Source organism: Metasolibacillus sp. FSL K6-0083 (assembly GCF_038630865.1).
GTDB lineage: Bacteria > Bacillota > Bacilli > Bacillales_A > Planococcaceae > Metasolibacillus > Metasolibacillus fluoroglycofenilyticus.
This window is the reverse complement of the sequence record NZ_CP152046.1, coordinates 2,133,843-2,191,513: the sequence shown is the minus strand read 5'-3', so window position 1 is coordinate 2,191,513 and position 57,671 is coordinate 2,133,843. Positions and strand designations below refer to the sequence as shown.

General features: G+C 38.0%; 54 protein-coding genes, 1 pseudogene and 1 riboswitch (2 of these 56 cut by a window edge). Of the genes and pseudogenes, 36 read left to right on the top strand and 19 right to left on the bottom strand.

Annotation, left to right across the window (positions count from 1 at the left end):
* The 8 genes from MHB51_RS10200 to MHB51_RS10165 form a co-directional block, all read left to right on the top strand.
* Positions 1 to 37: the final stretch of a basic amino acid ABC transporter substrate-binding protein gene (locus tag MHB51_RS10200; RefSeq protein ID WP_066167773.1), read on the top strand. The gene continues 758 nt to the left of window position 1, outside the view; the window shows 37 of its 795 coding nt (coding positions 759-795); its start codon lies off the left edge, out of view; the stop codon is at positions 35 to 37.
* A gap of 248 nt (positions 38 to 285) precedes the next feature.
* Complete coding sequence (locus tag MHB51_RS10195; RefSeq protein WP_066167776.1) at positions 286 to 990, top strand: amino acid ABC transporter permease; 705 nt, start codon at positions 286 to 288, stop codon at positions 988 to 990.
* A complete protein-coding gene (locus MHB51_RS10190) occupies positions 987 to 1,709 on the top strand; it encodes an amino acid ABC transporter ATP-binding protein (RefSeq protein ID WP_066167779.1) in 723 nt (240 codons plus the stop codon). The genes MHB51_RS10195 and MHB51_RS10190 overlap by 4 nt, the downstream gene beginning before the upstream one ends.
* Before the next feature lie 178 nt (positions 1,710 to 1,887).
* Positions 1,888 to 2,880, top strand: coding sequence for an iron-siderophore ABC transporter substrate-binding protein (locus MHB51_RS10185; RefSeq protein WP_342471394.1), 993 nt, complete (start codon positions 1,888 to 1,890; stop codon positions 2,878 to 2,880).
* 150 nt (positions 2,881 to 3,030) lie between these two features.
* Complete coding sequence (locus tag MHB51_RS10180; RefSeq protein ID WP_342471393.1) at positions 3,031 to 4,035, top strand: iron ABC transporter permease; 1,005 nt, start codon at positions 3,031 to 3,033, stop codon at positions 4,033 to 4,035.
* A complete protein-coding gene (locus tag MHB51_RS10175; RefSeq protein ID WP_342471392.1) occupies positions 4,032 to 5,066 on the top strand; it encodes an iron ABC transporter permease in 1,035 nt (344 codons plus the stop codon). The genes MHB51_RS10180 and MHB51_RS10175 overlap by 4 nt, the downstream gene beginning before the upstream one ends.
* Before the next feature lie 10 nt (positions 5,067 to 5,076).
* Positions 5,077 to 5,871: an ABC transporter ATP-binding protein gene (locus tag MHB51_RS10170; RefSeq protein WP_342471391.1), complete on the top strand. Its 795-nt coding sequence runs from the start codon at positions 5,077 to 5,079 to the stop codon at positions 5,869 to 5,871.
* Positions 5,868 to 6,497: a hypothetical protein gene (locus MHB51_RS10165; RefSeq protein WP_342558088.1), complete on the top strand. Its 630-nt coding sequence runs from the start codon at positions 5,868 to 5,870 to the stop codon at positions 6,495 to 6,497. Before MHB51_RS10170 ends, MHB51_RS10165 begins: the two co-directional genes overlap by 4 nt.
* Before the next feature lie 135 nt (positions 6,498 to 6,632).
* On the opposite strand, the gene MHB51_RS10160 is transcribed toward MHB51_RS10165, so the two are convergent.
* The 4 genes from MHB51_RS10160 to MHB51_RS10145 form a co-directional block, all read right to left on the bottom strand.
* Complete coding sequence (locus MHB51_RS10160) at positions 6,633 to 7,181, bottom strand: hypothetical protein (protein ID WP_342471389.1); 549 nt, start codon at positions 7,179 to 7,181, stop codon at positions 6,633 to 6,635.
* Between the two features lie 492 nt (positions 7,182 to 7,673).
* A complete protein-coding gene (locus MHB51_RS10155) occupies positions 7,674 to 8,222 on the bottom strand; it encodes a hypothetical protein (protein ID WP_342471388.1) in 549 nt (182 codons plus the stop codon).
* A 504-nt stretch (positions 8,223 to 8,726) separates the two neighbouring features.
* Positions 8,727 to 9,122: a hypothetical protein gene (locus MHB51_RS10150; RefSeq protein ID WP_342558087.1), complete on the bottom strand. Its 396-nt coding sequence runs from the start codon at positions 9,120 to 9,122 to the stop codon at positions 8,727 to 8,729.
* A 91-nt stretch (positions 9,123 to 9,213) separates the two neighbouring features.
* Positions 9,214 to 9,714, bottom strand: a complete 501-nt coding sequence (locus tag MHB51_RS10145) for a hypothetical protein (protein ID WP_342558086.1) — start codon at positions 9,712 to 9,714, stop codon at positions 9,214 to 9,216.
* Positions 9,715 to 10,061: 347 nt separating this feature from the next.
* On the opposite strand from MHB51_RS10145, the gene MHB51_RS10140 reads away from it, so the two are divergent.
* The gene (locus MHB51_RS10140; protein WP_342558085.1) at positions 10,062 to 10,301 is read left to right on the top strand and encodes an accessory gene regulator B family protein; all 240 of its coding nucleotides are present in this window, start codon (positions 10,062 to 10,064) and stop codon (positions 10,299 to 10,301) included.
* On the top strand, positions 10,291 to 10,980 hold the full coding sequence (locus tag MHB51_RS10135) for a LytTR family DNA-binding domain-containing protein (protein WP_342558084.1): 690 nt from the start codon (positions 10,291 to 10,293) through the stop codon (positions 10,978 to 10,980). The genes MHB51_RS10140 and MHB51_RS10135 overlap by 11 nt, the downstream gene beginning before the upstream one ends.
* A 73-nt stretch (positions 10,981 to 11,053) precedes the next feature.
* Here the strand turns inward: MHB51_RS10135 and MHB51_RS10130 are convergent, their stop codons facing one another.
* Entirely contained in the window at positions 11,054 to 11,230 is a 177-nt protein-coding gene (locus MHB51_RS10130; RefSeq protein ID WP_066167792.1) for a putative motility protein, read from the bottom strand.
* Positions 11,231 to 11,331: 101 nt separating this feature from the next.
* On the opposite strand from MHB51_RS10130, the gene MHB51_RS10125 reads away from it, so the two are divergent.
* From MHB51_RS10125 to MHB51_RS10100, 6 genes are all read left to right on the top strand, one after another.
* Positions 11,332 to 11,880 carry a superoxide dismutase family protein gene (locus tag MHB51_RS10125; protein ID WP_107941923.1) on the top strand — a complete coding sequence of 183 codons (549 nt, stop codon included), beginning with the start codon at positions 11,332 to 11,334 and terminating at the stop codon, positions 11,878 to 11,880.
* Positions 11,881 to 12,151: 271 nt separating this feature from the next.
* A complete protein-coding gene (locus MHB51_RS10120) occupies positions 12,152 to 13,144 on the top strand; it encodes a TAXI family TRAP transporter solute-binding subunit (RefSeq protein WP_342558083.1) in 993 nt (330 codons plus the stop codon).
* 62 nt (positions 13,145 to 13,206) lie between these two features.
* The gene (locus tag MHB51_RS10115) at positions 13,207 to 13,722 is read left to right on the top strand and encodes a DUF1850 domain-containing protein (protein ID WP_066167800.1); all 516 of its coding nucleotides are present in this window, start codon (positions 13,207 to 13,209) and stop codon (positions 13,720 to 13,722) included.
* The gene (locus MHB51_RS10110) at positions 13,706 to 15,727 is read left to right on the top strand and encodes a TRAP transporter permease (protein ID WP_342558082.1); all 2,022 of its coding nucleotides are present in this window, start codon (positions 13,706 to 13,708) and stop codon (positions 15,725 to 15,727) included. The genes MHB51_RS10115 and MHB51_RS10110 overlap by 17 nt, the downstream gene beginning before the upstream one ends.
* A 184-nt stretch (positions 15,728 to 15,911) precedes the next feature.
* A complete protein-coding gene (locus tag MHB51_RS10105) occupies positions 15,912 to 16,052 on the top strand; it encodes a hypothetical protein (RefSeq protein WP_342558081.1) in 141 nt (46 codons plus the stop codon).
* A gap of 493 nt (positions 16,053 to 16,545) precedes the next feature.
* Positions 16,546 to 17,259, top strand: coding sequence for a GNAT family N-acetyltransferase (locus tag MHB51_RS10100; RefSeq protein WP_342558080.1), 714 nt, complete (start codon positions 16,546 to 16,548; stop codon positions 17,257 to 17,259).
* Between the two features lie 96 nt (positions 17,260 to 17,355).
* On the opposite strand, the gene MHB51_RS10095 is transcribed toward MHB51_RS10100, so the two are convergent.
* The 4 genes from MHB51_RS10095 to MHB51_RS10080 all read right to left on the bottom strand — a co-directional run bounded on the left by MHB51_RS10095 (position 17,356) and on the right by MHB51_RS10080 (position 21,743).
* Positions 17,356 to 18,066, bottom strand: a complete 711-nt coding sequence (locus MHB51_RS10095) for a Fe-S oxidoreductase (RefSeq protein WP_066167807.1) — start codon at positions 18,064 to 18,066, stop codon at positions 17,356 to 17,358.
* Between the two features lie 402 nt (positions 18,067 to 18,468).
* Positions 18,469 to 19,422: a multidrug resistance efflux transporter family protein gene (locus MHB51_RS10090; protein WP_066167810.1), complete on the bottom strand. Its 954-nt coding sequence runs from the start codon at positions 19,420 to 19,422 to the stop codon at positions 18,469 to 18,471.
* Positions 19,423 to 19,835: 413 nt separating this feature from the next.
* Entirely contained in the window at positions 19,836 to 21,065 is a 1,230-nt protein-coding gene (gene pepT / locus MHB51_RS10085; protein ID WP_342558079.1) for a peptidase T, read from the bottom strand.
* Positions 21,066 to 21,098: 33 nt separating this feature from the next.
* A complete protein-coding gene (locus MHB51_RS10080) occupies positions 21,099 to 21,743 on the bottom strand; it encodes a lysoplasmalogenase (protein ID WP_342558078.1) in 645 nt (214 codons plus the stop codon).
* A 75-nt stretch (positions 21,744 to 21,818) separates the two neighbouring features.
* Between MHB51_RS10080 and MHB51_RS10075 the strand changes: the two genes are divergently transcribed.
* Complete coding sequence (locus MHB51_RS10075; protein ID WP_342558077.1) at positions 21,819 to 23,510, top strand: hypothetical protein; 1,692 nt, start codon at positions 21,819 to 21,821, stop codon at positions 23,508 to 23,510.
* 344 nt (positions 23,511 to 23,854) lie between these two features.
* On the top strand, positions 23,855 to 24,412 hold the full coding sequence (gene lepB / locus MHB51_RS10070; protein ID WP_066167824.1) for a signal peptidase I: 558 nt from the start codon (positions 23,855 to 23,857) through the stop codon (positions 24,410 to 24,412).
* A 476-nt stretch (positions 24,413 to 24,888) separates the two neighbouring features.
* Here lepB and MHB51_RS10065 read toward each other — a convergent pair whose 3' ends face one another.
* Positions 24,889 to 25,311: a hypothetical protein gene (locus MHB51_RS10065; RefSeq protein ID WP_342558076.1), complete on the bottom strand. Its 423-nt coding sequence runs from the start codon at positions 25,309 to 25,311 to the stop codon at positions 24,889 to 24,891.
* A gap of 184 nt (positions 25,312 to 25,495) precedes the next feature.
* Complete coding sequence (gene nfsA, locus MHB51_RS10060) at positions 25,496 to 26,230, bottom strand: oxygen-insensitive NADPH nitroreductase (protein ID WP_342558075.1); 735 nt, start codon at positions 26,228 to 26,230, stop codon at positions 25,496 to 25,498.
* A gap of 172 nt (positions 26,231 to 26,402) precedes the next feature.
* Between nfsA and MHB51_RS10055 the strand changes: the two genes are divergently transcribed.
* Together MHB51_RS10055 and MHB51_RS10050 are read left to right on the top strand one after the other, a co-directional pair.
* On the top strand, positions 26,403 to 26,699 hold the full coding sequence (locus MHB51_RS10055; RefSeq protein ID WP_342558074.1) for a hypothetical protein: 297 nt from the start codon (positions 26,403 to 26,405) through the stop codon (positions 26,697 to 26,699).
* Positions 26,665 to 26,878: pseudogene (locus MHB51_RS10050) on the top strand (IS5/IS1182 family transposase); the annotation flags it as partial. The gene MHB51_RS10055 and the pseudogene MHB51_RS10050, both read left to right, overlap by 35 nt.
* Positions 26,879 to 27,187: 309 nt before the next feature.
* On the opposite strand, the gene MHB51_RS10045 reads toward MHB51_RS10050, so the two are convergent.
* Positions 27,188 to 27,715, bottom strand: a complete 528-nt coding sequence (locus MHB51_RS10045; protein WP_342558073.1) for an SMI1/KNR4 family protein — start codon at positions 27,713 to 27,715, stop codon at positions 27,188 to 27,190.
* Between the two features lie 553 nt (positions 27,716 to 28,268).
* A riboswitch (SAM riboswitch) is annotated at positions 28,269 to 28,383 on the top strand.
* Positions 28,384 to 28,491: 108 nt separating this feature from the next.
* Between MHB51_RS10045 and MHB51_RS10040 the strand changes: the two genes are divergently transcribed.
* The 3 genes from MHB51_RS10040 (at position 28,492) to MHB51_RS10030 (ending at position 31,832) form a co-directional block, all read left to right on the top strand.
* On the top strand, positions 28,492 to 29,778 hold the full coding sequence (locus MHB51_RS10040; protein WP_342558072.1) for an O-acetylhomoserine aminocarboxypropyltransferase/cysteine synthase family protein: 1,287 nt from the start codon (positions 28,492 to 28,494) through the stop codon (positions 29,776 to 29,778).
* Between the two features lie 347 nt (positions 29,779 to 30,125).
* A complete protein-coding gene (locus MHB51_RS10035) occupies positions 30,126 to 30,512 on the top strand; it encodes a hypothetical protein (RefSeq protein WP_342558071.1) in 387 nt (128 codons plus the stop codon).
* Positions 30,513 to 30,845: 333 nt separating this feature from the next.
* The gene (locus tag MHB51_RS10030; protein WP_342558070.1) at positions 30,846 to 31,832 is read left to right on the top strand and encodes a homoserine dehydrogenase; all 987 of its coding nucleotides are present in this window, start codon (positions 30,846 to 30,848) and stop codon (positions 31,830 to 31,832) included.
* Positions 31,833 to 31,919: 87 nt separating this feature from the next.
* On the opposite strand, the gene MHB51_RS10025 is transcribed toward MHB51_RS10030, so the two are convergent.
* On the bottom strand, positions 31,920 to 32,150 hold the full coding sequence (locus tag MHB51_RS10025; RefSeq protein ID WP_342558069.1) for a DNA-binding protein: 231 nt from the start codon (positions 32,148 to 32,150) through the stop codon (positions 31,920 to 31,922).
* A 111-nt stretch (positions 32,151 to 32,261) separates the two neighbouring features.
* Between MHB51_RS10025 and MHB51_RS10020 the strand changes: the two genes are divergently transcribed.
* The 5 genes from MHB51_RS10020 to MHB51_RS10000 all read left to right on the top strand — a co-directional run bounded on the left by MHB51_RS10020 (position 32,262) and on the right by MHB51_RS10000 (position 38,095).
* The gene (locus MHB51_RS10020) at positions 32,262 to 32,948 is read left to right on the top strand and encodes a response regulator transcription factor (RefSeq protein ID WP_066167847.1); all 687 of its coding nucleotides are present in this window, start codon (positions 32,262 to 32,264) and stop codon (positions 32,946 to 32,948) included.
* Entirely contained in the window at positions 32,926 to 33,078 is a 153-nt protein-coding gene (locus MHB51_RS10015; RefSeq protein WP_342558068.1) for a hypothetical protein, read from the top strand. Before MHB51_RS10020 ends, MHB51_RS10015 begins: the two co-directional genes overlap by 23 nt.
* 80 nt (positions 33,079 to 33,158) lie before the next feature.
* Complete coding sequence (locus tag MHB51_RS10010; RefSeq protein ID WP_342558067.1) at positions 33,159 to 35,417, top strand: HAMP domain-containing sensor histidine kinase; 2,259 nt, start codon at positions 33,159 to 33,161, stop codon at positions 35,415 to 35,417.
* Between the two features lie 768 nt (positions 35,418 to 36,185).
* Complete coding sequence (locus MHB51_RS10005) at positions 36,186 to 37,250, top strand: metallophosphoesterase (protein ID WP_342558066.1); 1,065 nt, start codon at positions 36,186 to 36,188, stop codon at positions 37,248 to 37,250.
* A 17-nt stretch (positions 37,251 to 37,267) separates the two neighbouring features.
* Positions 37,268 to 38,095, top strand: a complete 828-nt coding sequence (locus MHB51_RS10000; protein ID WP_066167854.1) for an undecaprenyl-diphosphate phosphatase — start codon at positions 37,268 to 37,270, stop codon at positions 38,093 to 38,095.
* Between the two features lie 50 nt (positions 38,096 to 38,145).
* Here MHB51_RS10000 and MHB51_RS09995 read toward each other — a convergent pair whose 3' ends face one another.
* The 3 genes from MHB51_RS09995 to MHB51_RS09985 all read right to left on the bottom strand — a co-directional run bounded on the left by MHB51_RS09995 (position 38,146) and on the right by MHB51_RS09985 (position 39,518).
* Positions 38,146 to 38,322: a DUF4083 family protein gene (locus MHB51_RS09995; RefSeq protein ID WP_342471374.1), complete on the bottom strand. Its 177-nt coding sequence runs from the start codon at positions 38,320 to 38,322 to the stop codon at positions 38,146 to 38,148.
* 63 nt (positions 38,323 to 38,385) lie between these two features.
* The gene (locus MHB51_RS09990; protein WP_066167857.1) at positions 38,386 to 38,613 is read right to left on the bottom strand and encodes a hypothetical protein; all 228 of its coding nucleotides are present in this window, start codon (positions 38,611 to 38,613) and stop codon (positions 38,386 to 38,388) included.
* A gap of 107 nt (positions 38,614 to 38,720) precedes the next feature.
* Positions 38,721 to 39,518: a TIGR00266 family protein gene (locus tag MHB51_RS09985; RefSeq protein ID WP_066167860.1), complete on the bottom strand. Its 798-nt coding sequence runs from the start codon at positions 39,516 to 39,518 to the stop codon at positions 38,721 to 38,723.
* Positions 39,519 to 39,772: 254 nt separating this feature from the next.
* Between MHB51_RS09985 and MHB51_RS09980 the strand changes: the two genes are divergently transcribed.
* From MHB51_RS09980 to MHB51_RS09970, 3 genes are all read left to right on the top strand, one after another.
* Positions 39,773 to 41,245: an aldehyde dehydrogenase family protein gene (locus tag MHB51_RS09980; protein WP_107941944.1), complete on the top strand. Its 1,473-nt coding sequence runs from the start codon at positions 39,773 to 39,775 to the stop codon at positions 41,243 to 41,245.
* Between the two features lie 173 nt (positions 41,246 to 41,418).
* Complete coding sequence (locus tag MHB51_RS09975) at positions 41,419 to 42,591, top strand: saccharopine dehydrogenase C-terminal domain-containing protein (RefSeq protein ID WP_107941945.1); 1,173 nt, start codon at positions 41,419 to 41,421, stop codon at positions 42,589 to 42,591.
* Between the two features lie 483 nt (positions 42,592 to 43,074).
* Complete coding sequence (locus MHB51_RS09970) at positions 43,075 to 45,219, top strand: beta-propeller domain-containing protein (RefSeq protein ID WP_342558065.1); 2,145 nt, start codon at positions 43,075 to 43,077, stop codon at positions 45,217 to 45,219.
* A gap of 230 nt (positions 45,220 to 45,449) precedes the next feature.
* Here the strand turns inward: MHB51_RS09970 and MHB51_RS09965 are convergent, their stop codons facing one another.
* Positions 45,450 to 46,886, bottom strand: coding sequence for a polysaccharide deacetylase family protein (locus MHB51_RS09965; RefSeq protein WP_342558064.1), 1,437 nt, complete (start codon positions 46,884 to 46,886; stop codon positions 45,450 to 45,452).
* A gap of 494 nt (positions 46,887 to 47,380) precedes the next feature.
* Between MHB51_RS09965 and MHB51_RS09960 the strand changes: the two genes are divergently transcribed.
* A complete protein-coding gene (locus tag MHB51_RS09960; RefSeq protein ID WP_107941948.1) occupies positions 47,381 to 48,133 on the top strand; it encodes a threonine/serine exporter family protein in 753 nt (250 codons plus the stop codon).
* A 13-nt stretch (positions 48,134 to 48,146) separates the two neighbouring features.
* The gene (locus tag MHB51_RS09955) at positions 48,147 to 48,620 is read left to right on the top strand and encodes a threonine/serine exporter family protein (RefSeq protein WP_066167877.1); all 474 of its coding nucleotides are present in this window, start codon (positions 48,147 to 48,149) and stop codon (positions 48,618 to 48,620) included.
* Positions 48,621 to 48,879: 259 nt separating this feature from the next.
* Here MHB51_RS09955 and MHB51_RS09950 read toward each other — a convergent pair whose 3' ends face one another.
* Positions 48,880 to 50,889 carry an EAL domain-containing protein gene (locus MHB51_RS09950; protein WP_342558063.1) on the bottom strand — a complete coding sequence of 670 codons (2,010 nt, stop codon included), beginning with the start codon at positions 50,887 to 50,889 and terminating at the stop codon, positions 48,880 to 48,882.
* Between the two features lie 592 nt (positions 50,890 to 51,481).
* Between MHB51_RS09950 and MHB51_RS09945 the strand changes: the two genes are divergently transcribed.
* The 3 genes from MHB51_RS09945 to MHB51_RS09935 are packed head-to-tail and all read left to right on the top strand — an operon-like array spanning position 51,482 to position 55,917.
* Complete coding sequence (locus MHB51_RS09945; RefSeq protein ID WP_342558062.1) at positions 51,482 to 53,206, top strand: ABC transporter ATP-binding protein; 1,725 nt, start codon at positions 51,482 to 51,484, stop codon at positions 53,204 to 53,206.
* The gene (locus MHB51_RS09940; protein ID WP_342471367.1) at positions 53,203 to 55,014 is read left to right on the top strand and encodes an ABC transporter ATP-binding protein; all 1,812 of its coding nucleotides are present in this window, start codon (positions 53,203 to 53,205) and stop codon (positions 55,012 to 55,014) included. The genes MHB51_RS09945 and MHB51_RS09940 overlap by 4 nt, the downstream gene beginning before the upstream one ends.
* Positions 55,015 to 55,038: 24 nt before the next feature.
* Positions 55,039 to 55,917, top strand: a complete 879-nt coding sequence (locus MHB51_RS09935; RefSeq protein WP_342558061.1) for a GNAT family N-acetyltransferase — start codon at positions 55,039 to 55,041, stop codon at positions 55,915 to 55,917.
* 432 nt (positions 55,918 to 56,349) lie between these two features.
* Here the strand turns inward: MHB51_RS09935 and helD are convergent, their stop codons facing one another.
* Positions 56,350 to 57,671, bottom strand: partial view of an RNA polymerase recycling motor HelD gene (gene helD, locus MHB51_RS09930; RefSeq protein ID WP_342559480.1) — the 3' portion only. The gene runs 898 nt beyond the window's last position; 1,322 of the gene's 2,220 nt are visible here — the last part of the coding sequence; its start codon lies off the right edge, out of view; it ends in the stop codon at positions 56,350 to 56,352.

Sequence of the window (57,671 nt, the reverse complement as noted above, 5' to 3'; positions counted from 1 at the left end):
AAAAGAAATTACAGGTTCAGAATTTTGGAACGAGTAGTGTGAGATGAGGCTATTGGAAAAGGAGCTGTCTGAAAAGCTATTTTAAGACAGCTCCTTTGTCAAGGTAATGAAGCTTTTAATAACTGTTTCAGGTAGCTTTATATCATGTTAAAAAAGTATAAGGGGTTTCTATAATTTTACTTACAAAAGTTCTTGTATAAAAAAGGGTTATAAGTCATTTTGAGAGTAGAGTTATATAGTTAATACTTTTGTAAATGTAATTTCTATTAGGAAGTAGGTAGGGGTATGGATTTATTAAACTTACAATGGGATGTTATTTGGAATTACCGCGATATGTTTATTCGCGGGGTCGGCATAACTCTTCTTTTAACTTTAGCAGGCTATTGTGGCGGGATTATTTTCGGATTGCTATTAGGACTTGGACAAGTATCGACGAAAAAATGGTTATATTGGCCATGTAAAATTTATGTTGATTTAGTGCGTGGTACGCCAATGCTTGTGCAAATTTTAATTATCCACTTAGCGTTATTTCCTACGCTTTTTGGACAGTCATTAGGATATATGGTATCTGGTATTACAGCACTTGTTTTAAACTGTGCTGCCTACAATGCGGAAATTTTCCGTGCAGGAATCCAAAGTATTGCCAAAGGGCAAATGGAGGCAGCTCGTTCGCTTGGCTTAACACAGGGGCAGGCGATGCGTAAGGTGATTTTACCTCAGGCATTTAGACGCATGATTCCACCATTAGGAAATGAGTTTATCGCGTTGTTAAAAGATTCTTCTTTAGTAACGGTTATTGCTGCGCCAGATATTTTGTATGCGAGCAAAGTAATCGCTGGGGCTACATTTAGACCATGGGAGCCATATCTTTTTGCAGCATTTTTATACTTAGTACTCACATATACTGCAACAAAAGGAATTGCATTTATCGAGAAGCGCTACAGCAATAGCTATATTCCTCGGAAAGCAAAGGGGAGGTTAGCACGATGATTAAAATTGAGAACTTGCATAAATCCTTCGGTGAGCTTGAAGTATTAAAAGGGATTGACTATGAAGTACAAGAGAAACAAGTAGTTTGTGTAATCGGCCCATCAGGCTCAGGTAAAAGTACGTTTTTGCGCTGTATTAATTTACTTGAAGAAATAACAGACGGGGCAGTCTATATTGAAGGCGTCAAAGTCAATGACCCAAAAACGAATATTAATGAAATACGCGCGGAAGTAGGGATGGTATTCCAGCAATTCAATCTATTCCCGCATATGAATATACTCGAAAATGTCATTATGGCACCGATGCAAATCCGCAATCTGAGCCGTGCAGATGCAGAAAAACTAGCTCATGAGCTATTGAAGAAAGTAGGGCTAGACAGCAAAGCCTATAACTATCCAGAGCAGCTTTCTGGCGGTCAGCAGCAGCGTGTGGCGATTGCGCGCGCGCTTGCGATGAAGCCAAAGGCGATGCTATTTGACGAGCCAACCTCTGCCCTTGACCCAGAAATGGTAAAGGAAGTGTTGGATGTAATGAAAAATCTAGCAGCAGAAGGAATGACAATGGTTGTCGTAACACATGAAATGGGCTTTGCACGCGAAGTAGGCGACCGTGTTGTCTTTATGGATGGTGGCTTTATCGTTGAGGAAGGCACACCAGACGAGCTTTTTGGTAATCCTAAAAGCGACAGAACGAAGGCGTTTTTGGGAAAAGTATTATAAAAGTAAGACCGTCTAGAAGTTGAAAATTTTCTAGACGGTTTTTTCATGTCTGTTTTTAATCTTTTAAAAGGAATAGATAAAAAGTTTTAGTAATATTAATATTTCTCATTGAAAATGATAATCAATTAGATTATTATTTAATAGTAATGAGTTTCAATATCATTTAGGAGATGAAGAAATGAAAAAAAATCTAGGCTTTTTATTAATAACTATAATTGCTACATTGCTAGTTTTAGCGGCATGTGGCAATACAGAAAATAAGGAAGAGGCTGCGTCTACGGAGAAGGAAGAAGGTACATCTGCAGAGAAGGAAACAGCCGAAGAGTCTGTGCGTGTAATTGAGCATGTACTAGGTACAACAGAAATTAAAGGTAAGCCGCAAAAAATTATTACGCTATACCAAGGTGCAACGGATACACTTACACAATTTGGTGTGAAGCCCGTTGGTGCTGTTGAATCGTGGGCAGAGCCGCCGATATATGAGTACATTAAAGCGGAGGTTGGAGATGTAAAGATTGTTGGTCAAGAAACACAGCCAAATCTAGAGGAAATTGCTGCTTTACAACCGGATTTAATTATTGCTACACAAGTACGTCATGAGGAAATTTATGAGCAACTTTCTCAAATAGCACCAACTATTGTGAATACGACTTTATACGATATTCGTGAAACAACAGAGCTTATTGGGAAAGCTTTAAATGAAGAGGAAAAGGCAAAAGAATTAATGACAGCTTGGGATGCACGTATTGCTGATTTCAAAGAAAAAATCACAGCAAAAGGGAATTTCCCGCTTAGCGTAGCAGTAACAAACTATCGCGCTGATCATGCTCGTATTTATGTACAAGGCTTTGCCGGCTCGATTTTAACACAGCTTGGTTTTACTGAGCCGAAAAATTTAGTTGGACAAAACCTAGAAATTGTAAAGCTTACAGATAAGGAGTCCATCTCAAGTATGGATGCAGATGTTATTTTCCAATTCATGGAGGATGATGCAGCTGTAAAGAGTACACATGAGGAATGGACAAAGCATCCTCTTTATGCAAACTTAGATGCAGTAAAAAATAATCAAGTGTTTACAGTAAATGAAATCATCTGGAACCTTGCGGGTGGTTTAAAGGCAGCTAATTTAATGTTAGATGAATTATATACACATTTTGATCTTGAAAAATAATAGAGAAGGAGCCGTCTAAAAAGTAATTTTGCGACGAGGATAGTGGCAATTTATTTTTTAGCAAATATTTAATGTAGAAGTAGGCGTCGCCTGAAAAGGTATTACTTTTGCAGGCAGCGCCATTTTTTCATTATTTGAAGAGGGTATGCTATGTTATATTCCACACAACTTAAAACCGTTGGCTTACTGATATTAATTGGATTAGTAGGAATTCTTTATTATTGTAGTCTTGCTATGGGGCAAACCTCCATATCGTTTTCACTTGCATTAGAGGTTATCACAAATTATGATCCGAATAATGAAGCGCATTTAATTATTGCGACAAGTAGACTTGCCCGTGCAACAATCGCATTAACAGTAGGAGCTTCATTAGCGATTGCAGGTATTTTAATTCAATCCTTAACGCGCAATCCATTAGCAGCCCCAGACTTATTAGGTATTAATGCAGGCGCTATTTTCTTTATTGTGTTTGCATTAACTTGGTTAAATATGCAATCACTCACACAATATATGTGGTTTGGATTTTTAGGTGCAGCAGTGGCAGCAGTTGGGGTGTTCCTTTTAAGTAATATTGGGCATGAAGGCGTTACACCGATGAAAGTAATATTGGCTGGTACTGCATTATCTGCTTTTTTTATTTCATTTACACAAGGGATGCTTGTTCTTGATGAACAATCCATTCAAACTGTGTTATTTTGGTTATCAGGTTCAATAGCCGGTAGAGATTTGAGCATGCTGTTTGATGTACTACCATTGCTGATTCCTGCAATTATTGTTAGTGGCTTTATGGGCAAGGCACTGAATATTTTTAGCTCAGGTGATGATGTGGCGAAAAGTCTTGGGCAAAATGTTGCGATTTTAAAGCTATTAATAGGTATTTTAATCATTGTATTAGCAGGTGGTTCGATAGCGATTGTCGGTTCAATCGGCTTTATTGGTTTAATTGTCCCGCATATTGCGAAAGGTTTAGTCGGCAATGATTATCGCTGGGTGATACCATATGGAGCCTGCGTCGGAGCTGGATTATTAATTGCTGCAGATGTTTTAGCTCGATTTTTAATTAGCCCTATGGAAGTGCCTATTGGTGTCATGACAGCATTTATTGGCGGACCATTTTTCATTTACTTAGCTAAAAAAGGGGTGTCGAAACAATGAAGTATTGGAATTTGCGTTTGTTTCAAAATAAGATATCCTTTCAACTGTCTAAAAAATGGCTTGTTACATTTATTATTGGTTTGTTGCTATTATTTATTATTTTTATGCTAAGCCTTTCAGCGGGAAGCAATTGGATTTCTCCAATGAATGTGCTAAGTCAACTTTTTAATCAAACAGATGAATTCAAATTTGTCATTGAATCATTGCGATTGCCTCGCGTACTGCTAGCTATTTTAGTAGGAAGTGCACTTGGTGTATCAGGGCTCATATTGCAAAGTATTGTTCGTAACCCACTAGCTTCACCTGATATTATTGGGATAACTAGTGGAGCTTCATTCGGTGCAGTGTTATTTTTGACGTTAGCGACTGGTGTTATTAGCATTTCCTTTTTGCCGTTAGCTGCGATTGGCGGTGGACTTGTAACAGCTATTATTATTTATTTGTTATCATGGAATAAAGGTGTCACACCTATTCGTCTAGTACTAATCGGTATCGGTATTTCAGCCATTTTAAAGTCAGGTATTACGTTTTTGCTCGTTTACAGTAATACATATATTGCATCAAAGGCGTATATTTGGTTAACAGGTAGCCTATATGCTAAGACATGGGGGGACGTGCAATCGCTTATTCTTTGGCTCTTAATCCCAATTCCAGTAATCTTCCTACTTGGGCGCAGTATGAATGTTACGGAGTTAGGTGACGATGTAGCAATTAGTACAGGTATCCGTCTGCAAAGCCAACGTTTTTTATTTTTAGCATGTGCTGTATTTCTAGCAGGTAGTGCGGCAGCTTTTGTTGGGGGAATAGAATTTGTAGGGCTTATGGCTCCACATATTGCCCGTCGATTAGTAGGTCGTTCATTCCTCGGTCTAATATCGATTACAGCAATTATTGGTGCATTGCTTGTACTCATAGCAGATTTGATTGCTCGAACAGTGTTTTTGCCACTCGATATTCCTGCTGGTGTTTTTACCGCTGCAATTGGCGCACCGTTTTTCATCTTTTTGTTATTCAGAAAGCACAATCGATAGGAGGTTTACAATGCAAGGACTTCAGACGAAAGGTCTTACATTACAGTATGGCAATCAAACAATTATTGATAGCTTAGATTTTGATATACCACTTGGAAAAATTACGGTGTTAGTTGGGGCAAACGGAAGTGGTAAATCGACACTGTTACGCTCATTAGCAAGATTGTTAAATCCAGCTTCGGGAGAAATTTTACTTGATGCACAAAAGCTTCATTCAATGTCGACAAAGCAAATTGCGAAACAGCTTGCCATTTTACCTCAAGGTCCAGTTGCCCCTGAAGGTATTACAGTGCAGCAGCTAGTTAAACAGGGGCGTTATCCACATCAAAGCTGGTTTCAGCAATGGTCAAAGAAGGATGAAACGTTAGTGGAGCAGGCATTAGTGGCTACACAATTATTAGCTCTAAAGGACAGACCCGTAGATGCTTTGTCAGGTGGACAAAGACAGCGTGCGTGGATTGCGATGACTTTAGCGCAGGAAACACCCATTATATTATTAGATGAGCCAACAACTTATTTAGATATGACGCACCAAATCGAGCTGTTAGACTTTTTATTTGAGCTAAATCGTGAATCAAAGCGAACAGTTGTCATGGTATTGCATGATTTAAACTTAGCATGCCGCTATGCAGACCATTTAGTTGCTATCCATAATAAAAAAGTGGCAATCGAAGGTGCCCCAGAGGAAATTGTGACCTCGCAAATGGTGGAGGAAATATTTCAATTGAAATCCATCATACAAAAAGATCCTTATTTCGGTACACCTTTATGTATTCCAAATGGAAAAGGTCGGCATATTAAATGAATTTACAGGCTTATGGAGTTGCCTTCGTGGAACAAGCACAGGGCTTACCAATAAAGGAGCTAGAAAATCAGGCGGTGCTTGAGCAAATTGTGAAGCAGTATGCAGACTATTTACAAACTGATTCCATGGCAATTTCAGCGTCCTTATTTATTAAACGCTATGCGGTACTGACTGCAGCTGCCTGTGTAGATTATTACGAGCTACAGCAGGGGAAAAGCAATTGGTTAGATGCGGCATATTTTGATACAGCTACCTTTACATTGCAAATAAGTGAGGGAGAGAAGCTATCACAAATGAACTGCTGGAAAAAATATTTGCTACAGGAGCATCTAGCAAATATTGTAGATATTTTAGCTATGGACTATAAAATTAACCGTCGTATATTGTGGGAAAATATTGCGGTGCGAATAAATGCGGCACTTGAAAAAAAGAGTGTCTCTTATGAGCAAGAGCGCCTAGAGGAAATTGCTGAAGAGCTTTCACGCCCGATTGCTGGTTTAACAAATCCAATTCGAGAATATATTCATATAAATAAAGCTGTTCGCAAAACATGCTGTCGCTACTATCAGCTGGAGAAAAAAGAAGAGGGCATGCCTTACTGTTTAGTGTGCCCATTGAAAAAATAGAGAATGTGTTAAAGGCCATAGTTGGCTTTTAGCACATTTTTTGATGAATCTCCCTTATTCTAAAAATGATAGTTTACTTAATATTCTTTTCTCCACAAGCTGTTGAACGATAAAGTAAACCGGCTCTATCTATTTTTAATATAGTTTCTTAGCTAATAATGAATCAATACGCTCTTTTTTCGACAGTTTATGGTCTTCTGTAAAACAGAACAGATAGTCGGTTTGATGATAAGCAATCCATGCATCGTAGAGCGCCTTTAAAAATTCCTTACGAGGTAGAATAAAGATTTTGTAGTCTTTGTGAGATATTCCTCTCTCGGGGAATATCTCAAGTATAATCTGACTAGAATCCGTATCATGTGGACGAACCGCAATGACAAGTTCATCCCCTCCCTCAGGTTGTGTTACACTCGCAAAATTTTGTTTATGCATTTCTTTTAAAATTTCCCCATAATAATGCCAAGTAATAAAAATTTGGGAAAACATCTCTTGTCCGATAAGTTCCTGTCCATTGTAATGAATTTGAACAAAGCCAAACAGAATCGCCTGTCGTTCAACTAATACATCCCAAATAAAATCATGATTTTTAGGGTCATCAAATAGGCAATAATGCCGGTCAATTTCCTTAATAGGTACAGGATCGCTATGCCATTGATCGGACACCCATGTTTGGATAGTAAACAAGGAAATCACTCCTTCCTTTTAAAAAGGTGATACAAGGTTAATAAATGAATAATATTATTAGACTAACTATACCAAAGATAAGGTTGTTTATAAAAAATAGATACTCTTTGGATGCTTTATTAATTTTAATCGAAAAAAGTAAATTTACAATGGAACTAACAATTAAAAAGAAAAATAGCGTTTCTGCAAATACCTCGAAATAGATATATTGAATGATTAAAGCTATCATAAAAAGGAGTGTTAAAATTCGATTGGTTCTAATGACTTTTAAATTCCCTTTATCAATTAATTGGAAATTAATAAATCTTCTTAATAAAAAGAAGTAAATAATTAAGTTGCTTAATACTAAAATTAAAATTATAGTTGGTAATCCCATGATTTCCCCCTTTTAGTAAAGATAATGTATTTGATAATTACAGCATTTTTAGTAAAATGCCAATCTTCGAATAGATTAACTAAAATCCAACTACTCAGAAAGCAGTTAGATTTTGGCTAATATAGGCGTTGATTCAGTAAAGAGTGAATATGTCTTTTTGCTGCCTGTTTATGCTCATCTACAACATAGAATTGAAGGTCAGTTTGATGATAAGCAATCAATGCATCGTAAAGTGCCTTTAAAAATTCTTTACGAGGTAAAATAAAGTTTTTGTAGTATTTGTGTGATATCTCTCTTTCAGGAAATACTTCAAGTATAATTTGATTGGAGTCTGTATTATGTGGACGAACCGTAATAACAGGCTCATCTCCTCCCTCGGGTTGCGTAGCGCTCGCAAAATTTTGTTTATGCATTTGCTTTAGAATTTCTTCATAGTAATGCCAAGTAATAAGAATTTGCGAAAACATCTCTTGTCCGATAAGTTCCTGTCCATTGTAATGAATTTGCACAAAGCCAAATAGAATCGCCTGTCGTTCAACTAATACATCCCAAATAAAATCATGATTTTTAGGGTCATCAAATAGGCAATAATGCCGGTCAATTTCCTTAATAGGTACAGGATCGCTATGCCATTGATCGGACACCCATGTTTGGATAGTAAACAAGGAAATCACTCCTCCATATTGAATTATTTTACAACGGGGGTACAGTGAAAGTAATATACCAGCCTAATATGCCGATTCCTTAAATGAACATTTATAGATGTTGAAACGCTGACTATTTTGTCTATTGATAATAAACAAATAGCGCATCATATAATGTCTTTAGAAATTCCTCACGAGATAGGGTGAAAATTTTAGCTCCATGATAGGTGGTATCTCTTTCAAGGGATATGCTGAATATAATTTGATTTAGACTGAAATCATGAGGATGAAGTGTAATAAAAGATTTATCTCCTCCATTTGGATGAGTAATATTCGCAAAGTTTTGTTTATATATTTGTTCTAAAAGTTCCTCAGGTAATAGTAATTTATTTTTTGTGTAAATGAAAAATCTCCTACTAAAAAAGAAGCCCCCTTCTTAGTAGAATGAAGTCATTACAGTCCATCCTAGAAAAGGACCTTCCCTATAAATTCAGTTTGCCTACAGATTTAATTATAGTAGATTACTTAGCTAGGAAGTCTTAAATCTCTTTTTAATTCTTGCCACTCCCGATGTACGCCTGAATTTTGTAATTGTAGTATGTGCTTTTCAATAGCTGGTAGATTCTTTTCCATTACAGGGTGAAGTTCAGTAGTTTTAGCCTTGCTGTACAAACAACCTGTGAAAAATATAAATTGATTTACTAAGAATGGGTTATCTAGCTTTAGTATTGTTTGAACCATTAGCTCAATAAAATCAAAAGCTTCATATGAGGTAAATGATTCAATTAAAGTTTCAAAAGCATGAGTAAAATAAAATTCATCTTCGTTTAACTTTCTTACCCAATCATTTAAAATCTCATCAATTATCTCGTTTTTCACTATGAAACCACTCTTTTCGTTTTTATTTAAACTTAAAATCATCAAACTTCTTAGTTTTCTTATTATATACAAAGTGAATGACGACAACTCGGCCTTCATTTGTCCTTAATTTCCTTTCCATTTTAATCCAACCTTATGAGTGATGCCAACGGTTATCATTTAATTTAAGAGGAAGTTCATCTGCTTCCAAAAGAGGGTTATCTAAAACATGGTTCATAAAAATCTCTTCGACTAAATCATTTGGAACTTGTCTACCAGTAGAACCTTTCCCAAGAGATTTTTTCGCCATTTTTTTACTAGTATCTTTTACGGCATCTTGAATTGCCTTTTTACCGAATTGCTTAATTATAAAGTTTAGCCCAGATCGTCCTAAGAGTCCAACAAGTACAGGAATAAGTGGGAGTGCATATGCTTCTACTTGTGTGGAATCAATGTAAATACTTTCGTAGTCATTTAGAGAGTCAATAATTTGAATCTTTTCTTCAGTGGTAAGTAAGTTATTTGTCTCTAATTGTTCAGATTTTATGTCTAAAAAATCATTTTTATTTTCTACTGCAAATGAAATACTTGGTCCAATTGTAGAAAAAATCATAGCAAAAACAATAGATAAAATTAATCCTTTTGTATATTTCATAACTATCTCCTCGAATTATTATCTTTATTTTACTTTATAGCTTAATAATGTTATGCCGGCAATTTATAATAATTTATTAATCCAATAAATTATTATGTCAGAATCATTAAACTGATTTTACTCTAGCACACTATTTTTAAAAGTAGGTGTACATTGTCAAAACCGCATGTATTTCTATTAAAAATGGTTTTTACCAATAATTTCAATACATTTACGATGATAATTATGACGTTTTTGATATGGCATAACATAATACCATTCAAAACTGTTAAAATTATTGTCGTAAACATAGCACACATAAAATGGATATTTGTAGTTTATAATAAAATTAGGGAGAATTTTGTTAAATGATAGAGGCGAAGATTACAAATATATTAATTAAACAACGAATATATACGAGACTAGAGCAGGAGAAAATACGATATGGTGTCCGTATAATTTTGAAAGAATTCTATAAGTTATTGCTACTGTACAGCGTAGCGTTTTTATTAGACTGTTTATTACCAACATTCATTATCCATATGATTTTTTATTTGACGCTAACATTTAATTTATACGGAACTGCAAAACTATGCAATGTTTCATAATCCAAGTGTGGAAATTGTATTGGAAACGGCAAATCCTGATGAGGTACTGGCTTATGTAACTACCCATCCAGTGGATTGCTACTTTTTAGATATTGATTTATCGCATGAACTAACTGGGATAGATGTTGCTTATGAAATTCGTAAAGACAATCCTTTGGCGAGCATCGTTTTTGTAACGACAGATGCGGAGCAGTGGCGGTTGGTTTTTAAGTATCAGCTAGAGGCACTTGATTATATTGTCAAAGACACGCAAGAGAAAATGGCTATGCAATTGCAAAAGGTCATTCGTGCAGCTTTTGAAAAATATCAGAAGCTAGGGCAGCAGGAGCAGGCGAATGTCTATCAATTAAAGGTAGACAAACGCATTATCAATATTCCATATGCTGATATTTATTTTTTTACAACGTCTAGTCAAGTACATAAAATCGAACTTTATGCCAAAAATCATTATTATGAATTTTATGGTTCGATGCAGGAATTAGAAAAGATAGATGAACGTTTTTATCGCTGTCATACGAGCTATATTATCAATTTACAGCATGTTGTGGAAATCAATGCAAAAGAACGCACGGTGACGATGGCTGATGAAAGTATATGCAAAGTGTCATTTCGGGCAATGCGCACTTTACGCAAAAAGTTAGAAACGTTGAAAAGTGAAAGTCGACAAACGTCCAATTAATAACACCCCTAAAAAAAGCGTAAGAAATCACCATTTTGCAATGGGTTTCTTACGCTTTTTAAAATTTTAGCCTTTACACCTGTGCGTCAAATAGTTGACCTTTATACGGATGTTCAGCAACAGGGGCGGGCATTTCTGCTAGCATTTCAACAACGCCAGCACCAGCATTCAAAGTTTTGTCTAAAATAGACATTTGCAATGTTTGCTGTAACTGTGCGAGTTGGCTTGACATAATTGAATTAATTTCCATTATAACCCCTCCTTTGTTTTTATATCGGACTGAACATTATATGTTTTAGTTTGAATAAAGAACCAGCTATTTTGGTAACAATAAAAGCAGGAGGGATAACTATGTATAAAATAATCATACTTAGCACGATTTTGCTATTGTCAGGTTGTTCACTTTTTCAAACAAAGAAAGAGGAGGAAGTACCTGTTCATGCACCGAGCTCTGCTACAGCTATTGCTGAAATGATGAATAGCAAAGGCGAAAGTGTTGGAAAGGTCACATTAAAGGAAGTGGCGGAAGGGGTAGAGCTATTTGCTGAATTGCACGGTTTACCACCGGGCACACATGCTATTCATATTCATGAGGTAGGAAAATGCGATGCCCCAACCTTCGAATCAGCAGGTGCACATTTTAATCCTGAGCATAAGAAACATGGTATCGAGAATCCACAAGGACCACATGCAGGAGATTTACCGAATTTAGAAGTAGAGGAAGATGGTACAGCACAATTAGAATTTACAACGAAGCTTGTCACATTAATGAAGGGGCATGAAAACTCCTTATTCGATAAAGACGGTAGCTCGATTATTATTCATGAAAATGCAGATGACTATAAAACAGATCCTTCGGGTAATTCTGGAGCACGTATTGCTTGTGGCGTGATTCAATAAAGCGTAGCTGTCTAAAAAGGGGATTTTAGCTTCTTCTCTTTCATTTTAGGGAAACACCGCTAAATCCTGTGTTCCTAGCATTTTCAAAGAAAGCTCTCTCTATTTTAGAGGAGCAAACATTTTGCTGAAACACCATCATCAGCGTCCAAAATACCGACTATGCACGGCTTTTCGGACGCCCCTATGTACATATTAACAGACTAGTTTGACAACTCCCATTGCGCTCTGTAAAATGTATAGTGATTAACAAAAGAGGGGGGTTATGTTAATAATGAGGAAAAAGAGTATATTATTAACAATTATAAGTGTTGCTTTACTTATGTTGGCTGCGTGTGGCAGTGATAATGAAGGCAACAAAGAAAGTACGGGGACAAATAATGGGGAAAAGCCATCATTTGATGTAGATTTTGTATCTATTTTAACAGGTGGTACGCAAGGTACCTACTATCCACTAGGTGGAACGTTTGCTGATTTGATTACGACTGAAACAGGTGTAAAAACAACAGCAGAGGTTTCTCAAGCGTCTGCTGCGAATATGACAGCACTGCAAAATGGTGAAGGTGAAATCGCTTTCGTACAAACGGATATTGCCTATTATGCAACAGAAGGTACGCTAATGTTTGAAGGTCAGAAGATTGATTCTGTATCTGCTTTAGGGGCTTTATATCCTGAAACGGTGCAGCTTGTAACATTGGCTAACTCTGGTATTAAATCATATGAAGATTTAAAAGGTAAAAAAGTATCAGTAGGGGCACCTGGTTCAGGTACTTATGCAAATGCTGAGCAATTACTTGAAATACATGGTCTAACAATGGCTGATATTAAGCCACAAAATTTAGACTTTGGTGAATCAACAGATGGTATTCAATCAGGGCAAATTGATGCAGCATTTATTACAGCTGGTTATCCAACAGGTGCTGTAGAATCTTTAAATGCAACAAATGGTGTATATATTATTCCTGTAACAGCTGATAAGGCTGATGAATTAATTGCGAAATATCCATATTACGCAAAGGATGCAATCCCAGCCGGCACATATGGCTTAAAAGAAGAAATCCCTGCGGTATCAGTAGGAGCAATGCTTGCAGTTAAAAAAGATTTACCGGAAGATTTAGTGTATGCAATGACAAAAGCAATTTATGATAATACAGATAAAATTAGTCATGCAAAAGGTGCGTTTATCAAAGCTGAAAGTGGATTAGACGGTATTGGAATTGAAGTGCACCCAGGTGCTCAAAAATATTTTGATGAAGTAAACAACTAATCTGAAAGAAGGCTCTGTTGCGTAGTGCTTCAGAGCCTTTTTCTTATTGAAAGGTATCTATTATGAAAAAATGGTACTTATTTGTTATTGGTGGTATACTGCTCATTATTTTTTTTATACCATTCGAAAGTGCTTTAATATTTACCGAAACAAAAGTAGATAAGGTTAAAATGTATTATTTACCATTGTATCAAGAGCGAGAGTTTCAAATTTTATTTACACATTCTATTCATAAAACAGATGTTATTGAATCATATGAAGTATTATCTAATAATGAATTGCGTCTTTTATCAATGCAATATGAGGATGTGGCTATCGGTATGCCCGGATACGCGGAAGAGGGGCAAACATTAACATACGATAATGGTGTTTATATTCTTTCCTATGATAATGCGAAACTACCTAACTTTAATTTATTTGTGGCGAATATAGATGCTTCGTTACAACTAATTTATCAATCTAATTATGTAGATTTGAAGCAACAGTTAGTAAGAGGGAAATCTTATTTATTTGAAGTTAAAAAACTTTCACTATATGAAAAAATGAAAGGAGTACGATTGTATGGAGAAAGAAAATAATAAAGAGCCTGTTGTTCAAAATGAAGGTTTTGAGCAACTCTCGGCAGAGGACCAACAAGCGCTACTAGAGAAATACGATATTGAATCAAACACGCGCAATATTTCCAGTATGTTTAAATATGTTATTTATGCAGGATTATTAATATTTTCTTTATTTCAATTATATACAGCTATATTTGGTTTGTTTCCGGCTCAAATTCAACGTACGATACACTTAGGCTTTGGTCTAACATTTATTTTCTTATTGTTTCCAGCTAGGCGTAAATCACGTAAGGATATAATACCGTATTATGATTATATTTTAGCAATTATTGCGATTTTAGTAGGCTCTTATTGGACGATTAATTACGAGCGTTTAGTACAAAGCTTAGGTCGATTAGAGCAAACGGATTTTATTGTTGGTCTTTTAGCGATTTTGCTAGTTTTAGAGGCTGCTAGACGTGCAGTAGGATTGCCAATCACAATTATTGCCTCACTTTTTTTGTTGTATGCTTATTTTGGACCGTATATGCCGAATTTTATGGCGCACAGAGGGCAAAGCATCGAAAGTATTGTCAATTTAATGTTTTATTCGACTGATGGAATTTTAGGTACACCAATTAGTGTATCGGCAACATTTATTTTCGTTTTCCTATTATTCGGAGCCTTTCTTGTGAAAACAGGAGTAGGTCAATATTTTAACGATTTAGCTGTGTCGCTGGCAGGGAAGCTAACAGGTGGTCCGGCAAAAGTCGCAATTTTCTCATCTGCATTGCAGGGGACAATTTCAGGCTCTTCTGTAGCGAACGTAGTTACATCGGGGTCTTATACAATCCCAATGATGAAAAAACTTGGCTATAAAAAGGAGTTTGCTGGTGCTGTAGAGGCATCTGCTTCAACTGGCGGTCAACTTATGCCACCGATTATGGGAGCCGCAGCGTTTTTAATGGTTGAGTTTATCGGACGAGGTGTAACATATTGGGATATTGCGAAAGCAGCAGCTATCCCTGCATTGCTTTACTTTACAGGTATTTGGATTATGACACATTTTGAGGCAAAGCGATTAGGGCTGAGAGGTCTTACGGACGAGGAATTGCCTAATCGTAAAGAAGTATTCAAGAAAATTTATTTATTATTGCCAATCGTTTTAATTATTGTCCTAATGCTAGTAGGCGTACCAGTTATGCATGCAGCATTGTATGGAGTGCTTGCTTGTATTCTAGTTGGCATGTTTAATAAAGATACACGCTTAGGTCCTCTTGATATTTTAGATGCTTTAGTTGATGGGGCGCGTACAGCGCTTGGTGTTGTGGCAGCGACAGCTTGTGCGGGAATTATTGTAGGCGTTGTTGTAAAAACAGGGTTAGGCTTATCATTAGCAAACAGTTTAGTAAAATTAGCTGGTGGTAGTATTTTACTGACATTAATATTTGTTATGATTGCATCGCTTATTTTAGGAATGGGTGCACCAACAACAGCTAACTATGTTATTACATCAACGATTGCGGCACCAGCAATTATCGCATTATTAGCGCCAAATACACCACAAGAGTTAGTGCCAGTAGTTATATTATTATCAGCGCATTTCTTTGTGTTTTATTTTGGTATTATAGCGGATATTACACCACCTGTAGCCCTTGCTGCCTTTGCAGCATCAGGTATTTCGGGAGGAGACCCTATCAAAACTGGTGTTAACTCTGCGAAGCTAGCGATAGCGGCATTCATTATTCCATATATGATTGTGTTCTCACCAGCGCTATTAATGATTGATGTAACAATTTTACAAATTGTTTGGGTAGTATTTACAGCTATAATGGGTATGATTGCAATCGGTGCAGGTGTTATTGGCTATTGGTATAGAAAATTATATTGGATTGAAAGAATCATTGCTATTGTTGCTGGGCTAGCAATGGTTTACCCAGAATCAATTTCGGATATTTCTGGATTAGTTGTATTTGGTATTATGGTTGCTATTCAAATCATGACAAAAAATAAAGGTGGAGGAGTAGCACAAGTTAAAGCTTAGACTTTTATTGCAACCTCGGCGTAATTGATTAAGCAAACCTAGGTATAAAAGCATAAAACCTATCTCTTTAAGGGATAGGTTTTATGCTTTTTATGCATATAATGAATTAATGACTTGCACATGAAAAAGCAGCATAGTATTATATCAATAATCAGAAAATTCTTTAAAAGGAAGGGTGTTGTGGATGGGAAAAATCTTAACCTCTAATCTTGAGACATATTTATTAGACGAAGAGTTTGAGCTAGAACGTAATGAGGAAATGGACGCTTTTAAAGAGTGCGATACTTATGAGCACTATCCAGCAGGTTTCTTTACGGGCTTATAAAAAAGGCGTTGTCCGAAAGGAGGGCACTGAAAAACTAGTAATTCTCAAAAAAAATTGTGAATAACTTTGATTTTTTTGGACTTAATCTACATGAAAGTCAGAATTACATCAGAATTTTTCGAGACAATTCACTTTTTCAGTAACTTCCTAAAAAGTCCATTTTATTTTGACACCACATTGAAATAAATGTTTTCATCGTTTCGCTTTTACTGAAGGAGTACACTGTTAAAGCCAATATTCATCTCATTTTAAAAGAGGCGTTTTCTGTTTATATGAATCAACATTTTGTGAAACATCATCGCTACTGTCCAAAATGCCGGCTATGCACGGCTTTTTGGACAGCACCTTTTTGTTTGCGCTATAATAAAATGAAACTTCAATCTGTGGAAGCTTTCGCATGATTTCCACTGGTTGTTAGCCGAACGAATCGTGCTTACTAGCTTGTTAATGCAGAATAAAGAAGTTTAGAAAAACAGAACGGTGTGGTGACATAATGCTTTATAAAGGGCAATTAGGAAAACATGAGTTTTATGTAGAGCGTCTGGCGGCAGAGCAACTAGCTGAAATCGAGATGCTACAGCAGATGGTTTGTGATGCGCTTGAGGATAAGACAATTTTACAGCCTCTTAGTAAGGAAGAGTTATTATATATTTTAAATGGCAATGGCATAATGATTGGGGCATTTGCTGACAGCCAGCTTATTGCAGTTCGTGCTTTATTGGAGCCGGATGTAGAGGAAAAGGAGCACTTGGGGCTGGATGTTGGTGCGAAAAATTTAGCGCGTGTGCTTTATCAGGAAATTTCTTTTATACATCCCAAATTTCGTGGGTATGGTTTGCAGCAAACATTAGCAACTATCGTAATGACACAGGTGGATATGGCGAAGTATGATTGGGTTTGCGCTACGGTGAAGCCTTATAATATTGCAAGCCTAAAGGATAAACTTGTGCAAAATATATATATTCGTGCACTGAAATATAAATATGGTGGAAAACTGCGCTACGTGATGGCGAAGCCTTTACATAAAGAACAGTCATTTACAGGCGGGGAGCTTGTTATTGCAATGGGCGATGTGGAGGCACAGCAGCAAGCTTTACGCGATGGCTATATAGGTATAGCGATTGAAAAGCGTGGGGAGGAATGGTTTGTTCAATTTGGTAGGTTAAAAGACACAGTTCGCTCACAAAGGAGAGAAATTCGCTCATAAAATAACCAGATTCGCTCATAAGAATTATCCAAAAAGGCTGATTTCAGTGGAAAACGCTAGAAAAGCGTGCATAGCACTGCTTTTCTGGCGCCTTATTTATTTCAATGGACAAAATCCACAAGCCATTAAACCGGGAATGTCCTTTGATTGGCAGCAGCTTTTGCGCACGGGGACATTTAGCAACTGAGAAGGGTGCTTGCCGCCTGTATAATTTAAAAAGAGAGATTTATCTGCAATATAACTCCATACTTTTGTTCCTTCAAGTATTTCTAAGTCCTCATATGCTCGGTCAGCCAGTGCTGGGTTTTCAAGTAATGTGTGATAATGCCATATGAGATAGCCAAAAATATTTTCCCACATCACAAGGGGAGAAATAGAAGTTGTTTTACGCAACTGCTGTATAATTTCAAAAGTTTGTTTGTATAAGATTTTTTGGATAACGGCCTCACGCTCGTTGTCTTCCACATAGCGAAAATCATTTGCTGTAATAAATGTACCAAGTGTATTGATACCGTACTCATGTACAAGTGCAAAGCGAATATCTTCTAGTTTTCCATCCCAAACCTCGTCATAGGTTGCAAGCATATAAAATTGCATAGCTACAAACATGCCATAGCGGCGAGTGAAATGAGAAATAGCGGCTGTTTCAGTTGCCGCCTGTGTTATTCCCATCATTAAATTGCGGAAATCTGTTAAATAAAAATCCTTTTGTAAATTAGCAAGCGTAAATAAGGGGCGTTCAGGATTTTCTGTATAAATACTATAGGAATTTAATTGTCGTATTTGATCATAGGATAATGCGGGCATAGACTCACCTTTTTTCATATATCATAACATTTTCTACAACGAAAATAAAAATCAATAAATAATGTTGACAAGTTAAATGAAAACGATTATCATTATCATTGTAAGCATTACTCATATGCAATACAGTGCTTATGAGCTTGAACTTTAGCTACTTTTCTCCAGAAGTTCGCTAGTTCAAAATACGTTCTACCCCCCCTCATTTTAGAACGTAAATTTTTTTTACCCTTTATATTTTCTTCAAAGCTTCTCTTGTGAGAGCCAATTTGAGCCGGTCCCTAGCCATAGGATCGGCTTTTTTTTTGTCTAGGAAAGTATAAAATTCCTTATTCCCCGTGAACTGAAAGTCTACTTTATACCCATATCGTTTCCCATTTTAGTCGAATTGAGTGTATTAACAAAACCTCACTCTACAGATATGCCCGTGCGCTTTGCAACGAGCATTGTATGATAGCTATGTAGCAGCATACCGATAATAATAATAGCTAGCCCCATCAGCGCAATTGGTGTTGGAAGGGGAATACCTAAAAGTAGCATTTCACCAATAATAACAAAGACAACCTCAGTTGATTGTGTTGCCTCTACAGCAGCAAGTTTTCCTTGATTGTCACGCACACGGTCAGTGGCGATAAAGAATAATGTAGTGGCGATAACACCTGAGCTTACTCCAACAAGCAGTGATTGAAAAATTTGATTACCTGACGGCAGACCGACAGTTATAAGCGCGTATATCGCCATTATAATCCAAGCAGGCAAGGATGCAATAGTCATACCTAGTACACGCTGGAATGTATCAATGCGACCACCACATACATCCATCATTTTGCGATTACCAAGTGGATAAGCAAAGGCGGCAATTAATACAGGGAAAATCCCGAGCATAAGGGCGCTTGTAGAGACAGATTTAGCGTGTGGAATTTGTATTAATAATATGCCGATTAGTATAATGCATGAAATAAGCAGTGCTGTCATCGGAATTTTTTGACGTACCTTTTGATTTGCGATAACTGTAACAAAAAGTGGCGCTAGTAATACACCTGCTACAATTGTAAATTGCCAAGTGCCAGAAACAAGCCAGCCCGGTCCGTATGCAGCAGCAAATGTTAAAGGCGCATAAAATAATACGAAGCCTACGAAGCTCCACAGTAACCACTGGCGAGGATGTGCCTTCATTTCATTATGTAGTTGCCGATAATTTCTGCGATAGAGGACGATAGCAATTAAAAATGGCAGCATAAAAAAATAGCGCAAGGAAGCACTCCATAGCCAGCTACCACCATCTAGTTCCATCGAGTGATTCAAAATAAAAGTAAAAGCAAAAAATAGTGCTGCAATAATACCTATTAATATTTCCTTCATTAATCTAGGCACCTCCCTGTAACTGAATATTCAGAATATAAAATTTAGAAAAAGGGCGTGTCTGAAAAGATATTTTGGGACACGCCTTAGCGGATATTTAACGTTTTTAGCAATATTTTTTGTACCGAAAGCGTAGCGACAGATACAGAAATCTCTTAATTCTATGGATAGCTAGACGTCCGCTGATAAAGAAGAACTCAGTCTAATATTATCGCAACACGTGCACAGGTGACTGATTGACCAATATCATGTTTCTGCGAATGTCTCAGGATGTGACGATTTTAGGTTAATTTTTACCAATTAGCTCGAAAAATCTGGATGAAAGTTAGCTGAGGCTATCAGAAAAGGAATTCCTGTTCTGATAGCTCCTTATGCTCAGATTAGAGGTCACCCTAGTAAGCTAACAGTTACAATTAAGCACGCACTTCAAATGCCTGAATAATTTCTAAAATAACTTCTGTTGCTTTTTCCATCGTTTCTGCTGATACATATTCGAATTTACCGTGCATGTTTTCGCCACCAGCAAAAATATTCGGTGTTGGTAAGCCCATATAAGATAGTTGTGAACCATCAGTGCCACCGCGTACTGGCTCGATAATTGGCGTAATGCCAAGCTTTATCATAGCGTCTTTAGCGATGTCAACGATTTCCATTACAGGTTCAATTTTTTCCTTCATATTGTAGTACTGATCTTCAATTTCTACTGTAATAGCATCTTCACCAAACTTAGCCTTGATTTTTTTCGCCGACTCGATAAAGTGTGCTTTTTTTGCTTCGAATTTTTCGCGGTCGTGGTCGCGAATAATATATGTTAATGTAGCTTCCTCAATATGCCCGTTAAAGCTCATTAAGTGGATAAAGCCTTCGTAGCCTTCTGTCTTTTCTGGCACTTCGTCTACAGGCATTTCATTTTGGAATTTGATTGCCATCGTCGTAGCATTTACCATTTTATTTTTTGCAGAGCCAGGGTGCACACTTGTGCCACGTGTTGTAACTTTAACGCCTGCCGCATTAAAGCTTTCATATTGAAGCTCGCCAAGTGGACCGCCATCTAAAGTATATGCGTATTGCGCATCAAATGCTTTTACATCAAATTTATGTGGACCGCGACCGATTTCCTCATCTGGTGTGAAGGCAACGCGAATTTTTCCATGTTTAATTTCAGGATGTTGCACTAAATATTCCATTGCTGTCACGATTTCTGCAATACCTGCTTTATCATCTGCACCGAGAAGTGTTGTGCCATCTGTTGTAATTAATGTTTGCCCGATATAGTTTTTTAAGTTAGGGAAGTAGCTTGTTGACATGACTAGCTGCTCATTTAACTGAATATCGCCACCATCGTAATTATCAATGCGTTGTGGATTAACATTTGTACCTGAGAAATCAGGTGTTGAGTCAACATGTGCAAGGAAGCCCAATGTTGGCACATTATCCTTATCAGTGTTAGCAGGTAATGTTGCGAATAAATAGCCGTATTCATCTAATGTAATATCCGTTAAGCCGATTTCTGCTAACTCATCTTTTAAAATATTTAATAAATCAAATTGCTTCATTGTAGAAGGTGTTGTAGTACTTGCGAAATCAGATTGTGTGTCGATTTTCGCATAGCGAATTAAGCGTTCGATTAATTGTTCTTTCATGGAAATAATCCCCCTTGTTATCATGCTTCTAGGTTATTGTAACATTTTATTTCGTAATGCGGCATATTGAACGATGCTCAGTGCAATAAATAATTGTGCACCATAATAGGTTGTCATAATTAAAATATGAGCATAAGGAATATCCGTAATAAAGCGATTAATGGCTAAAACGGAATCTGACGCAATAAATAAAAATGCACCGATAATAGCAAAGCTACTAGCTGTTCGGAAAGAAGTCCACCCCATTAATAAAATGACAATTATATATGCGCAAACCGCAACAGTTAGTACAGCATCGCCTGTGCGCAAAATCGTGCTGGCAAGCCATAGCATCATCGACAAGCCGTAAATAATTAGCACAACTTTGGCGCTAACGGGTGTTTGGCGATTATTCGTTTTACTAAAAGCGGTAATATAAAATAAATGACCAATCAAAAAGCTACATAAGCCAACGATAAACCATTGCAATGTGTAATCCCCAATGGCACAAAAAATAAGACCACCAATAATAATTGATTTGTAGCTTTTTTCTCCATGGGAACGTAGCGCTAAAATAATGAGTAAAATCATTGGAATTAGCTTAAAAACCATCTGCCATGAAACTGGAATGGCATCAAAGAAAAAAACATAATAAAGACCGAAGATTGAGAATAATGTTAAAATAATTTTTCTTTCCATTTAAAAAACCCCCTTTGTAATTTTATGAAACTTTCATCCAATCCCATACGTAAAAATAAATTAGAGGTGATGATAGTGGGACAATTATTTATAACGGTACTTATTACTGCTATTGTGGTGACGATTCTAATCGTGCCCTTAACAAAAAAAATACCAAAGGGCGAATTAACAGGCAAGCAGTTTAGTATACTTTTAACTTCTGTTTTTTTAGGTAGTTTAATTTTAACATTTTTAACGGTATATATTTCAAAAGTTGATTTACATTGGACGGTATTTTTATACGTAGCGCCAGTAGCTGCATTAGTTGGCGCACTATTTGCGGCAGGTGCTGAGCAAAAGCTAAAATCTGTGTTGACGTTAATTTCAATTTTAGCCCTTGCTTATTTGTTAGCAGCCCCAATTTTTAATGCCGAGCAAAAATATCAATCTTCCGAAATGGAGGAGCAAGTTGAAATTCAACCGTTTGACGAAACGAAAACACCTGCAAGTGTGCCTCCAAAGTTTGCGAAAAATAAAATGAGAAAAGCCTTCGGTCAAGTACCAAATACGAGCTACTATGAGCTAGGACATCTGCAAATTCAAAAGGTCAATGGTGAATTTGTTTATATTGCACCAGTGGAGTTTTCAGGACTATTTAAGTGGTTTAATGGTAAAACGACACCGGGTTATTTCATAATGAGCGCTACAGATTCAAGTGATAATCCAAAATTTATGGCTCATGAAATGGCATATATTCCATCAGCCTACTTTAATAAAAATTTAGAGCGTCATATTCGTCTACAATACCCAACACTTATTTTCTATGGCGATGTGCAGCTAGAAATTGATGATGAGGGTGTACCATACTATATTCGCACATATGGTGATTTTATTTCTGCGCGTAATGGCTTTGATGTAAAAGGTATTGTTAAGGTCGATGCGAAAACGGGGCAGTCTGAAAAAATTGCCTTAGCAGATGTACCTGAATTTATTGATGGTGCGATTTCCCCAGAGGCTGTTAGCTTACAAAACAGCTATTACGGTAATTATGTGCATGGTTTTTGGAATAGCGTATTCGGTAAAAAAGATGTGAAAATTCCATCGGATGAAGGAACAGAGGCAAATGTGAGTCCAGTCTTTATGGAGGATGGCGAAATGTATTACTTCACTGATTTTTCCAGCCCGAAAGAGGGTGTTGACTCGATGCTTGGTTACTCTTTGACACATGCGCGTACAGGCAAGGCTACTTATTATACAGGTAATTTGGAAGAATCATATATGGATTCTCAAGGTGCGCTTGAAATTATCGAGAAAAAGTTTATTGAAAAAGAGTGGGAAGGCGAGATGCCGATTTTGTATAACTTCTACGGTGAAGCAAGCTGGCTATCCGCAGTTTTAGATTCAAATGGCTTCCTGCAAAATTACTTTATCGTATCTGCTGCTAATCCAGAAATTTCAGCATATGCTTTCACACCAAATGAGGCATTAAAGCTTTATAAAGCGGCACTTAGTCGTGGTGGTAGTACAGTAGATGGTTCTTCTAGCGCTGAGGAAGCACAGCTTACAGCAAAGGTGCTACGTGTCTATAAAGAGCGCGTTGGTGACTTTACAATCGTTTCATTACTAACAGATACAGGGCAAAATTTCATAGTCAGCTCTGAAGCAGTACCACTTGCTATTTATTTAGAGCAGGGGGACGAAGTGACAATGACATACTACGCTACAGGCGAACAATTCCAGCCAATTAAGCAACTAACAATTAGGGGCGTTCAAAATGCCGTGCAGTAGCCGGCATTTTGAACGCCTTCGTTGGTGCATAGAATAGATAGAGGAGTTGTCCGAAAAGTCTATTTTGTTTGTATTGAAATCAATGTTTTCATCGCTTCCCTTTTAGTGAAGAATAACGCTGCTAAAGCCAATATTCATCCCATTTTTAAAAGAGGTGTTCTCTGTTTATATATATAAACATTTTGCGAAATATCATCGCTACTGTCCAAAACATTGAATTTAATGGTGTTCCTTCTAAGTGAAAGAGTAGAGACGGAAAGCTTTTAATGTCTTGCGGAAATTAAATGGGCCTATGCAACTTTGCTTACTAAAAGACGTTTTAATTTTTAAGGAGGCGAGCGAGTTTGGAGAAAAAGGAGATTATTAGCTGGATTAAAACAATCGTGTTTGCAGTAGTATTAGCTGCTGGGATTCGTATTTTTTTATTTACACCTGTGAATGTAGAAGGTGCTTCAATGATGCCTACATTTGAAAATGAGGAAAAAGTGATTGTCAATATTATTGGACCAACCTTATCTGATTATAAGCGTTTTGATGTTATCGTTTTTGAAGCACCAACGGGTGAAAATTTTATTAAGCGAATTATTGGTTTGCCTGGGGACCGTATAGAATATCGGGATGATGAGCTATTTATTAATGACGAAAAATTCGAAGAGCCTTACTTAAAGAGCAATAGAGAAGCATTAGTAGACAGCGGAAATTTAACAGGGAACTTTACTTTGGTGGACGCTTTAGGAGTGGAAGTTGTACCTGAGGGTCAATATTTTGTGCTTGGAGATAATCGCCGTAGAAGCTTGGATAGTCGAGATATAACGGTTGGCTTTGTCGCACAGGAGAAAATATTAGGTACAGTGCCAGCTGTTGTTTGGCCACTACCAAATGCGCGTATGGTTAAGGAGTAAAAAAGGGCGAGGCGTGCAAAATACCAGCAACTGCACGGTATTTTGCACGCTTTCGTTGGTGTTACTTCAAAAAATTCACTTGGGTACAATGCAAGAGAATTTTTTGAAAATAGTAGAAACACTAGGTTCATGGGGTTTTCTTCTGAATGAAAGTGCATAAGCGAAACTCAAACTGAAAGTAGGGGGCGTCCAAAAAGCCGTGCATAGCCGGCATTTTGGACGCTAATGATGATGTTTTGGCAAAATGTTTGCTCCTCTAAAATAGAGAGCTTTCTTTGAAAATGCTAGAAACACTGGGTTCAGCGGTGCTTCTCCAAAATGAAAGAGAAGTAGCAAAAGTCCTCCTTAACATGCGATTTCTAGACAAACCCCTCTTTTTAGACAGCCCCTAAATATCTAGCGTCACATGACTGTGAAATGCTGACTAAAGAGAGAGGACTTTTGTTTTTAATCGCGGCATTCAATATTTGGTTCAATTAGCCCTGGTGCTCCGCAATATATGCCAGCATTGTTTCGTAACGTGCAGCGAGTTGCTCTGCTCTGAAGAGCTGTAGCTTGTCAAAGGCATGTTGTTGCTGCTGAACGATTTGGCGTTCTTGAGTAAATGCAATGGTAGGCTCATGCTGGAAAATATATCGTAAATGGAAGAGCTGAAGCATTGCGACCTCAGGGTTTTCTAAATTATAAGCAAATTTAATATTCCATACAGATGTATAAGAAATATATTTATTTACATAAGCAGTAGCATATTGATATTTTTCTTCATCAATATTTGATTGTATTTTTTTATGAATATCAGCAAGTATTGAATTGATTTCAGCTATTGCATAATAAAAGCGTCGCATTGATTTTAATTGTTGTCGCTCTAACGATTTCGCAACATGTCTATTCATTTGCATAGGCAAACACCTCTGAATACTTTCATGTATTGTAGGTCCATTTTATCATGATTTAGGACATGTTTCTTGCAACAAGTAACCGCAGGAGCATTTTTTTTATACCGACAGCAAGATGAAGAGTACAAAAAACTTCCACTTCTACAGTAAAATCGCAAAGGACTAAATGCAAGAGCATGGGTCACTGTTATTTCCATGTAAACCCTTGCTGTGCAAGGAATTCTTTGATGTATGGACGCTTTTGCTCGATTAAATAATCTGCCATTTGTTTTGTCCATGTAGCTGTTTTTTGATTTGAAGAACGGCTTGCATAATAACCTTCCATCGTTGCATCATATTCTTCTAATAATGCATCATACTTAGCCTCGTCATAGGCATTTTCATGAAGTACTGCAGGAACAGGCAAGCGTGGTTTTGTTTCATTGCGCTTTGTCGGAGTACCAATCGTCAGTGCAAATAACGGAAATACACTTTTAGGTAAGTTGAAAAGTTCGCTAATTTCAGCAGGGTTATTACGTGCTCCGCCGATATAGCAAATGCCGTAGCCCTTCGCCTCTGCCGCAACAACAAAATTTTGTGCAAATAAAGATACATCGACTACACCAACAAGTAAATTTTCTGCAGAATCTGTAACGATATCTACACCGTGTTTTTGACCCGCGGCTTGAAGACGCTTAAAGTCAACACAAAATAAGAATGATGCACCCGCTGTTAGAAATTGAAATTCATTTTTTGATAATTCGCCGAGCTTTTGCTTTTTATTTTCATCCGTAACCCAAATAACGCTATATGCTTGCACAAAATGTGAACTTGCTGCCATTTGTGCTGTTTCGATTAAATCCATTACCGTTTCGCGCGGAATTTGTTCCCCTGTATATTTACGCACGGATGCGTGATTGCGTAAAAGTTCTCTAGTATCCATTTTCATCCTCCTAATGACCTGTATTCGTATATTATTTTATACTAATTGAGTTTAATTTCATAATTCCAATCCCTTCGTTATCAAGGGTTTCAAATAAATAAAAATGAGGCACCCCCAAAAAATTCGGTATAATGGTAGCGACTAAACAACCCACCGAAAGGAATGATGCCTCATGACTATTATAAAACAAATTAGCCTTTTTGACATCCAAGAATTATTTGATATGGAAGGCTCGCACCGATTTGATGCGATTTTCTCTACTTTCGATGTACAACCAATCTTTCATCTCTTTTCAAAAAAGACGTTACCTGGTGCTTCACGTGAATGTAACTATGGTGAGATGATTCAATCACTCATCATTCGTATTATAGAACATATTCCAACAGTAAAGGACTTAGTAAAATGTTTTAGGATATTCGAAAATATACCTATCCGCACGTGGTTCAGACCTATGGAAAAGGCTTTATAAAGAACGTACTGCAGTGGAACGCCTATTTAAAACAATACTTTCAATTAAACAACGTCCGTCATCGAACCGGTAGAAGGACAAAGTTGCATTTCAATCTCGTGATGTTTATTTATAATGCCTGCAAGTTAGTAGTAGATTGTATCAACGTGCAATTAAACAAGTTGCAAGCAGCTGCATAATTTTTAAAAACGTAAGTTTTCACACTGGATCAGTCTAAGCTCCTGAAAAAATCGATTTATGAAATTGATTCACTTTAGATTGATATTAAATGAGGGGGCGTCCAAAAAGCCGTGCATAGCCGGCATTTTGGACGCTGATGATGGTGTTTTGGCAAAATGTTTGCTTCTATAAAATAGAGAGGGTTTTCTTTGAAAATGCTAGACACACAGGGTTTAGCGGTGTTTTTCAAAAATGAAAGAGAAGAAGCAAAAATCCCCCTTTTAATGCGAGTTCTATAGAAAATGATCTTTTTAGACAGCTCCTCATACTTACCATAACCAATATCTAGCTCCTTGTGCAACAATGAATCTATCAAGCCAAGTTTCAAAATTCATAGGTAATCTTTGAATATCGCCTACTTGTACATAGATTAAATAATCCTCTTCTCCATTCACCACTTTTTGCGAGTCAATGAACATGTAGTCGCCATATCCTCGATAAGCACCAATCATAACCCAACTTTTATCATATGCACCTTGATAATATATATTTGTTTTATATTCATCTATATAATTTTGCATTTCATGAATGGTATAGATTTCAAAGTAATCCATACCAAGACCTTCATTATTAAATAATTTCGCTCCATTACTGTGTTGTAGAAACGAACACAGGGCTTCTGGTAAAATATGATGTGGGTTTTTTAAAGAAAATTCTTGTAGTTCTTGGTTTGATATGGGACTATTCCAATCGAATGTTACATTATTTAAGATTTCTCCATTTTCCAATTGTACAGTTAGACGGTTCTCTTGCTCTAACCTTTTCATTAATGATGTTAAAGTTAATTCAATAGACATGTTAAATTCACCTAATTTCTAATAAGCTGTCCACCAAGGGGATACAACACTTCTATGGAATGAATATGGTAGTGGAATTAAATTACTATAATCTTTATTTCCCCCCCATTTACACGGTCTAATATGATGGATTTCATAGTTGTTAGTCCAATTTAAAGCCCCATAATTATTATCATACCATGTTCTGTATCAAAACTTACCTTATAAGTTAGTTACAGGGTTATAATGATTTTAAAGATTATATATCAATATAGGAAATGCGCTGTGTATTACTTTTATTGGGGATTTTTTCATTTCTTTCGCCATTGTAAATTCGGTAGTTCAATTAAGAAAAGGAAAATGCAAGATTTTTCTTAACAAGTTACATTTTGAGAGGGCTGGTTACAATTTTAGCTATGTCGGCGGAGAAACAGTTTCATTAAGAAGTTCTTGTACTCATGAAAATTTAAAATACATAGATAAAATAAGAAGCGTAAAAATTAAAAAATAATAGTTGACTTCTTGGTTTACAATGCTTTATACTCAATCACAACGATGGAACATGAATCAAATACTCTTATCAAGAGTGGCGGAGGGACTAGGCCCTGTGATGCCCGGCAACCGGTAAGCGACGAGCTTACAAAGGTGCTAATTCCTACAGATTCGGATTGGGATCTGAAAGATAAGGGGAGGAAAACTTGCTCATTTGCGAACCCTCTTCTTAGGAAGAGGGTTTTTTGTTTTTCTACCCTCCTCAAAAATCCACTAGCCATCGAAAACATTTTAGGAGGAATCTCATGTCAACACTTAGACCAGAAACATTATTATTACACGGTGGGCAAAAACCCGATCCAGTAACAGGGGCAATTGCCGTACCGATTTATCGCACGACTGCTTATGCATTTAACGATACTGCTCATGCGCAGCGCTTATTTGCATTAGAAGAAGCGGGAAATATTTATTCACGTATTATGAACCCAACTGTCGGGGCATTTGAAGAGCGAGTTGCTTTATTGGAGAAAGGAACAGCGGCAGTAGCGCTTTCTTCAGGAATGGCAGCTATCTCATTTTCTATTTTGAACATTGCAGGTGCAGGGGACCATATCGTATCGGCGGGCTCCTTGTACGGCGGTACTTATAATTTATTTGCTACAACTTTGCCACGTTACGGTATTACGACAACATTTGTAGACGAGAGTGACCCAGAAAATTTCCGAGCGGCAATTAACGAAAATACAAAAGCAATTTTTGCAGAAACAATCGGTAATCCAAGCTTAAATGTGCTAGATATTGAAGCGGTTGCTAAAATCGCACATGAGCATGGTATCCCACTAATCCTTGATAATACATTCCCATCACCATATGGCTCTAATCCAATCGAATTCGGGGCGGATGTTGTCATTCATTCGGCAACAAAATGGATTGGTGGGCATGGCACAACAATCGGTGGTATTGTTGTCGATGCAGGGAAATTTGACTGGACACAGGGGAAATTCCCAGGCTTCACAGAGCCTGATACAACATATCACGGCATCCGCTATGGAGTTGATACGGCAACTGCGGCATTCGCTACAAAATTGCGCGTGCAATTGCTGCGAGATTTCGGGCCAACATTAAGTGCAGACTCAGCATTCAACTTTTTACAAGGGTTAGAAACGCTTCATTTGCGTGTAGTAAGACATAATGAAAATGCTGAAAAAGTAGCCGCTCATTTGCGCAACCACCCATTCGTGGAATATGTAAACTATAACGGCTTTGAAGATACTGTATCGCATTCATTGGCGAAAAAGTATTTGAAAAATGGTTTTGGCTCTATCATCACTTTCGGTATTAAAGGTGGTAGAGAGGCTGGGCGAACTGTTATTGATAGTGTTAAACTCTTCTCGCATGTAGCAAATGTGGGCGATGCACGCTCGCTTATTATTCACCCAGCATCTACAACACATCAACAATTGTCAGCAGAAGAACTTAAAATCGCTGGTGTATCAGAAGAGCTCATTCGCTTATCAATCGGCTTAGAAGCAGTGGAAGATATAGTAGCAGATTTGGACCAAGCGTTAGCATTAGCAGCAAAAAACGCTTAACCTATAGACAAACGCTTGAATACTCATTTGTATAAAGTATCTATATGGTTTTGTTAGATTGTTGCTAAAAATAGGCTGTAGACTGCATCATTTCGCAGTCGCAGCCCCCCTAGCAAAATTAAAAACTCAATACCTAGTATTTTTATAAGAATTATTGACTTCTTGATTTTTCTCAATTATAATAAAACCAATCTACTTGCAGGGAATTAAAATTCTATCAATCTCCAACGGATGTTACAGGATGTGGCGATTTTAAGTAAACTTCCACCGAAAATATTGGAGAAATCTGGGTGGTAGTAAACCGAAGCGTAATTGATAAAATAGGATAAATCAAAGGAGTGTTGAATATGGGACGTACATATAGTGCGCAAAACATAGCATCTTATATTGTGTATGAATTAAATGAGACATACACCTTCATCAATTCACAAGCAATTCAATTATTATTAGCAAATGTTGAAATGATGTGGATGAAAGTGTTTGGGCATAGTGCGTTTTCAGAATCAACATATGATTTATTAAATGGGTACATTGTAAAGGAAGTATATGATGCGTATATCGAGTATGGAAATGACCACATTAAATTGCCAGCGAAAGAATGGTTTTTACGCTATGGGGAGTTTCAGCTTGTTCACCGCACATATGCAGTGCCTGCATTTACAGCATTAGAGGAAAAGATTATGCAATCCATTTTGGAAAACTATCGCCGTCGACAATTAACAGAAGTTAGTTGAAATCTTCCTTATTATAATAGAAGAAATTCCCCCATTTCTTTTATTGATATATAACCTACGGGGCTGTCTTGAAAGTCATTTCTTTCTTGGCAGCCCCATTTCTATATTATTTGAATGTTTGGTGACCTCTCTGAAAAAACAAATGTCTGTTTAGGGTAGAATTTTCTTGTAATATCATAAGTATTGAGCTAGAATCACTATATATAACGAGAACGATATAACAAATAAGTCGTGGTTTTTTGCAGAAAATATATAAAATACACAATTTGATTTTGTAAAAAGCCTAAGATTCACTTGATTAGTTGTGAAAGGAAATTTGGAGGCGAAGGTATAGTGTCAAAAGTGAAGGCAGCCATTCTCGGTTTTGGAACCGTGGGGCAAGGAATTTATCATATACTAAAGGAAAGGCAGCAGGAGCTCCAACAGAAATTAGGGGTGGAGCTCGAGGTTGTAAAAATATTAGTTACTGATGCGAGTAAAGAACGTGTAGCTAACACAATGCATTTGATGACGGAAAGTATAGAGGACGTATTGGCAGAGCCTGGATTACAAGTTGTTTTCGAAGCGATTGTAAATGAGGAGCCAGCGTTTTCCTATTTAAGGCGCGCAGTCGAGCATAGATGCCACGTCATTACGGCCAATAAGGTGATGTTTGCAAAGCGTGGGCAGGAGCTTGAGCAACTTGCTAAGGAGCATGGTGTATATGTAGGGTATGAAGCCTCTGTAGCTGGTGGCGTACCTGTTATTAAGACATTAAAAAATGTGCTGTTAGTAAATGATGCCGAACGAATTCAAGGTATTTTAAATGGAACAACGAACTATATTTTAACGAAAATGCGTATAGAAAATGTATCCTTTGAGGAAGCTTTAAAGGAGGCACAACGACTTGGCTATGCAGAAGCCGATCCATACAATGATGTGTCGGGGCAGGATGCCTTCAAAAAGTTAATGATTTTATCTAGCTTGGCATTTGGTGAACAGCCTAATTGGTCGGAGGTAGAAGTAATCGGTGTTGATGCAATTTCCCAAGCAGATGTGCAGGAGGCACAGGCGAAAGGGCTACGTTATCGTCATGTTGCGGAAATAGAACGCTTTGCAGACGGAAAAATCGTTGGTAAAGTAATACCGTTATTAGTGAACAAAGAGCATCCGTTATACGCTATTGATGATGTTAATAACGCTGTGGCTGTTGATACAAATTATATTGGGACAATTACACTTGTTGGACCTGGAGCGGGAATGTATCCAACTGCAAGTGTGATGGTAGAGGATTATGCAGAAATAATGACAAAAAGTGTAAGTCAAGTTATCCCGATTTAAGTAAGGGGCGGTGTTGTCTACAAAGGCAGCACCGCCTTTCTTTTAGTATAGAAATTCTCCACTTTAATTCTGGGGGTTGGGCACCCTTTAGTCTTCATCCTTCACATCAATATCTTCGGGGATGGGGGTATTACGCCAAATATCAATTTCCTCTTTGATACGCTCGATTTGCTCGTGGTATGCCTCGAACTGTCCACTGTTGATTAAAAATTGCTCACCATCATGCACGGCTTTAATGTGCCCATTGTGAATATAATATAAAATTTGTTCTTCTGGCATATTTAAGTCTAAGGCTGTTTGAGCTACAGTTTTATACATAAACGACATTCCCTTTCCATTTCTTCAGAAAATCTTAAGATTTACGTTAAGCAATACTTCATTTTTATCCTTTATTATAACATTATAAGAGTTTGCAGCGAGGTGAATGATATGACGAAGTTAACGATACTAGTCGTGGATGATGACCAAGATATCCGAGATGGTATAGAAATTTATTTAAAAAATGATGGCTATCAAGTTTTGAAGGCTGGCGATGGTGTAGAGGCGTTAGAAATGCTGTCACAGCATGAGGTACATTTGATTGTTTTAGATATAATGATGCCGAATATGGATGGTATTACGGCGACATTTAAAATCCGAGCTGAACGAAATATCCCAATTATTATGCTTAGTGCGAAGGCTGAGGATACGGATAAGATTCATGGTTTGTCTGTTGGGGCGGATGATTATATTACAAAGCCCTTCCATCCTTTAGAGTTAATGGCTCGGGTAAAGTCGCAGCTACGTCGTTATGTCGAGCTAGGAACATTTCAAAATAGCGCAGCGCAAATTGAAGGGCTAGAGTTAGATATAGCAGGTCGACAAGTTTTGAAGGACGGAGAGCCTATAAAGCTGACGCCAATTGAATATAAAATAACAGAACTATTGTTAAAAAATGCTGGTCGTGTTTTTTCCATTCAAGAAATTTACGAAATGGTTTGGAACGAAGAGGCGTATAATGCTGAAAATATTGTCGCAGTACACATCCGAAAAATCCGCGAAAAAATTGAAACAGATCCGAAAAATCCACATTATTTAAAGGTTGTTTGGGGACTTGGCTACAAAATGGAAAAGTAATATTGCACTGGTATGTACGCTAATTAGTGCAGTTGCTAGTCTAATTGGTCTTATTTATATCGGGATGTTTCTATGGGCGACAAGAGCGGATTTAATCAATACATTGCAGTTATTACGAAAGCTTTTTTAGGAGGAAACGAAATGAAGAAGGGAAGAGGCGCCCTAACGCTACTGCTCATTTTTTGGACCATATTTTCGTTATTTTCCTTTTTGGGAAATGCGAATACGATTATCGGTAAATCATTTATTACTTCCCGAGAATTCGAGTGGCAGTTGCAGCAATATTATGAAGATTTATATAACAATGTGTTAATGTCTTTTGATGCGGAGAAAGCAAAAAAGCAAATAAAAGTAACACAAAATGAAATTAATTATTATCGTAATTACTATGGTTCATTAGAGGAACAGGTTGAAAATCTTATTAGGCAATATCAAGACCGCCTAGAAGATAACACAGACTCTGCGTCAGCATCAGTTGAAGTAAAAGAAGTGCTAAAGCAGGAGCGTGATCGTAAAATCGAGGAGGTAAAGAAAAATTTCTCGGACGATGCACATGTTGAGGCGAAAATCCGTGCAATAAAGGAGCAAATTATTGATAATTATGCTGCTAGCAAGGAGCGTCAAAAACGAGAGTTCCTATCATCCAATAGTTATAAAATGTTTAGCTACGATTTAGTAGATGTGAATACAAAGCAACGTTTTACAAATAATAATATTGCCGCAACGGCGATATTTGAGGAGCATTTTTTAGAGGAAAACTCCGAGTATTTTGTACCACCTTTAAATAGAAGCATAGGCGAAGTAATTTTGGAAAGCACTTCCGAAGGAATCTGGGAAGGTGTTTCTGAAGTAACATCGGATACGGTTGCGGAAAATGTTCGAAGTGAAGTAGTGATGGAAGTTTACACAGGCGAGTATATTGAAGAGGATTTTGCGTTATTATCGCACACGATTCCGATAACTATTGAGCTACCAAAGTTTACAGGCACGATTACATTGCCAAAGACGGCTTTAAAGGATTCGGAGCTAAAAAGAAATTATGAGGGTTTTGAAGCTTTTAAAGTTCTTTCTTATATCATATGGGGAACTGGTCTTTTAACATTATTCGTACTATTCTTTTTTATGCGACCTAAAAGAGCAGAAATCGAGGCATTATTACTAAAAGTGAAGCCGTTATTTAACAAGCTACCAATTGATGCGGCAATTGCTTTGACATTATTAGGTGGGATGCTATTCATTGACATCGTTGATGGGCTAGTGAGGTCCATTTACAATATTGCCTATTACAGTGCTGAAATGTATCAGTTAGTAAATATAATAGAGCTTATTTTCTTATTTGGGCTTGCCGTTGCTTTATTCATGGCATTAGTAATCAGTATATTATGGTTAATTGATGATAGTCGTGATATTGAACGCTGGAAAGAATCGATTTCTCTTCGCATTTGGCAAGCGGGTCAGGACGTCTTTTTAAATCGTTCGGTTGGTATGCAAACATTTGCAATGCTTATTGTATTTTTCCTTGCAGGGGTAGGATTCACAGGCGCTTTGATTGATAACGGGCTGTTCCTTATTTATATACCACTCTTCTTATTCGTATTCGTGCCTACACTATATATATATCTTCGCCGCATGGGCTACCTAAATCGTGTGATGAAACAAGCTGAAGATATGGCAGAGGGGCGTTTAACGACTGATGTGAAGGTGAAGGGGAAATCACCGATTGCAGCGCATGCTCAAAACTTAAATAAATTAAGAGATGGTGTTCGAACATCAATGACAGAGCAGGCAAAAAGTGAACGTTTAAAAACGGAGCTGATTACAAATGTTAGCCATGATTTACGTACGCCGTTAACATCTATTATTACGTACACGGATTTATTGAAAAAGCCTAACTTATCTGAAGAAGAGCGTAGTAAATATATCGACATACTTGATAAAAAATCGGCACGTTTGAAAACATTGATTGAGGATTTATTTGATGTATCGAAAATGGCAAGTGGGAATGTCGAGCTTTTGAAGCAACGAGTTGATTTAGCACAGCTATTACAGCAGGCAATTGGTGAGCATGAAGAAGCTTTTACTACGGTAAAATTAGATTTACGAGTCAATATTGAAAGCCAGCCTATTTTTGCCTATGTAGACGGACAAAAATGGTGGCGTGTTATTGATAATTTAATTGTCAACGCCCAAAAGTATTCATTAGAGGGTACACGCGTTTATGTTACACTTAAACAGCAAGGAGCAGAGGCGGAGCTTGTAGTGAAAAATATTGCGAAGTATGAGCTTGTTGAAAATGTAGAGGAACTGACGGAGCGCTTTAAACGTGGCGATACATCTCGTCATACAGAAGGCTCTGGCTTAGGGCTTGCTATCGCAGGGTCGATTGTTGACTTGCATGGTGCACGAATGAAAATTGAAGTAGATGGCGATTTATTTAAGGTAACGGTTGCTGTACAAGTAGCATTTTAAATAGGGCGTCCCAAACACCGGCAACTGCACGGTGTTTGGGACGCTTTTGATGGTGTCTTTTCAAAGTATTTCTTCGAGGAAAATAGCGAGGGGATTTCTTTGAAAATGAGAGAATCATTGACTTTAGCGGAGTTACTTTTAAATAATGGAGAAGGGATTAAAATCTATCTTTCAATGCGTTTCTACTACAAAATGGAGCTGCATTTTGATAGTCTTGAATTGTGTTAGGTAAGGCATTTTTGATTTTCTGAGACTTATATTTTTCTACATAGAGAAAGTAATGTTATACTTTTGCATGATAAAGTGAAACTTCATTCAGTGGACGCTTTTCCCACTGAATGTTAGTTGAACCAATCGGGCTTTTACGGGCAGTTGGTCTCCCACTTCTCCTTAAGCCAATTTCACATAAATCTTGAAATGGGCGTCTTACTGCCCGTTAATGCGGGATAAAGTGAAACTTCATTCAGTGGACGCTCTTCCCACTGAATGTTAGTTGAACCAATCGGGCTTTTACGGGCAGTTGGTCTCCCACTTCTCCTTAAGCCAATTTCACATAAATCTTGAAATGGGCGTCTTACTGCCCGTTAATGCGGGATAAAGTGAAACTTCATTCAGTGGACGCTCTTCCCACTGAATGTTAGTTGAACCAATCGGGCTTTTACGGGCAGTTGGTCTCCCACTTCTCCTTAAGCCAATTTCACATAAATCTTGAAATGTGGGCGTCTTACTGCCCGTTAATGCGGGATAAAATATAGGAGGATACTATCATTGCAATATTTAATTGGTATAGTAATTGTTGTTATTTATAGCGGTATGACATTTTACATAGGTTGGAATTTCAATTTGTGGCTAGCATCTATAAATATACATATATCGAATCTTATTTTTTGGCCTCTTCTTTATGTAGTAGCATTTGGCTTTGTGTTGGGTAGAATTCATGAATTATTACGTCCTTTATCAGTTTTAGGTAATTATTGGATGTTCATTTTTGAATACGGATTGATTTTATGTATTATTGCGAATATCGTTGTTTTTATTACGCCATTAACAGCGCGCACGACAGGCAGTGTGGCTGTCATTATTTTTATTGTGCTTTTTATTTATGGTACATACAATGCTTATTCGCCTGTTGTGAGAGAAACAACAGTGAAGCTAGATGTCGATGAGCCAATGACGTTTGTTGTTGCGTCAGATTTTCATTTAGGCGTGCTGTCCAATAAGGCACATTTGCAGAGATTTGTGACATTATCCAATGGGCAAAATCCTGATGTTGTGCTTTTAGTCGGAGATTTAGTGGATGACAAGCCAGATTTATTTATTAAGAAGGGTATGGGTGAGGTGATGGCACAGCTAAAATCCACATATGGTGTATATGGGGTGCTAGGCAATCATGAGTATTACGGGAATGCGCTGCAATTAATTGTAGATGAACTGGAAAAAGCGAATGTCAAAATGTTGTTAGATGAAACTATTTTAGTAGGAGAGCGTTTTTATTTAACAGGGCAGGAAGATAAAACGAATAAAGCAAGAAAGCAAATTGCAGATTTAGCCCCAATTGAACGAGATAAGCCTTGGGTTGTAATGAATCATACGCCAGATGATTTGAATGCACCTGCAAATGCGGGCGTTGATTTGCATTTATCGGGGCATACCCATTTAGGGCAGCTATGGCCAAACGAATATATTACACGTAAAATATTTGAATTAGACTATGGCTATAAAAATAAAGAGGGGATGCATGCGCTCGTTTCAAGTGGCTTCGGCTTTTGGGGACCGCCAATGCGTATTGGGAGTCGCTCAGAGCTATGGGTTATTCATGTGGAAAGTAAGTAAATCGGAGGAATTATGGAATGGATTTGATTGAACTATTAAAAGCCCTTTTGTTAGGCTTTGTAGAAGGAATGACAGAATTCGCCCCTGTTTCATCGACAGGACATATGATTATCGTCGATGATATGTGGTTGAAAACGCAAGAATTTTTAGGTTCAAGCTCTGCCAACACATTTAAAATTGTTATTCAACTTGGCTCTATTTTAGCTGTAGTTGTTGTCATGTGGAAGCGCATTTTAAGCTTAGTAGGCTTATATAAAATAGAAGGACAAACTTCGACACAGCGTTTCCATTTAGGGCATGTGATTGCGGGGATTATTCCAGCTGGGATTTTTGGCGTCTTGTTTGAAGATATGATTGATGAGCATTTATTTCGAATGGAAACAGTGATTATCGGTTTAATTATTGGAGCAATTTTGATGATTATTGCAGATAAGTTTGGACCGAAAAAGCCTGCAATTACATCATTAGACCAAATTTCATACGGCAAAGCATTGAAAATTGGTCTTGTGCAATGTTTATCATTATGGCCGGGCTTCTCACGCTCAGGCGCAACGATTTCGGGTGGGGTACTTTTAGGCTTAGACCATAAAACAGCAGCAGATTTTACATTTATTATGGCTGTACCAATTATGGCAGGAGCAAGTGGATTATCTTTAATTAAGCATTGGGAAGATATTAACCCAGATCATTTTATGTTCTATGCGGTTGGCTTTATTAGCGCCTTTGTTTTCGCATTATTATCTATTAAGTTCTTCTTAAAATTAATTTCACGTGTTAAGTTAACACCGTTTGCTATTTATCGTATCGCACTTGCGGCATTATTGCTTGTTGTGTTGTATTTATAAGGAGGAGCGTCCAAAAAGCAGTGCATAAGACTGCTTTTTGGACGCTCTCATTATTTCTGTTTCAACAGTTCGATAATCGTGTCTAGTTTCGTAATTATTTCTTTCTGTTGTGTTGTTGTACTGCTTACTCGTTTGAAGAAAATTATAACCGCAGTAATCGTAGCACATATAAAAAGTACAAAGAGTATTGTTGCAATAATATCACCAGCGTGGTATGCGCCCTCCATGAAAATACCTCCCCATTCAAATAGAAAAATAGTTATGTATAGTATCATTAAAACATAGATTAATTATTTAACTTTGCTAAAATATGCTTCGTAAAAGGAAATAAATGCACCTGAAATAAACATTAAACAAAATAAAATGAAAGCCCACAATGTTTGAGAACCAAGTAAAAATCCATAAATTCCAGTAATTCCATTATAATCCCAAGGGTTATTTACTGAAAGTACTATAATTGAAATCAATCCTATTGTCCCACATAAAAGAATAGTTGACCCAAAAAACATTTTTTTCATAGTATTTCAATCTCCTTTTGAGGTTCTATTTTGACCATTTCACTTAAAGGCAAAAAAATATCTGAAAAGCAATGGGAACACATAGCTTTTCAGATAACTCCTATAGCCTATTTATTAAATAGGTCGAATAATCCACCGATACCGCCTTCATCGCTTGACTTACCGCCACCGCCTTTGCTAGCTGGAGCTGCTGCGAATACACGGCTTGCTAGTCGGCTAAATGGTAGCGATTGTACCCAGACTGTACCCGGACCTCTCAGTGTTGCTAAAAATAGACCCTCTCCACCGAATAAGGCAGTTTTTACGCCGCTGACCATTTCGATATTGTAGTCAACATCCCTTGTCATAGCGACTAAACAGCCTGTATCGATACGCAATGTTTCACCTGGTCGCAAATCATGTCGGTGAATGGTGCCCCCTGCGTGAATAAATGCCATCCCATCGCCTTCAAGCTTCTGCATGATGAAGCCCTCTCCACCGAAGAAGCCTGTTGCTAATTTACGCTGGAATTCAATGCCAACAGATACCCCTTTAGCAGCTGCTAAAAAAGCATCCTTTTGACAAATGATTTTTCCGTTCCAAAGGCTTAAATCAATCGGGATAATTTTTCCGGGATAAGGTGCTGCAAAATAAACATGGCGTTTGCCAGAGCCCGTATTTGTAAATGTTGTCATAAATAAACTTTCACCTGTTAACAAGCGTTTACCTGCTCCCATAAGCTTATCCATTAAACCACCGCCGCCCTGTGCAGAGCCATCACCGAATACCGTTTCCATACGAATGTCATCTTCCATCATCATTAAGCTACCAGCCTCAGCTACAACTGTTTCAGATGGGTCAAGCTCGACCTCTACAAATTGCATATCATCTCCGTAAAGCTTGTAATCGATTTCGTGATTGTTCATTATTTGCTCCTCCTGTCATTAAGCCTAGGTGAAATGGCGTCCACATATATTCATCGAAGGCTTTATTTTGATTTAATTCTTGTCCAATCAAAAAAATATAATTTACTATATGTACGCAGTGTAAATAAAAGAAGTTTCGAAAATACTAAAAATATTTTTAAAATTAGAAAAAAAGGGTTTGAAGCAGAGAATGTCGAATAATTTGTAATGTAACACAAGAATAGAAGTTTTTGCGTACGGAAAGGAGAGATTAAATGGAGCTGAAAAACTTTATAGCTGGTGAATGGGTGGAAAGCGGATTGCAGGCAATGCCTATTATTAATCCAGCAACAGGTGAGCAACTAGGTACAGTGCCACTCTCAACAAAAACAGAAATTGATGTAGCTGTTCAAGCTGCAAAAGAAGCACAGAAGAGTTGGGCGTTGTTGCCCGCACCGAAACGTGCAGATTATTTATATGAAATTGGTTTTAAAATGAAGGAGAAAAAAGAACATTTAGCTCAAGTTTTGACAAAGGAAATGGGAAAAGTCATTGAAGAGGCACGTGGAGAGGTGCAGGAAGGCATCGATATGGCACTTTACATGGCTGGTGAAGGACGTAGATTATTTGGTGAAACAACACCATCAGAGTTAGCCAATAAATTTGCGATGAGTGTACGTTCACCAATTGGCGTAGTTGGATTAATTACACCATGGAATTTCCCGATTGCTATCGCAACATGGAAGGCGTTTCCCGCTATCGTAGCAGGCAACACATTTGTTTGGAAGCCTTCTAATGAAACGCCGATGATGGCCTATGAGCTAGCAAAGATTTTCGAAGAGGTCGGTTTGCCTAAAGGGGTAGCGAATGTTGTATTTGGTACAGGTCCAACAATTGGCACAGCAATGATTGAGCATCCTGATGTACGGGTGATTTCCTTTACGGGCTCAACAGCTACTGGTAGTAAGGTGGCGGAACTTGGGGGGAAACATTTAAAGAAAATCTCGCTTGAAATGGGCGGTAAAAACGCGGTTATCGTTATGGATGATGCAGATATTGATTTAGCTGTACAAGGAATTGTTTGGAGTGCTTTTGGAACAGCAGGGCAGCGCTGTACGGCATGCAGTCGTATTATTGTGCATCGCGATGTGAAGGAAGAGCTAGAAGAAAAGCTACTAAGAGAAATGCAAGCGATTACAATTGGTGATGGGCTTGATCCGAAGGTTAAAGTAGGTCCTGTTATAAATCGTCAAGCGCTCGAGAAAATTAATCATTATGTTCAGCTTGGGAAGCAAGAAGGGGCAACATTATTAACAGGTGGCCGCATCTTAACGGACACACCATACGATAAAGGTTTTTATTTTGAGCCAACCGTTTTCACGAATGTGCAACCGGATATGATTATTGCACAGGAGGAGATTTTTGGACCTGTTGTTAGCATTATTGCAATTGATAGTCTAGAGCAGGCAATCGAAGTAAATAATGGTGTGCGCTTTGGTTTATCAAGTTCTATTTTCTCACGTAATGTGAATACGATATTTAAAGCACAGCAGCTTTTAGATACAGGTATCGTTTATGTGAATGCGGGAACGACAGGAGCTGAAATCCATTTACCATTTGGTGGTACAAAGGGGACGGGTAATGGTCACAGAGATTCAGGTCAGGCTGCTCTTGACGTTTACACAGAATGGAAAAGCATTTATGTAGACTATAGCGGTACTTTACAAAGAGCGCAAATTGATACGTAACGCTTAAATTCAACTATTCTATCATTTTTAATACGAATAAATTCTTCTAAGTGCAGTGCTTTAATAATTTTCATTTACTTCAAGAAAAGTGCGTACAGCTGTTGGGAAATCTAGCATTTATCTGCTTTTCCGACAGTCCCACATGACATACTAAATAAAAGGGGTTGGATTACATGAAAGTAGTAGTTCTAGGTGCAGGTTTAATGGGGAAAGAAGTAGCACGAGATTTAGTAGCAAGTGAATCGGTTGAAAAAGTATACTTAGCAGACTTAGTAGTAGGCGCGGCAGAGGAATTTGTCGCTACATTAAATACAAATAAAGTAGAGGTTATTGCATTAGATGCAACATCAGACGAATCATTGCGCAATGTTATGTCAAAGGGTCATGTTGCAATCAACGCATTATTTTATGAATTCAATGAAGCGGTAGCAAGGGCAGCGATTGCTACAGGGGTTCACTCTGTTGACCTAGGTGGACATATTGGCGGTGTGACAGAGCATGTACTTGCAATGGCAGATGAAGCAAAGGCGGCAGGCGTTACGATTATACCGGATTTAGGGGTTGCGCCGGGGATGGTTAATATTTTAGCAGGATACGGAGCGTCGAAATTAGATAAGGTGGAATCAATTAAACTTTATGTAGGCGGTATTCCGACAGAGCCGAAGCCACCGCTGCACTACACACATGTATTCTCGTTAGAAGGGGTTTTTGACCATTATACAGAGCCATCAAAAATGATTCAAGATAGCAAATTAACCGAGGTAGAATCTTTGACGGGTGTAGAGCCAATTTACTTTGATGAATTTGGGGTGTTGGAGGCATTTTATACATCTGGAGGTATCTCGACATTGCACCAAACATTCCCGCATGTAAAAACACTGGAATATAAAACAATTCGCTATAAAGGGCATGTTGAAAAATTCAAGCTTTTAGCAGACTTAGATTTCTTAAGCAAAGATAATATGGTAGAGGTAGGCAACCATGAAATAAGCGTGCGTGAAGTTGTACGTGAAGCTTTAAAGAAAAAGTTAGAGCTAGGCAAGAAAGTAGATGCAGTATTATTACGTGCTATTATAGCGGGTGAAAAATCAGAAGAGCAAGTCACATATGAGTACGAAATGGTTGTGAAAAAAGATTTAGAGACAGGCGTAACTGCAATGGCTCGTGCTACAGCAAATACAGCATCGGTTGTGGCGCAAATGCTCGGCAATGGCGTTATTTCAGAGCGAGGTGTTTTCGCACCAGAGTCCATTGTGCCAGGTGGAACATATATTGAGGAAATGGCAAAACGCGGTGTAGATATTAAAGAAACCTCACATCGCTCCGCAATGATTGTAAAATGGTAAAATGGGGTATGGCTGTAGGGAAAGTGATTTCTCCTGCAGCCATATTTATTTTGAGGGAAACGCCTTTCTCAAGATTTCAATTTTCCCTAAGTGCAGTTGGAAATTAGCTCTATGCTTATTTTAACAAGTGAATTCTTTGAAGAAAGCAATACCTACAGCATCCAAAATGTCGATTATGCATTCCCCTATTTAGTTGATTCGAGAAAAACATGGACTAGCATTAGTCGAGGTGTAATTGATTTTCAGATTTATCCCGCTAATGGGTAGTAAAACTCCCACTTCAAGTCTAAAGTGAAGTCGGATTAAGGATAAGTGGTAGATTAACTGCCCGTAAAAGCCCGAATGGTTCAACTAACATTCAGTGGGGAAGGGCGTCCACTGAAAGAAGTTTCACTTTATCTAAAAAAACTGTAACGAAATTGGTGATGTACCGTCTTATTTAATGACATGGAAAGAAAACCATAAAAAGGAGTGGAGATAAGCATGAAAAAAATACGAGCAATAGGCACTTTATTTGCTGTAGCTATTTTACTAATAACTGCGATTGCTTTGTTCGGAAATGAAAAAACGGCAGCTGCGAGTACAGCTACAGCGGTGTTAGAAGGGCAGCCATTTTATGCTGAATTTTCAGAAACTATCGAAGCTGCCAGTTTAACAAATGGCAAGGTATATGTTACAGATGCTACAGGAAAAAAGGTAGATGCGCGTTTGACATTAAACGAAACGGCTGATGCTATTATTGTTTGGGATTTAAGCCCTGGGCAATATACGCTATATGTTGAAAAAGGGGCGTCTAAAAAATTGACATTTAACAACAAGAAAAAGTCTGTTAAGTTTAATGTTGTGAAAGCGGTCGAGCAAATAAAGTCGACAAAGGATTTAGTAACTTATTTTGAAACGGTATTAAACAATCAAAATTTTGGTTATGGTCGTGTTCAAAATGAAATGATGGAAACATCCGAATCTGTCGCTGATAGCGCGGCAAGTGGCAAATCTTCAGACCATTCGACAACGAATAATCAAGTAGAGGGCATTGAAGAAGGGGATATTGTTGTTACAGATGGGCGCTATATTTATGCAATTGTTGAAAATGAGCTAGTCATTACAGATGCGAAAAACCCTAAAAATATAAAGGTTGTTGCCAAAAAGGCATTTAAGGATAATCAATATTTAACAAAGCTCATTTTACACAATTCATTATTAATTGTTGCGTATGATAGCTATGAGGAACGTCCTCTAGAAGGAAAAGATTATATGCAGTCGATATCGTTATCCAAGTTTGCCTTCTTTGATGTGGAAAATGCTGATAGCCCAAAATTGCTGCGTGAAATTGGGCAAGAAGGTCATATTGCAGGCATTCGTAAACAAGGTGATGTGCTATATATGGTAACGAATTCATCACCTAATTATTGGTTACTGCGTGAGGGAGTTGACGTAGAATTACGTCCATACACATATGACAGCAATAGCCAAAATACATCGGAGCCAATGCCAATCGAAAAAATTTCAATTTTCCCTGGTAATACAGAGCCAAATTATACAACATTATCAGCAATTGATTTAAAGGACTTGGCAAAAAATGAAGTGAAAACAGAAAGTTATTTAGGGAGTGGCTCTCAATTATACATGTCACAGAAGGCAATTTATGTGACAGCACCTAAATATGATTATGCGGCTCCAGCAGCATCCAATCGTGCTATGACAGATATGATGATTATGCCAGCGGCTTCAAATACGCAAATTTATAAATTTGCTATTGACCAAACGGCAATCAAATTAGTAGGGCAAGCAGAAGTAAAAGGAACGATATTAAATCAATTCTCAATGGATGAATACGAAGGGTACTTCCGCATTGCTACAACAGAGGGCTTTGCATGGGGGCGTAATGCCGATTCCAAAAACCATCTATTTATTTTAGATAGTAACTTAAAGCAAGTTGGGGCATTAACAGATTTAGCAAGAGGTGAGCGTATCTTCTCAGCGCGCTTTATGGGTGATAAAGCGTATATCGTAACATTTAAAGAAGTGGACCCGCTATTTGTAATAGATGTGGCAAATCCAGCAAAGCCGAAAGTGTTAGGAGAGCTAAAAATTCCTGGTTTTAGTAACTATTTACACCCGCTTGATGATAAACATTTAATCGGTATTGGCTATGACACAGAAATTCGTATGAATGAATATTCTAAAGAGCCATTTGTCATAACAAAAGGCATGAAGCTAGCGCTATTTGATGTAAGTGATTTAGCGAATCCGAAAGAAAAGTCGGCAGTTATCATTGGAGGGCGTGGCACATATTCTGATGTGCAGTACGACCATAAAGCATTGCTTCGTCATGTTGAGAAAGGCTATTATGGCTTCCCTGTAACTTTATACGAAGAGAAAAATGCCAATGAAATGATTTACAAAGGCACAGGCTCACAAGTATATGAAGTGACAACGAAAGGAATTAAGTTGAAAGCTGACTTAATTGAGCCAGCACAAGCGACCCAGATGTACGAGGAATGGGATAAGACGGTTCGCCGTATGATTTATATTGATAATTCACTATATACAATTTCACAAAGCGGTATTGTTAGCTATGACTTAAATACTTTTGAGAAATTAGGCAAAGTGAATTTCGCAAAATAAAAAAGGGAAGCTGTCCGAATAGGCAGCTTCTTTTTTAGGGCAATTAAGAAAATCCAATTTGCACTTTATCTCTTTCCTTCGGTAGGAAATCCGATAAGCCCAGTGTTCTTGTCGTTTTCAAAGAATCCTCCTCTTGCTCTTTTAACGAGCAAGCATTTTATCCCGCATCAAAGCACAAACGAAAGCGTCCAACATACCAGCCGCCGCACGGCATGTTAGACGCTCCCCCATTAATGGTATTTTAAAACTTCGCTTACTGTTACGAATGTATAGCCTTCCTCAATTAAATATTGAAGCACGGCCTCAAGACCATCCGCAGTTGAAGCATGGATATCATGCATTAAAATAATCGCATTATTGTGCATATGATTTTTTATAATCGGCAACAGTTGTTTGGCATCGCGATGCTTCCAATCTAATGTATCAATCGTCCAATTGACAGAAGGAATTGGGATAAGTCCATTAACCCGCTGGTTTGTAGCACCATATGGGGGACGAAATACAGTGGCCGATTGTCCGATTGCTTGCTTAATGGCTTGTTCCGTCGAGTTATACTCTGCTAAAACCTGCTTAGAAGTAAGCTTTGTTAAAACGGGGTGGCTCCAAGAATGGTTTCCTACTTCATGCCCTGCATTATATACTTCTTGTGCAATTTCCGGATAATATTGTACGCGGCTACCAAGCATAAAGAACGTAGCCTTAGCATTATATTGCTCTAAAAGCTGTAAAACCTGTCTTGTTACTTTAGGGTCTGGTCCATCATCGAACGTTAGGGCAACGCGCTTAATATGATCCTGCTCAACTGAATCTGTAGACGTATCTGAATTTGAGATAATCGTATCAGTGCTTACCATTTGTTCTTGGAATTGCTCAGCAAGAATAGGATTAATATATGAAAGAGAGGTAGTTACAGTAGAGATACCCATTTCAGGGCTAGCAATTTCACCTGAATCAAAATATAAAACTAATGCTTCATTTTGAATGGAGAAGCGCTCGAATAATCTCCATTTTGGTTCAGTTTTCGCCAGCATTTCTTCTTCTAATAAATGACCTTCAAATTCTATACTATCTGTAATTTGTGAGCGTATATGTGTTGAAAACACTTCTAGGTTTTTCAAGTTCTCTCCTAAAATAGCTCGAATATCTAGGAGTTCACCAGTTTCATTATTATAAAAATAAGTTGTAACCGTCATTTCGTCACTGTTATTTGTTCGTAATTTTTTCTTTAGCACAAACGAATAGTAATGCTCTTTATATGGGTATGTTTCAAAGATAATATTTAATTCGCCAGGCTCGACTTCATTATTATCAACATTTTTTTCTAAACGCATTTCCGCTATGTAATTTTTTTTCGAGGCTGCAATAAATTCAGTTACCGCCTCGTTAAAGGAATCAGAATTTGATTGAGGATATTGAATAGCATATGGCATTATTTTATCGTTTGAAATATCTGTCACAATGCGAATACCGGGGAAGCTAGATTGGCTTTCTGATACTTCTCCTTGTAAAGCATCTGTTTCAGTTTGTTCGGGCTCGTTCACTTGTTGGAACTTTGACTCTGGGTTAATAATTGTAAAGAATACAATGGCTGCTGCTAAAACGACGATTGCCCCAATAAGAATTAGGTCAATCCATGGTCCACGTCTTTTTCTACGTTCAGTTTTCATGTTGCGTTAAGGGCTCCTTTCTGTTATAAAATATAGACGAATAAGCGCTGAAAAAAGACGACAGATTTTGAAAAAATGTTGATTATTTTATCCTGCATTAACGGGCAGTAAGATGCCCACTTCAAGATTTAAGTGAAAATACGCTAAAGGATAAGTGAGAGATGAGGGGAACCCCCACTGATTGAAGTTTCACTTTATTTAGGCGGATAATCAAATACACGCTAATATGTATATAATCGGCTTAATAACTTTAGTTTTTGAAGAGGGGTTTTCAAGCATGCTCGAAAAAACCTAGTTGAAGCCGCACTCCGAGAAAAGCGTCCCCGGTAATGGAAATCAACGAATTGTTAGGCGCTGTTTATAAAATAAAGGCTAATCAATACGCCTGATTTAATCTATTACGACTTGAATATAAAGATAGTAGTCACTACTATTAAGAGAAATAGATAAAGTTTGCTTTTAGTTCAGTTAAAATACCAAGGGAGGTTTGAAAGATGATAGAGAAGCCCCAACAAAACGAATTAGCCATTGATTGCTTCTTATTGGCTGGTCGCATTATGATGGAAAGTGGAGCAGAAACATATCGAGTGGAGGATACGATGCTTCGAATGGCGCGTTCACAAAATATGAATGATGCCCAAAGCTATGTAACTCCAACTGGTATTATATTTTCTCTTGGTAAAACACAGCCGACACGTATTTCAGCTATTTCAACAAGAGTGACAGATTTACACCGTATTGCACTTGTTAATAATGTGTCGCGAAAGCTTACATCTCACATCATAACATTAGAACAAGCATATGACGAGTTAAATAAGATACAAAAAACAAATTATTTTCTACCAATTATTATACAAGTTTTAGCAGCCTCCTTTGCTAGTATTAGCTTTTTAATATTATTTGGTGGAATATGGGGAGATATGCCGGCAGCCTTCATAGCAGGCGGCGCGGGGCTATATGTTGCAACAATGATGCAGAAGCTAACTCGGGTAAAATTTTTCTCTGAGTTTGTTGCTACACTTGTAGTTGGAATGATTGCCTCACTGGCGCTTTATTTCGGTTATGGTACACAAATAGATAAAATTATAATTGGTTCTGTTATGCCGCTTGTACCCGGTCTTCTTATTACAAATGCGGTACGTGATTTAATGGCAGGGCATTTTACCGCTGGGATGGCAAAGGGCGCCGAAGCCTTTTTAACAGCATTTGCAATCGGTGCAGGCATTGCACTTGTGATGGCATGGTAATGGAGGGGAATAGATGGAGTATATCATTCAAATAATTTTTAGCTTTATAGCAACAGCCTGTTTTGGTGTAATATTTAATGCACCAATTAAAGCTATTCCATATTGTGGAGCCGTTGGAGCAATCGGCTGGCTCATTTACTATGAGCTTGGGTCGCATGGGGTGGACGAGGTGAAAGCCTCATTTGCTGGCGCATTTGTTGTAGCTATTTTAGCTCAAGCATTAGCAAGAAGATTCCGTATGCCAATGATTATTTATAGTGTATCAGGCATTATCCCGCTTGTTCCGGGAGGGGTTGCCTACAATACGATGCGCAGCATTGTAGAGCTAGATTATGCATTAGGAATGCAAAATGGAATGCGCGTCTTTATGATTTCAGGGGCCATCGCGATGGGGCTCGTATTTGCTGAAGTTATAATGCAAATTTTGTTTAGCATGCTACGAAAAGGAAAAACCTCTATCCAATCATTTGTGAAAGTGAAAAGATAGGCTTCGAATGTAAAAACGTAGAATAAACTTTGTAGCGGGGAGTTGTCCGAAAAGTCTATTTTGTTTTGACACCGCATTGAAATCAATGTTCCCTTTTACTGAAGGATAACACTGCTAAAGCCAATGTTCATCCCATTTTTAAAAGAGGCGTTTTCTGTTTATATGAATCAACATTTTGTGAAACATCATCGCTACTGTCCAAAATGCCGGCCATGCTCGGCTTTTTGGACAGCTCCCCGCTCGTCTTAATGTTTTCCTTCTATATTTTATTGTAATATAGTGCCTTCACATCATCAGCAGTTGTTGGCTTACATACATAGAAGCCTTGTACTAAATCACAGCCCGAGCTTTTTAATATTTTAAATTGTTCTGCGGTTTCAACACCCTCTGCTAAAATCGTAAGTTGCATCGATTTAGCTAGCTGTATAATACCGCGTACAAGATGCTCTGTTTTTTCAGATTGTGTCATTGCTCGAATAAATGTTGCATCAATCTTTATTGTTTTAAGAGGCAATAATTGCATGTAGCGGAAAGAAGCATAGCCTGTGCCGAAATCATCGAGCACAAAAGCGATACCCTCCTGCTCTAGTTTACGCATTTGCTTCATGATTGCTGTTTCGCTTTCTGCCTCTAATGCAAATTTCTCAGTAATTTCGATTTGAATTAAGTGGGCAGGGCATTTTGTACGTTCCAATGTTTCTAAAATGGAGCGAGCCATATTTTTGTCTCGGAATTCACGAATCGAAACATTGATACTTACTTTTAATGGAATCCCCTGCTTTTGCCATGCTAAAGCTTGCTCACATGCTTGCTCTAAAACAAAAGAACCAATGGAGTGGATAAGCCCTGTTTCTTCAGCTATTGGTATTAATTCATCTGGTGTGACAACCCCAATTTCCTCATCCATCCAGCGGACAAGTGCCTCAGCCGCAACAATTGCTCCTGTTTGCATATCTAGCTGTGGCTGATATAGGACATTTAAGTTTTTTTGGTCAAGAGCCAGTAAAAGGCGCTTTTCAATCAGTGCTTGTCGACTTAAAGCTTTATGCGCTTCTTTAGAAAGCGACATAATGCTATTACCTCCTGCTTTGCGTACATTTGTTATTGTTCTAGTAGAGGCCTTCATCATCTGAGCGAAAGATAATTGGTCCTCTGGAAAACGTGTGATACTACCACTAATTGAAAGTGGAACGGCGATATTATCGTTGTAAATAGGATTTTGTTGTAAATATGCTAAAAACCCTTGAATAAACCATTCTGGTAAAGGTGTGATAACAACAAAATCACTTGCATTAATGCGCGCCGCTGTACTGTCCTGAAAATACATTTTAATGCGCTTTGCAAAATCTGCGGCTAGCGTTTGCGTAGTATTAAACTCTGACAAGCCCTTCAGCGTGTAAAACTTATCGATGCTAATATAAACAAAAGAGAATCGGCGATCTTCCTGTATCATTTCATCTATTAATTGCTCCAGACGATGTACATTCATAAAGCCTGTTTCTGTGTCAATATAAGCGATTTTTTCAAGCTGTAGCTGTATCGTTTTATCGCGTGTAATATCTTTTTCAATCAATAAAAATGAGCGATTGCCTGCTATCGGGATGGCTAATAAATCAGTCCAATAGAGCATACCATCCTTTGTGATTTTTTCTACCTCGCCCTTCCACATATTGCCCTTCTGCAGTGTTTCCCAAATTTCCTCAGCAGCTTGCATGCCTGTAGAGGATTTTGGGAATAGCTGCCAAAAGGACTTTCCGATAACGCGCTTCGGTGTCCAGTGACTTGTTTTTAAAAATAAATCATTGCATTGTGTAATAAGACCTTCATAATCAACTGTCACAACCATGAAATAAGACATAATGCTGTTTTTCAAATGAACAAGCATATCACCATCATGGTGGAATGTGCGGATATTTTTCATTGGAATGCAGGTAATCAATATTCCTTGTTGCTCTTCAAATTGGCAAGGTGATGCCATAAGTGCAGCTTCAATTAATTGCTCCGTTTTCGTTAATAGCTGTAAAGGTTCAAGCTTTATCGCTTCCTTACTCTTTAAAATTGTTTCATAAATATGCGGGGGGGCCATGGAAAATAATTGTTCAGTAAATATAGCTGACCCAGAAGAAAAGTCTTGTGTCGCATATCCTAATAAGTTTTCACAGGCTGCTGTCCATTGTAATAAGTACCCGCGCTTATCAATAATAAAGGAAGGGAACTGCGTTTGGTCCAATAGTTCTTTATTAATGTTAGATAGTTGTAATCCTTTCATACCGAATGGTCCTCCTCTATTTTTAGATTAAAAAGGGATGTGCATAAAGTGTTTTAGGTATAAAGTATGAATATAATTTTTCCAATTGAGTATATTATATATCTTTTGAAACGGTATGTGGGTGTATTTTGAAAAAATTTTCTAAAGGACGTTACAATTGTTTATTTTGTAAAAGAAAAGAGAGAATAATTTCTCATTAAAAATAGAAAGCTATTTATTTCATATTTACTATATGTCGATTCAATCAATCATATCTTCACTGATTTACCTCTAATTTTAGAGGATACTAATTCAAAACAAAGCAAAGTTTAATTTTTAAGAATATTGTGGCATAATTATATTTCGAGTTACAAAATAAAATAGTGTGACAGCTTGAGGGAATACGATCATCCCGTATTAACAGGCTGTAAAATGAAATATTCAATTGGGGGATAAGTAGTCTGTTAAAACCCGGATGGTGGAACTACTAATTCAGTGGAAGACGAAATAAACCTTCACTGATTGAGGGGTTACTTTATTCCAGCTAGTTGTTTGCTTTCACAGAGGTAGCGGTTCTTTCTATCTCAGTGCAAAAGTGGTAAGGGGTGTTAAGATGAAAACGGTATTTTCTTATGTAAAGCCGTATAAATGGCCTGCGCTCATAGCTCTCGCTCTCATGTTGATTGAGTTAATTGTTGAGCTTGCGCAGCCGTTAATTATGGCGAGAATAGTTGATGATGGGATTTTGGCGCAGGATGGACAAGCGATATGGTATTGGGGGCTAGTCATGCTTGCTCTATCACTATTAGCCTTAGTGGTAGGGATTATTAATTCATATTTTGCGTCACATGCTGCTCTAAGCTTTGGCTATGATTTGCGCAATGCTTTATTTAGTAAAATTCAGTCATTTACAATGGCTACCTATTTAAAGTTTCCAACTTCTAGTTTAATTACACGTTTAACAAGTGACATTACGCAAGTACAAAACGTCTTTTTCATGAGCTTGCGTATTATGCTACGTGCGCCGCTTTCAGTTATTGGCAGCATGGTGATGGCTTTTATTGTAAATGCTAAAATTGCCTTATTTTTAATGATTGGTGCACCGATTTTAGTTATTTTTTTAGCGATTATGGTAAAGCGTGGAGTGGCCTATTTTAGTAAGGTACAAGGACGTCTTGACCGAGTAAACCGCGTGCTGCAGGAGAGCTTACAGGCGATGCGTTTAGTAAAGGCTTATATGCGCGGGCATTATGAGGCAAGCCGCTTTAATAAAGTGGCAGAAGGCTTAAAGATTGATACGGTGAAAGCTTTGCGTACGATGGAGTTAATTATGCCCGTTTTACTGCTTGTCATGAATTTAAGCTTGCTTGCAGTTCTATGGTTCGGTGCAGCAGAAGTGAATAGTAACAATGCACAAGTAGGGGATTTAATAGCCATCGTCAACTATGCGATGCGTATGACAGGTGCATTTTCTATGTTTGCCTTTATTATTATCGCTTTTGCTCGTGCGAAGGCTTCGGCAGAACGTATGGAGGAAATTTTAATTATCGAGGACGGGCTTGAAATTCGTGCCGGTCAAGAAGAGGAATTTAATGAAGCGCAATTAGGAACGGTGCGTTTTGATAATGTATCATTTTCATATAATGGTGAGCTAAATGTATTACATAATGTTTCCTTTGATGTAAAACAAGGTGAAAAGCTAGCAATTATGGGGGCGACAGGAGCAGGTAAGTCGACACTGCTAAATTTAATTCCACGCTTTTATGAAGCAACAGGTGGGCAAGTATTTGTCAATGGACGTGATGTTAAGGCATGGGATTTGGATGATTTGCGTGCCATGATAGGATTTGTGCCACAGCAATCGCTTCTTTTTACAGGCTCTATTTTGGAAAATGTCAGTTGGGGCAAGGTCGATGCTAGCTTAGCAGAGGTAGAGGCAGCAACGAGACAGGCGCAAATACATGAATCTGTAGAAAGCTTCCCGAACGCTTATGAGACACGTGTTGGGCAAAAAGGTGTTAACTTATCTGGTGGACAAAAGCAACGCTTGTCGATTGCGCGTGCGCTTATTCGAAAATCACAAATATTATTATTGGATGATAGCACCTCTGCATTAGACGTTAAAACCGAGGCCGCTTTATGGGCTGCTTTAGAGAAGGAACGAGCAACAATGCTTGTCGTAACCCAAAAGATTCGTACAGCGCGCGGGGCAGACCGCATATTGCTATTAGATGCAGGACGCGTTGTAGGCTTTGGCAGTCATGATGAACTGTTACAAACAAGCGATTTATATAAAAAAATTGCACAATCACAGCAGGAACAGGGGGAGGAGCTATGAAATTCCTAGACAAACCTTTTGGCTACGAGCGTGTATTGACGAAGGCAGATTTGCGGCAAACAACAGAGAAGAAAAAAGGACCTCGTGCGAATGATTGGAAGTCAACGCTAGCCCGCATTTGGAAAATTGTTGATGAGCAGCGTTTTCTATTAGTAATGGTGCTTGTAATGGTTGTTGTGAGCTCAGCTTTAGCATTAATTGGTCCGTTTTTAATTGGAAAAATAATTGACAATTATATTGTGCCAGGTGATTTTGACGGTATGCTCTTTATGATTGGCTTGCTTATAGCGATTTATGTTGTACTTGCATTATCGCTCTATTTGCAAAACTATTGGATGATTGGTGTTGCACAGCAGACAATTTATCGCATGAGAGTCGGTGTGTTTAATAAATTATTACGCCTGCCAATTAGCTTTTTTGATAAAAGGCAGCATGGAGAATTAATGAGCCGTGCAACAAATGATATTGAGACGGTAAGTGCAACACTAAATAGTGCGTTTATTCAAGTGTTCTCCAGCGTTTTAACATTGACGGGGACAGTAGTTGTTATGCTTTATTTAAGCCCGCTTTTAACATTGTTGACAATGATTATTATTCCTGCAATGTTTGTAGCAATGCGTTGGATTACACGTAGAACAGGGAAGCTATTTAAGGAACAACAGGCAGCCGTAGGTGCACTTAATGGAATGATTGAGGAAACGATATCAGGACAGCGCATTGTCAAAGCATTTTCGCAGGAAGAACGCGTGAAAGAGGAGTTTCAAGAGAGGAATGGTCGTCTAAGACTAGTAGGCTTTTGGGCATTAGCTTACTCGGGCTATATTCCGAAGGTAATGAATGGATTGAATAACGCAAGTTTTGCAATTGTAGCAGGCGTTGGGGGCTTACTCGCTTTAAATGGTCATGCTTCAATTGGGATGATTGTTATTTTTACTGAATACGCTCGCCAATTTACGCGTCCATTGAATGATTTGGCTAACCAATTCAATACGGTACTGTCCGCAATCGCAGGAGCAGAGCGCGTGTTTTCTATAATGGATGAGCAGGACGAGATAGAAACAGGATATATCGAAAAGGGGCATCAGCTAAAGGGGGCAGTTGCTTTCCAAAATGTTTCCTTTAAATATGAGCAAACAGAGGAAGGGCATACATTAAAAAATGTAAGCTTTGCTGTAGAGCGAGGACAGACAGCCGCTTTAGTAGGGGCAACAGGTGCTGGAAAGACGACAATTATGCAGCTAATTTCTCGCTTTTATGATACAAATGAAGGTGCGGTACTGTTTGATGGTATGAATGTGCGTGATTTTACACGTGAGGCTTTACGTAGTCAAATGGCATTCGTATTGCAAGAGCCTTTTCTATTTGAGGCAACAGTTTATGAAAATATTCGCTACGGTCGCTTAAATGCAACAAATGAAGAAATAGAAGAAGCAGCTAAAAAAGCCAATGCGCATGATTTTATTATGCAATTGCCAGAAGGCTATAATACATTATTAACAGCCGATGGAAGCGAAATATCACAAGGGCAAAAGCAATTGCTATCTATTGCACGTGCCTTTGTAGCTGATCCTGTTATTTTACTATTAGATGAAGCAACAAGCAGTATCGATACAGTAACTGAAATGAAAATTCAAGAGGCGCTTGAAGTATTAATGGAGGGGCGAACAAGCTTTGTTATTGCGCATCGTTTAAATACGATTCGAAACGCGGATATTGTTTTTGTGATGCAACAAGGTGAGCTTGTAGAGGCTGGCACACAGGAGGAGTTAATTGCGAAAAATGGTATTTACGCTTCGATGGTAGGTTAAACGAAAGAGAGGAATATGGGTATTATGAATTTTTCAGCAGTAACGGTGTCGTTTCCTATCGATATGGAAACATTTGAAGAAATACTTAAGCTATGTGAGGAAGCTGCACTGGCTGACGCTGTACGATATGAGCTTATTATGAACATACAAGCAGCCAAAAATTATGAAATGTCAGGCTTTTGCGTGCTCGTCTATGATGATGAGTATAATAAGCTTGTCGGTTTGGCAAGTGCGGTTGATATGATGGGGTTAAAAACATATGAATGGTCCATTGTTGTGGCGCCAACATATCGTCAACTTGGTATTGGACAGTCGTTATTGCAGGAAGTATATAAAGGGCTGTCTATGCGCGAGGCTGAAGGCGAGCTTGCTTTAACATTAGAGCAGGCCCCATTCGGCGCAATGTTTTTAGCGAACAATGGCTATCAATATAGCTTTTCTGAGGTGACGATGCAAGGAGAGGCAAAGGCTAGCGAGCAGCAAGAAAATATTGTTATCCGTCGATATGAGCAAGCGGACCAGCAAATATTAATCGAAACATTTATGGCGGCATTTGGAGATACGGTAGAAGAGGCGCAAGATTTAATTGCATACAATACAGCAGCGGAAAATTTAATTTTATGGGTAGCAGTGATGGAGGGCAGTGTTGTTGGAACTGTGACAACTCGCGAGGAAAATGCAGTCCAATGGTTGACTGCATTAGCTGTACACCCTCAGTATGCGGGGCGTGGCATTGGTTCAACGCTATTAAAATGGGTGCAGCAGCTAGCATTTGATGAAGGACAGCAGCATGTGCTACTAGATGTTGAAATTGATAATGCACGTGCCCTCTCCATCTATGAAAAGGGTGGATTCATTAAATCAACGCAAATCGATTATTATGTCTATGTAAATAAAGCATAATCTCACTTTTTCTCTCATATAAATATAGTAAAAGAAGGCTGTTGGAAAAAATTATCCGACAGCCTTCATCGTTGAAAAGGAGATTTTATCCTGTACTAACAGGCTGTATGCCTCGGTGGATGTCACAGGATATGGCGCTTTTAGATTAACTTCTACCAAATAGCTTAAAAAATCTGGACGAGAGTTAGCAAAACAAAATATTTAGGTGGGAGAACAGACAGCCTGCAAAAACTGATTGGTGACACTACCAATCAGCGGGAATAAGAAGCTCCTCACCGATTGGAGGTTCACTTTATAATGCGTATGCCTGCACTACCTAAAAACCGAAATGAAGCAGAAAAGAGGACTATTTTCCAAAGGTTGCGTAAAAAGCTCTTTCAAAAATGGTTTGTGAAAAAGCCGTTTTTTAAAGTGCCACCCCGTGAGTAGCAATTATAATAGAAATGTTTCTTTAGCTGGTCCAATTAAGTATAGTTCATGCATTGCACGAGTTAATGCTACGTAAAGTAGCTTACGATCGATTGCATGATTGTAAAACGGAATATCGAAAGCAGCGATTATTACCGCATCAAACTCTAGCCCCTTTGCTAAATGGGATGGTATAACGAGCAATGTTGCTTGATCAATGCTAGAGTTTTCATCTAGCTCTGCTGCGTGAATTGAGTGAGCTTGGAGCAATGTAACAAACTTACCTGCCTCCTTCGAGGTTTTACAAATAAGTGCAACTGAGCGATGACCAGCGGCTTGAATTGATGCGTAAGTTTTTGCAATTGTGGCAACATCAAATTTTTCTGCTTGAATAAAAGTAGGTGTTTTTCCATGGCGTACAACAGGTTCAACTAATGGTAAATTCTCCTGCATTTTCGCCAAAACTTTATTAGCTACTTCCATAATTTCGATTGTTGTGCGGTAGCTTTTTTGTAATGTTGCATATGTCGCTCTTGGAAATAGCTCTAGCACAGGTGCCCATTCTGTTACAGAACGATAGCTATGAATGCCTTGCGCTAAGTCTCCTACCATTGTAAACATATCTGTTTCAAGTCCCATCTTTAAAGCAGCGAGCTGAAATATGCTATAGTCTTGCACCTCGTCAATAAAGACAACTCGCATTTTCCAACGCTCATCAATCCCTTTGAGGCGCGCCTGTAAATAGTAAAGAGCTGCTAAATCCTCTAATGCCCAGCGTTCTTTTATATGTGCCTGTAAAAATTGCTCCTGTTCCTGTAATGTCCATTCAAGTGCTAAATCTTGTAATAATAAACGATTTGTCACGATATCGCGATAAGCTACTTTAATTTTCAGTTTAGTAAAGCGTTTCATATAAGAGGATGTAACTGTTTTGGCTAATGCTTTGATTTTGGGGATACGTGCATCTCGTTCATCAATATATTTTGTGACGATGCGACGGCGATTTTCTGCATCGCGTATACCGTTTAAAGCTCGTCCAATTGCCTCCTCATAACGACTATTTAAAGTATTTAATACAGCGGTCGTTTTGCGTTTCACCTCTGTTTGAATAACGAGTTTAATACGCTCTAGCCTTTTTTCGATTGGCATATAGGCAAATTCATGTAAAAAAAGTTTTTGTAAATGAGCACCTCGAATAATTCGATACTTTTCTAAAAAAATATCTTCAAATAAAGAGGCGAGCTGCCCCTCATGTCGTTTTACATAGCGCTCCATTATATCGCGGTAGATGAGCGAGCCTTTCATTTGTGGGATTGAAAATGTAGGGAGTACAGCATTGCTGTTTT

Coding starts and splice junctions, on each gene's coding strand:
- MHB51_RS10195 (WP_066167776.1), top strand. CDS start 286: ATGGATTTATTAAACTTACAATGGGATGTTATTTGGAATTACCGCGAT.
- MHB51_RS10190 (WP_066167779.1), top strand. CDS start 987: ATGATTAAAATTGAGAACTTGCATAAATCCTTCGGTGAGCTTGAAGTA.
- MHB51_RS10185 (WP_342471394.1), top strand. CDS start 1,888: ATGAAAAAAAATCTAGGCTTTTTATTAATAACTATAATTGCTACATTG.
- MHB51_RS10180 (WP_342471393.1), top strand. CDS start 3,031: ATGTTATATTCCACACAACTTAAAACCGTTGGCTTACTGATATTAATT.
- MHB51_RS10175 (WP_342471392.1), top strand. CDS start 4,032: ATGAAGTATTGGAATTTGCGTTTGTTTCAAAATAAGATATCCTTTCAA.
- MHB51_RS10170 (WP_342471391.1), top strand. CDS start 5,077: ATGCAAGGACTTCAGACGAAAGGTCTTACATTACAGTATGGCAATCAA.
- MHB51_RS10165 (WP_342558088.1), top strand. CDS start 5,868: ATGAATTTACAGGCTTATGGAGTTGCCTTCGTGGAACAAGCACAGGGC.
- MHB51_RS10150 (WP_342558087.1), bottom strand. CDS start 9,122: ATGATTTTAAGTTTAAATAAAAACGAAAAGAGTGGTTTCATAGTGAAA.
- MHB51_RS10145 (WP_342558086.1), bottom strand. CDS start 9,714: ATGAAATATACAAAAGGATTAATTTTATCTATTGTTTTTGCTATGATT.
- MHB51_RS10140 (WP_342558085.1), top strand. CDS start 10,062: ATGATAGAGGCGAAGATTACAAATATATTAATTAAACAACGAATATAT.
- MHB51_RS10135 (WP_342558084.1), top strand. CDS start 10,291: ATGTTTCATAATCCAAGTGTGGAAATTGTATTGGAAACGGCAAATCCT.
- MHB51_RS10130 (WP_066167792.1), bottom strand. CDS start 11,230: ATGGAAATTAATTCAATTATGTCAAGCCAACTCGCACAGTTACAGCAA.
- MHB51_RS10125 (WP_107941923.1), top strand. CDS start 11,332: ATGTATAAAATAATCATACTTAGCACGATTTTGCTATTGTCAGGTTGT.
- MHB51_RS10120 (WP_342558083.1), top strand. CDS start 12,152: ATGAGGAAAAAGAGTATATTATTAACAATTATAAGTGTTGCTTTACTT.
- MHB51_RS10115 (WP_066167800.1), top strand. CDS start 13,207: ATGAAAAAATGGTACTTATTTGTTATTGGTGGTATACTGCTCATTATT.
- MHB51_RS10110 (WP_342558082.1), top strand. CDS start 13,706: ATGGAGAAAGAAAATAATAAAGAGCCTGTTGTTCAAAATGAAGGTTTT.
- MHB51_RS10105 (WP_342558081.1), top strand. CDS start 15,912: ATGGGAAAAATCTTAACCTCTAATCTTGAGACATATTTATTAGACGAA.
- MHB51_RS10100 (WP_342558080.1), top strand. CDS start 16,546: ATGCTTTATAAAGGGCAATTAGGAAAACATGAGTTTTATGTAGAGCGT.
- MHB51_RS10095 (WP_066167807.1), bottom strand. CDS start 18,066: ATGCCCGCATTATCCTATGATCAAATACGACAATTAAATTCCTATAGT.
- MHB51_RS10090 (WP_066167810.1), bottom strand. CDS start 19,422: ATGAAGGAAATATTAATAGGTATTATTGCAGCACTATTTTTTGCTTTT.
- pepT (WP_342558079.1), bottom strand. CDS start 21,065: ATGAAAGAACAATTAATCGAACGCTTAATTCGCTATGCGAAAATCGAC.
- MHB51_RS10080 (WP_342558078.1), bottom strand. CDS start 21,743: ATGGAAAGAAAAATTATTTTAACATTATTCTCAATCTTCGGTCTTTAT.
- MHB51_RS10065 (WP_342558076.1), bottom strand. CDS start 25,311: ATGCAAATGAATAGACATGTTGCGAAATCGTTAGAGCGACAACAATTA.
- nfsA (WP_342558075.1), bottom strand. CDS start 26,230: ATGGATACTAGAGAACTTTTACGCAATCACGCATCCGTGCGTAAATAT.
- MHB51_RS10055 (WP_342558074.1), top strand. CDS start 26,403: ATGACTATTATAAAACAAATTAGCCTTTTTGACATCCAAGAATTATTT.
- MHB51_RS10045 (WP_342558073.1), bottom strand. CDS start 27,715: ATGTCTATTGAATTAACTTTAACATCATTAATGAAAAGGTTAGAGCAA.
- MHB51_RS10040 (WP_342558072.1), top strand. CDS start 28,492: ATGTCAACACTTAGACCAGAAACATTATTATTACACGGTGGGCAAAAA.
- MHB51_RS10035 (WP_342558071.1), top strand. CDS start 30,126: ATGGGACGTACATATAGTGCGCAAAACATAGCATCTTATATTGTGTAT.
- MHB51_RS10025 (WP_342558069.1), bottom strand. CDS start 32,150: ATGTATAAAACTGTAGCTCAAACAGCCTTAGACTTAAATATGCCAGAA.
- MHB51_RS10020 (WP_066167847.1), top strand. CDS start 32,262: ATGACGAAGTTAACGATACTAGTCGTGGATGATGACCAAGATATCCGA.
- MHB51_RS10000 (WP_066167854.1), top strand. CDS start 37,268: ATGGATTTGATTGAACTATTAAAAGCCCTTTTGTTAGGCTTTGTAGAA.
- MHB51_RS09995 (WP_342471374.1), bottom strand. CDS start 38,322: ATGGAGGGCGCATACCACGCTGGTGATATTATTGCAACAATACTCTTT.
- MHB51_RS09990 (WP_066167857.1), bottom strand. CDS start 38,613: ATGAAAAAAATGTTTTTTGGGTCAACTATTCTTTTATGTGGGACAATA.
- MHB51_RS09985 (WP_066167860.1), bottom strand. CDS start 39,518: ATGAACAATCACGAAATCGATTACAAGCTTTACGGAGATGATATGCAA.
- MHB51_RS09980 (WP_107941944.1), top strand. CDS start 39,773: ATGGAGCTGAAAAACTTTATAGCTGGTGAATGGGTGGAAAGCGGATTG.
- MHB51_RS09975 (WP_107941945.1), top strand. CDS start 41,419: ATGAAAGTAGTAGTTCTAGGTGCAGGTTTAATGGGGAAAGAAGTAGCA.
- MHB51_RS09970 (WP_342558065.1), top strand. CDS start 43,075: ATGAAAAAAATACGAGCAATAGGCACTTTATTTGCTGTAGCTATTTTA.
- MHB51_RS09965 (WP_342558064.1), bottom strand. CDS start 46,886: ATGAAAACTGAACGTAGAAAAAGACGTGGACCATGGATTGACCTAATT.
- MHB51_RS09960 (WP_107941948.1), top strand. CDS start 47,381: ATGATAGAGAAGCCCCAACAAAACGAATTAGCCATTGATTGCTTCTTA.
- MHB51_RS09955 (WP_066167877.1), top strand. CDS start 48,147: ATGGAGTATATCATTCAAATAATTTTTAGCTTTATAGCAACAGCCTGT.
- MHB51_RS09950 (WP_342558063.1), bottom strand. CDS start 50,889: ATGAAAGGATTACAACTATCTAACATTAATAAAGAACTATTGGACCAA.
- MHB51_RS09945 (WP_342558062.1), top strand. CDS start 51,482: ATGAAAACGGTATTTTCTTATGTAAAGCCGTATAAATGGCCTGCGCTC.
- MHB51_RS09940 (WP_342471367.1), top strand. CDS start 53,203: ATGAAATTCCTAGACAAACCTTTTGGCTACGAGCGTGTATTGACGAAG.
- MHB51_RS09935 (WP_342558061.1), top strand. CDS start 55,039: ATGAATTTTTCAGCAGTAACGGTGTCGTTTCCTATCGATATGGAAACA.